Here is a 55051-nt window from a genome sequence, read left to right as displayed (position 1 = left end):
CGACAAGGGCGCAGCCGTCACCATCCGGCTCGCCCAGCAGCCGGAGGCCGACGAGCTGCTCGGGCGCAGCCCGCTCGCCGCGCTGGTCGGGATGCTGCTGGACCAGCAGGTACCCATGGAATGGGCGTTCTCGGGGCCCTACACGATCGCCCGGCGTCTCGGCTCCGACGACCTGGACGCGCACGCGATCGCCGCCTACGACCCGGAGGCCTTCGCCGCGCTGCTTTCCGAGAAGCCGGCCGTGCACCGCTACCCGGGATCGATGGCGAAGCGGGTGCAGCAGCTGTGCGCGTACCTCGTGGAGCACTACGAAGGGGACGCGGCGGCGGTGTGGACGGACGTGGGGACCGGCGCCGAGCTGCTGGCCCGGCTGCGGGCGCTGCCCGGCTTCGGGGAGCAGAAGGCGCAGATCTTCCTGGCGCTGCTCGGCAAGCGGTTCGGGGTGCGGCCGCGCGGCTGGCGCGAGGCGGCCGGCGGGTACGGGCCGGCGAACGTCTACCGGTCGGCGGCCGACATCACCGGCCCGGAATCGCTGGCCAAGGTACGGGCGCACAAGCAGGAGGCGAAGGCCGCCGCAAAGGCGGCGAAAGCGGCCACCAGCGTTTCCAGCAAGCGGAATTGACGGTTCGGGCGAGTGTCGCGCCCGTTGTCAGACCCTGCCCCTAAGCTCGTGATCATGACTGAGAACCTGACCCGCGCCGCCACTGCCGAGATCATCTCCGACGGTCCCGGCAGCCTGATCACCCTGCTCACGGACACCGCCGAGCTCACCTGCAACACGGCCACCTTCGAGGTCGGCGCGGCGGGTGCCCCGGTGCACTTCCACACCAAGGCGACCGAGTTCTTCCACGTCACGGACGGCACGCTCGACGTCCTGCTCGGCGACGAGATACACACCCTGACCAAGGGCGACTTCCTCGCCGTGCCCCCCGGTGTGAAGCACGCCTTCGCCCCCGCCGCGGACAGCACCGCCGAGGTCTTCGTCGGCTTCACCCCCGGCATGGGCCGCTTCGACTACTACCGGCTGCTCGGCCGGGTCCGGGCCGGCGAGGCCACGGTGCAGGACATCATCGACAGCCAGCCCGTCTACGACAACCACTACGCGGAGAGCGACGCCTGGGCCGGCCGCCTGAAGCGCAGCGCCGAAGCGTAGATCTCGTCGGCGTCGAGCCGTCGCAGTTCCTCCGCTATCAGCTCGGCGCTGCTGCGGATCTTCAGCGCCACCTTGCGGTCCGGGCTGCCCGGCAGGAGCAGGGTGGCCAGGACCCCGTCCGGGCGGTCCACGCGGATCTCCCCGGCCGAGGTCGTCAGCCGGACCCGGGTGATGACCGGGCCCCCGGTCGCCACCCGCTCCACGGGCACGCCGAGCCGGTCCTCCAGCCAGCGGGCCAGCAGTTCGGAGCTCGCGTTGCCGGGCTCGCTCTCCACCGCCGCGCCCGTCACCGGGAGCGGCTTCTGGTCCAGGGCGGCGGCCAGCAGCGAGCGCCACGGGGTGAGCCGGGTCCAGGCCAGATCGGTGTCCCCGGGCTGGTAGGCGCCGGCCCGGGCGTCGAGCGCGGCGACCGGGTCGGCGGCCGCCTCGGCATCGGTGATCCGGCGCTGCGCGAGGGCGCCCAGCGGATCCCTGGCGGGCGCGTCCGGGGCGTCGGCGGGCCACCAGGCCACCACGGGCGCGTCCGGTACCAACAGCGGGAGCACCACGGAGCCCGCGTGCTCGGTGAGCGTCCCGTGCAGCCGGAGCAGCACGATCTCCCCGGATCCGGCGTCGGCGCCGACCCGCAGCTCGGCGTCGAGCCGGTTCTGCCGCAGTCGGTGCGAGCCGCGCGCGGTGCGCTTGATCACCGCGATGATCCGGCAGGGGTGCTCGCGCGAGGCCTCGGAGGCCGCGCGGACGGCGTCGTAGGCGTTCTCCTCGTCCGTGGCGACGAGGAGGTTGAGCACGAGCCCCATCGTGGGGCTCCCGACGGCCCGTCGCGCGTCGAGCAGGGCCCGGTTGACCTTGCTGGAGGTCGTATCGGTGAGTTCGGTCCGCATGCTTCGAGTCTCGCAGGCCGGACGGGGCCTCAGGTACGGATTCCCCGTCCGGTGTCAGCGGCGCCGCTTGGCCGTGCCGAAGATGGACCGGGAGATCTCGCGGCCCAGCTGCGTACCGATCGACCTGGCCAGGGAGCGGAAGAGGCCGCTGCCCACCACCTGCTCCGCCAGCGAGGGGTCCGGCTTCGGCGCGGCCTTCGCGGCCGCCTTCGCCTGCTTCTCCGCCTCTGCCGCGGCGGCCGCCGCCTCGGCTTCCGCCTCGGCCGCCGCCTGCTCGGCGCTGATCTTCTCGTACGCCGATTCCCGGTCGATGGGCTCCGCGTACCGCGAGTAGAGCAGCGAGGACTTCACCGCCTGGTCCAGCGCGGCCGCGTCGATCGGCCCCATCAGCGACTGGGGGGCCCGCAGCCGGGTCGCGGCCACCGGCGTCGGCGCGCCGTTCTCGCTGAGCACCGTGATCACCGCCTCGCCCGTCCCCAGCTGGGTCAGCAGCTCCTCCAGGTCGTAGGCGGAGTTCGGGAAGGTCTTCACCGTCGCCTTCAGCGCCTTCGCGTCGTCCGGGGTGAACGCGCGCAGCGCGTGCTGCACCCGGTTGCCGAGCTGCGCCAGCACGTCGGCCGGCACGTCCTTGGGGGTCTGGGTCACGAAGAAGACGCCGATGCCCTTGGAGCGGATCAGCCGGACCGTCTGCGTGATGGCTTCGAGGAAGGCTTTCGAGGCCCCGTTGAACAACAGGTGCGCCTCGTCGAAGAAGAAGACCAGCTTGGGCTTCTCCAGATCGCCGACTTCCGGAAGATCGGTGTACAGATCCGCCAGCAGCCACATCAGGAAGGTGGAGAAGAGCTGCGGTTTGTCCTGGACCGCCGGGAGCTCCAGTACGGAGACCAGTCCGCGCCCGTCCGCCGCCGTTCGGAGGAATTCGCTGGTGTCGAATTCGGGCTCGCCGAAGAATTCCGCGGCCCCCTGCTGTTCGAAGGCGGTGAGCGCCCGCAGAATCACCCCGGCGGTCACCGTCGAGAGTCCGCCGATGCCCTTGAGCTCGGGCTTTCCCTTGTCCGAAACGAGGAAGGCGACGACCGCCCGCAGGTCCTTGAGGTCGATCAGCTCCAGGCCCTTGGCATCGGCGTAGTGGAAGATCAGCCCCAGCGACTGCTCCTGCGTCTGGTTGAGCTGGAGCACCTTGGACATCAGGACCGGGCCGAAGCTCGTCACGGTGGACCGGAGCGGGATTCCGGGGCCGATCCCGCCGAGCGAGTAGAACTCGCTGGGGAATCCGGCGCCCTCCCATTCCTGGGCCACGTCCTTGGCCCGTTCCTCGATCTTGTCGTTGGCCGCGCCGGGCGCCGAGATCCCCGAGACATCGCCCTTGATGTCCGCGAGGAAGACCGGAACGCCGTTGGCCGACAGCTGCTCGGCGATGAGCTGCAGCGTCTTGGTCTTGCCGGTTCCGGTGGCGCCCGCGACCAGTCCGTGCCGGTTGAGCATCGACAGCGGGATGCGGATCTGGTGCTCCGGCAGGCAGGCCCCGTCCCAGAGCACGGCCCCCAGATCGAGCGCGGGTCCGGTGAAGGCGTACCCCGCGGCGATCTGCCCGGCAGGGGACGCGGGGTCGGTGCTCTGGCTCATATATCACTCCCGAAATAGCCCTGTTTGCCACCTTTGCACCGTCATCGCAAGGCTGCGCCCGCAGGCCCCTGCCCGGTAGGCTTTCCGTGTGATCTTCAAGCGCATCGGAAATAGGCGGCCGTACCCCGACCACGGCAGGGAAACCACCCGGCAGTGGGCGGATGTCGCCCCGCGCCCGGTCCGGCTCGACCAGCTTGTGACCACCAAGGGCCAGCTCGACCTCGAAACGCTGCTCGCCGAGGATTCGACCTTCTACGGGGACCTCTTCGCCCACGTCGTGAAGTGGCAGGGCGACCTGTACCTCGAGGACGGTCTGCACCGCGCCGTCCGCGCCGCGCTCCAGCAGCGCCAGGTCCTGCACGCGCGCGTCCTCGAACTGGGCTGATCCGCCCTCCGCGGGCCCCGACCGGGTGTCGGATAGGTCCCGGTTGCGCCTTTCGGGTCAGCCTTGCCCTATGAACAGATGATTCAGTGGGCATCGGCAGCAGTCGGCATTACGCTGCGCACATGAGCATGCTCACTCCCCCTGGCATGGGCGGAAAGTACAAGGTCACGGGAGCGGCTTACCCCCGCATGACCCGCCCTCGACGCCGCCGCCGGATCGTCCTCGTGGTGCTCGGATCGATCATCGGGCTCGCCCTGATCGCTTACGGGGCCGTGCAGCTCATCGATGTGTTCGGCGGTGACGCGGACAAACGCAAGACCGCCGCCGCGGCCAAGGACTGCGCGACCCCCGCCCCCAAGGCCGGCTCCGCAGCCTCCGCCGCGCCGCAGGTCGTGCTCCCGCCGCCCGGCGGGATCACGGTCAACGTCTACAACGCGACCCCGCGCGCCGGCCTCGCCAAGGCCGTGGGCGATGAGCTCAAGAACCGCGGCTTCGCCATCGGCAAGGTCGGCAACGCCCCCGCCGACTTCGACAAGAAGGTCCCGGGCGCCGGGATACTGGTCGGCTCGCCGCAGACGGACAAGGCCGCCTTCTCCGTCCTCGGCACCAACCTCGCCGGCGCCACCCAGCAGACCGACACCCGCGAGACCGCGGACATCGACCTGATCCTGGGCGACGCCTTCAAGGAACTCACGCCGAAGGCCGACGCGGACAAGGCCCTGGCCGCCCTGGCCAACCCCCAGCCCGCGCCCGCCAAGAAGTGCTGACCGGCTGAGGCCGACCAACCGAAAAAGCCCGGCCTCCCGAAGGGGGGGCCGGGCTTTCGGACCTCTGCGCCGAACCGCGCCGATCCGCGCTACTCCGCCGAGCCGTACATGCGGTCGCCCGCGTCGCCCAGGCCCGGCACGATGTAGCCGTGCTCGTTGAGCCGCTCGTCCACCGCGGCCGTCACCACCGTCACCGGCGTGCCCGCGAGCTCGCGCTCCATGATCTCGACGCCCTCGGGCGCGGCCAGCAGCACCACCGCGGTCACGTCGTCCGCACCGCGCTTGATGAGTTCCTTGATCGCCGCGACGAGCGTGCCGCCGGTGGCGAGCATCGGGTCCACCACGTAGACCTGGCGGCCCGAGAGGTCCTCCGGCATGCGCGTCGCGTACGTGGAGGCCTCCAGGGTCTCCTCGTTGCGGACCATGCCGAGGAATCCGACCTCGGCGGTCGGAAGCAGCCGCACCATGCCGTCGAGCATGCCGAGACCGGCGCGCAGGATCGGTACGACCAGCGGCCGCGGGTAGGAGAGCTTCACGCCGGTGGTCGGACCGACCGGGGTGACGATGTCGGCCTGCTCGGTGCGCACGTCCCGGGTGGCCTCGTACGCCAGCAGGGTCACCAGCTCGTCGGCGAGGCGCCGGAAGGTGGGGGAGTCGGTGCGCTTGTCGCGCAGGGTGGTGAGTTTGTGCGCCACCAACGGGTGATCCACGACCTGCAAACGCACAACATCCTCCAAAACTCGGCTGTCGCAGCGAAAGCTGCGACCTGCGACGCCGCCACCTGCGAAAACGGCCGCAAATGCGCGACCCACACCCAAAAGGCTACGCGCTGTGCCCACCCCTTCGCGCCCGAAGCGGCGGCCACGCCCGGAAACCCCTGGAGATGCGACCCGCCCGGACCCCCAGCACGCTGGACGGATGACCCACGCAATGGTGATCGCCGCCGTCGACGGATCCGAACACAGTCTCAAGGCCCTGGAGTGGGCAAGGGCTGCGGCAGTGCGCCACGGCACCGGGCTCGTCGTCGCCCACGTGCTGTCCGACAGCGCCCAGCTGTACGCGGCACGCCGTTCCTCCCTCTACGACCGCACCGAGCCCGAAGAGGCCGAGGACCCCGTCAGCGTGCGAATACGGGCCCATCTGGCCGCGGGGGGCCCGCTCCCCTCCGAAGTCCGCTACGAGTCCCTGGAGGGCTCCGTCCCGGAGGCCCTGCGGGACATCGGGGAGGGCGCCCGGATGCTCGTGATGGGATCCCGGGGCCGCGGCGGCTTCGCCGCGCTGCTGCTCGGCTCGAACAGCCGCGCCGTGGCCACCAGCGCCGCCTGCCCGGTGGTCGTCGTCGCGCACGAGGCGCGCGGAGCGGACGCGGCCTCCCAAGCCTCGGCCGGGCGGGTGGTGGTGGGACTGCACGCCGCGGAGACGCCCGACAACGTACTGGACTTCGCGTTCACGGAGGCCGCCGCGCGGGACACCGCCCTCCAGGTGGTCTCGGCGTACAGCATCCCGCCGTCGCCGACGATGGTGATCGACAGCCCGTTCGCGGTGATCCCGCCGGAGGCGCTGGTGGGGGAGGACGAGAACGCGGTGCCGGCCGAGCGCGAGATGCTCCGCTCCCAGACGGAACGGCTCGCACCGTTCCGGGCGAAGTACCCGACCGTGCCCGTCGAGCAGGCCGCGGTGCCCGGCGACGCGGCCGGGCGCCTCGTCGACACCTCCAAGTCGGCGGCGCTGGTCGTCGTGGGCCGCCACCACCCGCGCCGGCACATCCGGTCCCTGATGATCGGCTCGGTCGCGAACGCCGTGCTGCAGCACGCGCACGGTCCGGTGGCGATCGTCCCGACCCTGCCGGAGTCGGGGGAGTCGGGGGATGCGGCGGAGTCGGCGGAGTCGGCGGGGGAGTCCGCGTAGCCGGGATTGTCGGAATCCGACTGAATTCCTCTCGAGTCGTGGCAGAAGGTGGCATCAAACGGCCGGTCCGAGGGAAGGTGGGGGTTCGGGGGGACGGACCGGACCGGACCAGCCAGGGGCGGTGACCCATGCCCGAAGACGATCACGAGCCACTGGAGACGACGGCGCAGCGCAGAGCACGGCGCGCGCAGTTCCTCCGTGACCTGCACGAGGCCCGGGAACTGCGCGACCGGGTCCAGCCCAGGCGCGCCCGCGCCGCCCGCATGCGCCAGCAGATGCGCATGCGCACCTTCCGCTGGTGAGCCCCTCCGGGCCCCCCGCCCGGGCCCTTCCGGGCCCCCCGCCCGGGCCCTGCCGAGGCGCCGCCCGGCCGCCGTCCGGCCGCCGTCCCGCCCCCGGCACGAGGCCCCGTACAACACGCGCGGCCAGCGCCACGGCGCGGAAGACCTCACGCAATGGCTCCGTTTCTGCCACGATGCCGACTGGGCGGGGTACGAAACGGTGAGCACGGCGACCGTTCCACCCACACCCACCTCCGGCCGGGGGAACTCCAACCGGCACGCCTATGACCAGTGGGAGAGTCACGGTGTATTTCGCCGCACTGCTCGCGCGCACCGAAGACGGGTGGGAAGCGAGCGACATGGAACTCGACGATGTCGAGTCCCTGAGTGATCTGATCGATCTCGCCCGCTCCGCCTCTGTCGACGACGACACGGTGGTAGCCCTCATCGAACAGGAGGACACCTGGTTCGGGGTCGTCCGGGTGGACGGCGAGGAGGACCCGCGCTACTACGTGTCCAACGCCTCCGCCGCCTCCCGCAGCTCCTACGGCTCGATGCTGACTGACGAGCTGCTCGGCAAGGACGACGAGGACGACGAACTCGACGAGCTGGACCTCGACGGAACCGAGGACGGCGAGGACGAGGTCATCGCCTCCTACCCGGACGGCGGACCCGCCGACAGAGACGAGGAGGACGAGACGGACGCGGACGACGGCCACGACGTACGGGCCGGCGCCGAACCGGCACCCGCCGGCCCGCTCGGCGACCCCAGGCTGCTCGACGACCTCGGAGTCAGCCACAAACAACTGATGACCCTGGACGGGGACGCGCTCTCGGAGATCGCCGATTCGCTCGGCGCCACCGAGGTCCTGGAGGCCGTCCGCTAGTGATCCCCGCGCACCACCACACCCCGCGGCCCACCCCGTACACGCCCGACCCCGTACGGGACCCGTGGCAGGACTCCATGCGCCTGGCGCTCCGGGAGGCCGCCCGGGCGGTGCCGGCCGGCGACGTGCCGGTCGGCGCCGTGGTGCTCGGCCCGGACGGGAAGCTCCTGGCCACCGGGCACAACGAGCGGGAGGCGACCGGAGACCCGACGGCACACGCCGAGGTACTGGCGCTGCGCCGGGCGGCCTCCGCCCTCGGGGAATGGCGGCTCCCGGGGTGCACCCTCGTGGTGACCCTGGAGCCGTGCGTGATGTGCGCGGGCGCCCTCGTGCAGTCACGGGTGGCCCGGGTGGTCTACGGGGCGTCCGACGAGAAGGCGGGTGCCGCCGGGTCGCTGTGGGACCTCGTACGGGACCGCCGGCTCAACCACCGGCCCGAGGTGATCGCGGGCGTGCTCGCGGGGGAGTGTGCGCAGCAGCTCACGGACTTCTTCCGCGACCTCTGAGGGTTCGGGCGAGGGTTCCGCGCGTATGGATTTCAGAGCACGGGTCTCCTTGGGCTAAGCTCTCTCTCGGTAGCGTGTCCGAGCGGCCGAAGGAGCACGCCTCGAAAGCGTGTGATGGTGCAAGCTATCCGTGGGTTCAAATCCCACCGCTACCGCTCTGATCGAGAGCCCCGCCCCGCAAGGGTCGGGGCTCTCGTCGTTTCCGGGCGCCAAGCGCCCTCCTCGCTGTGTCCGGCGTCCGGCGTCCGAGGGACATCCGCGTGACCGCCCGCGCCCTCGGCCGTTGTCACGGCATGACCAAGACCCAGCGCATCCTCGCCGCCATCGCCCTCGCGGGGGCCGCCGCGGGCCTCGCGGCGCCCGCCGCCTCCGCCGCACCGATCTCCCCGCTCACCCTCCCGGACCTGCCGGCGCCGCAGGGCATGCCGGACGGGGCGAGCCCGTCCTCGGTGCAGGAGATCGGCGGGCAGGTCAGCGGCGGCCTGAACCAGCTCAACCAGCTGATGGAGCTGCCGAACCAGCTCGCGCCCGTGATCGCCCCGGTCCAGCCGATCGCCGACCTGGCCGGCGGCCTGGAGTAGGCGCACCGGATCTGGATCCCACACCGTTCGGCGGCACCGTTCGGGGAAACCGTTCGGAGACACGTTCGGCGGGCAACGCGAAGAAGGCCCCGACCTGAGTCGGGACCTTCAACGGTTGGGACGGGGGAAGTGGCATCGGGGGGACAAGCCACTTCCCCCGATGAGGACGGAACCTGCCAGCCCAAGCCGCAGTCAGGGGGGAAGCTTGCGGCTCGGACCCCGCAGTGAGGTCCTGTCCCTCGCCCACCGATTTCCTGCCAGAACCGGTGGGCTCGTGTTCAATCCTGCGCCTTCCGAGGCCGTCGGCACACCGGCAAAGGGCCTGCGTCACGAGGCCATTGGTCCTTAAAGGCCAGGTGAGTGTTCGAACACGACCGGCTAGACTCTCCCGACCTTGCAGGACCGGTTGGGGAGGCCGACAGCGCACGTGGAAACCAAGAAGCTGATCTCGGGCGCCCTCGCCGTCTTCGTCCTCTTCGTCATCATCACTCAGCCCATAAAAGCCGCCGATATGGTGCAAATAGGCTTCCAAGGAATCTCGGATGCCGCAACGGCGATCGGCGAGTTCATGACCGAACTGGTGCGCTGAACCCGTACGCTGAAGCGGTTTCCGGACTTCCCGGCCCCCCACTCCGACGGGTGGGGGGCTTTTTGCGTTCCCACACACGGGGCAAGATGCCCTGTTATGCCCAACTCGCCCTCAACACGGCGATATGAGGTGCTTGCACACAGTGCACATGTCTTGTGATGCTATGACCGCTTTTGACGGATGAGTTGATGACGTGACGTGAAGGGGTGGCGTGACCGTGCCGGCCAGTACTGCGCCCGAGGTGCCGCCCCAGCAGGACCCGCAGCAGGAGCACCCCCGGGAACCGCACCGGGACTCCCCGCAGGCCCCGCACCAGGGCGCGCACCGCGACTCCCCACAGACCCAGCCGCAGGCCTCCCCGCAGGCCCAGCCGGGGTCCCAGTCGGGGTCCCAGCCGGTGCCCCCGCCGTCGGGGTCCCAGTCGGGGTCCCACCCGGTGCCCCCGCCGCCGGAGTCCCACGTACCGCCCCAGCAGGAGGCCCCCGAGGAGCCCCCGGTCGCCCCCAGGCCGCAGAGCCGGGGCGCCGACACCCGGGCCCTCACCCAGGTCCTGTTCGGGCAGCTGAAGAACCTGCAGCCGGGCACCAGCGAGCACTCCCGGGTCCGCGGGGCCCTCATCGAGGCAAACATCCCCCTCGTCCGGTACGCGGCAGCCCGCTTCCGCAGCCGCAACGAGCCGATGGAAGACGTGATCCAGGTCGGCACGATCGGGCTGATCAACGCGATCGACCGGTTCGACCCCGAGCGCGGGGTGCAGTTCCCGACCTTCGCCATGCCGACCGTCGTGGGCGAGATCAAGCGGTACTTCCGCGACAACGTCCGCACTGTCCACGTCCCGCGCCGCCTCCACGAGCTGTGGGTCCAGGTCAACGCCGCCACCGAGGACCTCACCACCCTGCACGGCCGCACCCCGACCACCCCCGAGATCGCCGAGCGGCTGCGCATCGGCGAGGACGAGGTGCTCTCCTGCATCGAGGCCGGCCGCAGCTACCACGCGACCTCCCTGGAGGCCGCCCAGGAGGGCGACGGGCTCCCCGGCCTGCTCGACCGCCTCGGCTACGAGGACCCCGAGCTGGCCGGCGTGGAACACCGCGACCTGGTCCGCCACCTCCTCGTACAACTGCCCGAGCGCGAGCAGCGGATCCTCCTCCTGCGGTACTACAACAATCTGACCCAGTCGCAGATCAGCGCCGAGCTCGGCGTCTCCCAGATGCACGTCTCCCGACTCCTCGCCCGGAGCTTCGCCCGGCTGAGATCCGCAAACAGGATCGAGGCCTAACCGGATCGAGTGGAGATCATTCTCCTCGTTTCCTGACAGAGCGGCAGATTCCCGTCCTAGAGCAGGTCTATCGGGTTCTGTCGCTGGAGATACTTGTCGACATGGCGCTACAGCGTGTTGCCGACATGTGACATTCTGCTGGAACCGCGTTTGCCGCAGCCCCGCCTCCGGTATTCAGGTGGAGGCTGCGTTCCTCCGACGGGCGCGCAGATGAAGCGCGACCGTCCGCGACCTCAAGGGGGTGGCATGTCCGTAGACCAGGGCAGCTCACAGGTGCTCACGCTCGTCAAGCAGCGTGAAGTGCCGGCAGTGTCCCACCGCTCGGAAGCCATCGACACCCGGATCGACACCCGCACCCTCTCCCGCTCCCTCTTCAAGCGGCTCGCCGGCCTCGACGCGGACAGTCCCGAGCGGACGTACGTACGCGACACCCTGATCGAGCTGAACCTCCCCCTCGTGCGCTACGCCGCGGCCCGCTTCCGCAGCCGCAACGAGCCCATGGAGGACATCGTCCAGGTCGGCACGATCGGGCTGATCAAGGCCATCGACCGGTTCGACTGCGAACGCGGCGTGGAGTTCCCGACCTTCGCCATGCCGACGGTCGTCGGTGAGATCAAACGGTTCTTCCGGGACACTTCCTGGTCCGTGCGCGTCCCGCGCCGGCTCCAGGAGCTGCGCCTGGCCCTCACCAAGGCCAGCGACGAGCTCGCCCAGAAGCTCGACCGCTCGCCGACCGTGCCGGAGCTCGCGGCCGTGCTCGGGGTCTCGGAGGAGGACGTCGTCGACGGCCTCGCCGTGGGCAACGCGTACACCGCCTCCTCGCTCGACTCTCCCTCCCCCGAGGACGAGGGCGGCGAGGGCTCGCTCGCGGACCGGCTCGGGTACGAGGACACCGCGCTGGAGGGCGTCGAGTACCGCGAGTCGCTCAAGCCCCTGCTGGCCAAGCTCCCGCCCCGGGAACGGCAGATCATCATGCTGCGGTTCTTCGCGAACATGACGCAGTCGCAGATCGGCGAGGAGGTCGGCATCTCCCAGATGCACGTCTCCCGGCTGCTCACGCGCACGCTCGCGCAGCTCCGCGTCGGCCTGATCGGCGAGTAGCCTCCGGGGCGCGGGCGCGATCGGCCAATCCGCCGCACCCGCTTCCCAATTGACGGCACGTCAGGAAAACTGCCGGGATGCGAAAGGTATCCCGGCAGGCCGCCGTCCTCGTCCTGAGCGCCACGGCTGCCGCCGCCGCCCTGACCGGCTGCGGCGGCCCGGCGCACGAGGGCTACGTGGCCGTGGGCGCGGCCGCTCCGGGCCCCGAGCGGGGCGCAGGGGAGAACGTCGCGCCCAAGGCCCGGGTCGAGTTCCAGTCGCTCCCGCAGGCGTCGCCGGGCTCCTCCGCGTCCTCCGGCGGCACGTCGGGCAGCACTTCGGCGGAGATCCCGGGCGATGTCCCGGGCACTACTCCCGGCGGGGTCCCCGGCGGTACGCCGCCCGGCGCCCCGGGGTCGTCCCGGCCCCCCGGCGGCTCCACCCCGGGCGGAGGCACGCCCACCACCCCCGGCGGCTCCGGAAACCCGCCCGGCACCGTACCCGGCACGACGCTTCCGACCACCCCGGGCGGCAAGCCCGGGACTCCGTCGAGCCCGCCCCCGAAGCCGGGGCCGTCCACCCCGGCGCCGCCCCCGGCCGCGCCGGCGAAGCTGAGCATCGGCGCGCCGACCCGTACCGCGACGGCGGAGCGCTGGTGCGAGCAGGTCACGGTGGCGTTCACCAATACCGGCGGCACGGCGGCCCGTTCGGGCACGGTCGGCTTCGCGACGCACATCATCGGCGCCCTGGGCGTCGACTGGGCCACCATCCACTCGACCCAGCCGCTGCCCGCGCCAATCGCGGGCGGCACGACGAAGACGCAGACCTACCGGATCTGCGTCGAATCCTGGCGCGTCCCCCTGGGCATGCGCGTGGAGACCCAGAAGGTCACGGCCGCCTGGAACTGAGCCGGCGGCCGGACCTCAGAGCGCCAGCCAGGCCACCACGGCGATCAGGACCAGCGCGGCGAGGCCGACACCGATCCACAGGCCCGCGCCCGGGCCCGACTTGCGCGCGGCACGGTTCTGCATGCGCGAACCCGGGACGGCGGGAGCCGGTACCGGCTCGTCGACGAACGCCCGGAACATCTGGGTGCTGCCCGCGGGGTCGTAGTCACCCTCGGGAGCCTGTGAGTTGTGGTTCGAGTCGTGATTCGCAGCCATGCGCAGGACCCTAGCCGGTTTTCCGATTCCTTTACCGCCCAGCCCTCCGATTCATTTGCCTGTAACAACCATCTGCTTCTATGGTTGCCCGAAGCAACGACATTCGGAGGGGAGTCCCGGTGACCGCAGCACCCGTGGCACCCGCAGAGCCCGTAGCGACCACACTGGCCACGCGTTACGCCGAACTGGCACGTCAGCTCACCGGCATCGGCGCCGTCAAGCGCGACCTCGCCCGCCTCCTGCCCCCCGACTGCCCGCCCGGTTCGGCGGCCGTGCTCACCGTGCTCGACCGCCACGGCGAGATGCGGCTCGGCCGCCTGTCCGAGTACCTGGCCATCGACATCTCCGTGACCAGCCGGCACGTCGCGCACACCGCCGACCGCGGCTGGATCACCCGCGACACCGACCCCGGCGACGCCCGCTGCCGGATCCTGCGCCTGACCCCGGCCGGCCGCGCGCTCCTCACCGAGCTCGGCACCCGCCACACCACGGCGCTGGAGAAGGCCCTGGCCGACTGGTCCGACGCGGACGTCGACCACCTCAACATCCTGCTGGCCCGGCTCCGATCGGGCTTCACGCGTCCAGACAGCTAGACCGAAGGAAACACATGGCTACGACCACACCCACCGGTGTGCGGGGCGGCGGCCGGCCGGAGACCACGTCCGACAGCGCGCCCATGACCCACCCGCAGATCATGAAGGCGCTCTCCGGGCTGATGCTCGGCATGTTCGTGGCGATCCTGTCCTCCACGATCGTCTCCAACGCCCTGCCCCAGATCATCGGCGACCTCGGCGGCACCCAGTCCTCGTACACCTGGGTGGTCACGGCAGCCCTGCTCTCGATGACGGCGGCGACCCCGCTGTGGGGCAAGCTGTCCGACCTGTTCAGCAAGAAGCTGCTGGTCCAGATATCCCTGGTGATCTACGTCCTCGGCTCGATGGTCGCTGGCATGTCCCAGAACACCGGCATGCTCATCGCCTGCCGCGTGGTCCAGGGCATCGGCGTCGGCGGGCTCTCCGCCCTCGCCCAGATCGTGATGGCCGCGATGATCTCCCCGCGCGAGCGCGGCCGGTACAGCGGCTACCTCGGCGCGGTCTTCGCCGTCGCCACCGTCGGCGGCCCGCTGCTCGGCGGGGTCATCACCGACACGAGCTGGCTCGGCTGGCGCTGGTGCTTCTACGTCGGCATCCCCTTCGCCGTCATCGCCCTGATCGTGCTCCAGCGCACCCTGCACCTGCCCGTCGTCCGCCGCGACGTCAAGGTCGACTGGCTCGGCGCCTTCCTGATCAGCGGCGCCGTCTCGCTCCTGCTGATCTGGGTGACCCAGGCCGGCAGCTCGTACGACTGGATCTCCTGGCAGACCTGGGCGATGACCGGCGGCGCGCTCGCCCTCGGCCTGCTCTTCGTACTCGTCGAGTCCAGGGCGAGCGACCCGATCATTCCGCTGCGCCTCTTCCGCAACAAGACCATCAGCCTCGCCTCGGCGGCCTCGCTCTTCGTCGGCATCGCGATGTTCTCGGGCACCGTGTTTTTCAGCCAGTTCTTCCAGTTGGCCCGCGGCGAGTCCCCCACGATGTCCGGAATCCTCACGATTCCGATGATCGGCGGACTCTTCGTCTCCTCCACCGTTTCCGGTCAGGTGATCACCAAGACCGGCAAGTGGAAGGCCTGGCTCGTCTCCGGCGGTGTGCTCCTGACGGCCGGGCTCGGCCTGCTGGGCACCCTGCGGTACGACACCCCGTACTGGCACATCGCGATCTTCATGGCGCTGACCGGCCTCGGCCTCGGCATGATGATGCAGAACCTGGTCCTCGCCTCCCAGAACCAGGTGGCCCCCGAGGACCTCGGCGCCGCCAGCTCGGTCGTCACCTTCTTCCGCTCGCTCGGCGGCGCGATGGGCGTCTCCGCCCTCGGTGCGGTCATGGCCAACCGGGTCACCCACTACGTCGAGGACGGTCTCGCCGAGCTCGGCCCGAAGGCGGCGGCCATGGGCCACGGCGGAACGGGCGGGGGCGGGATCCCCGACCTCGACAAGCTGCCCGAGCCCTTCCGCACGGTCGTCGAGTCCGCGTACGGGCACGGCGTCGGCGACGTCTTCCTCTACGCCGCCCCCACCGCGCTGCTCGCGCTGGTGCTGGTGGTGTTCATCAAGGAGGTCGCCCTCAAGTCGAAGCCGGCGGGCCACGAGCCGGCGGCCGCCTCGGCGGAGTAGCCGGACGGTCTACGGGGCTGCGGGCGCGGCGGGCAGGGCCGGGGCGGCGGGCGCCGCGCGCCCGGTGTGTGCCTGGATCCCGGCGATCAGGACGTCGAGCGCGAGGCAGAACTCCCCGTCGGGCGGCCGCCGGACCGTGCCCCCACAGCCGTGCAGGAACTGGGAGACGGCCAACCGGGCCCCGGCGCGGGTGGCGTCCGGCAGGCCCGTGGCGTCCAGCAGCCGGTGCAGGGCGGAGTCGAAGGCCCGTGCGTGCGGGCCGATGTTCGGATACGCGGCGGTGAGCGGAGCCACCCACGGGTGGTCCAGGAGCAGCCTGCGGTAGCCCCGGGCCAGCGAACGGAGCCGGCCGGGCCAGCCCTCCGCGGGCGGCCCGGCCGGCTCCTGCTGTTCGCCGAGCTCGCCCAGGGCGCTGTCCAGGGCGAGTTCGAGCAGATCGTGCTTGGTGTCGACGTACCAGTACAGGGACATCGCGGTGACCCCGAGCCCGGCGGCGAGCCGCCTCATGGAGAACCGGGCCAGCCCCTCGGCGTCCAGCAGCCGTACGGCCGCGGCCGTGATCCGCTCCCGGTCGAGTCCGTCGGGGCCTTCGGTGCGCCGCCGGGCGGGTGCGGCCGGCCGTACGGCCAGCCAGACGCTGGTCCGGGTCGTGCCGGGATCGGCCGGGGTGACCATGGAGGCATCCTCCTCGCACGCACGGGACCGGCCCGGAATGCCCGGTCCGCCCCCTCGATGCTAGGGCCTGTCGGCAAACTCCCGTCGTCGCCCGCAGACGGGAGTTTGCCGGCACCCCCTAGAGGTGGGACCGGGGTCCGGTGGGCCTCAGGATGCCTGTGACGTCGGCGCCGTGAGGTCGTAGAAGGTGGCTCCGCCGATGGTGGAGGCCTTGAAGTTGGCCTTGACCCAGGTCTCGATGGAGCTGCTCACGCCACCGCCGGGGCCGCCCCCGCCACGGACCGCGGTGCCGGTCTCCGCGCCGCCGCCGGTTTCGCCGCCGGCTGCGGCGCCATCGGCTCCCGCGCTGCTCTGGCCGATGAAGTAGTGGATCTTCCCGGCGCTCACGTACTCCTTGAACTGCTCCAGGGTCGGCGAGGGGTCGCTGCCGTTGAAGCCGCCGATGGCCATCACCGGCTGCTCCGAAGCCAGCTGGTAACTCGCCGCGTTCTGGGAGCCGATGGCGGCCGCCGCCCAGGTGTACCGGTCCGCGTCGGCGCGCAGCGCGGCCGTGGCCTCGGAGCTGGTCTTCGTCCCGCCGAGCAGGCCGCCCATGCCGCCGCCCATGCCGCCACCGCCCGGGCCACCGCCGTCGGTCCGGCCTGTCCGGCCGCCGTCGGTGGTCTGGTTGCCGCCGGGGGCCTGACCGCCCTGGGCCTGACCGCCGGGAGCCTGACCGCCGGGAGCCTGACCGCCCTGGCCGCCGGGGGCCTGGCCGCCCTGACCGCCGCCGCCCTGGGGCATGCCCTGCGGGGCGCCGCCGCCCGGCATTCCGCCACCGCCCGGCATCTCGCCGCCGCGCATCCCGCCGCCGCCGGGGCCGCCGCGGCCGCCCGCGACCGCGGGCCCGGCCGTCACGATGGAGCCGGTGTGCGCGGTGGTCACCGTGCTCAGGCAGTACGCGAGGGGTCCGGCCAGGGCCACGCCCAGGCCGACTGCCGCCACGCCGAGTGCCATGCGGCGGCCCAGCCGCGCGGTGAACGGCAGCAGCAGGGCCGTGCCGAGTCCGACAGCGAGGACCAACCAGCGCAACCACGGCACGTACTCCGCGGAGCGGCCGAGCAACACGAAGGCCCAGTACGACGTGAGTGCGAGGGTCCCCGAGAGCGTGAGGGAGGCGGCCCGGCTGCCCCGCTCCTCCCAGAGGACGGCGACGCCCATGCCGACCAGGGCGGCGATGTAGGGGGCCAGCGCGACGGTGTAGTACTCGTGGAAGATGCCCTGCATGAAGCTGAAGACCACTGCGGTGATCAGCAGCGCCCCGCCCCAGGCCAGGAAGGCCGCCCGGGCCATGCCCTCCAGCGAGTCGGTGGCCCGGCGGGCCCGCCAGGTGACCACGAGGCCCGCGACGAGCAGGATCAGCGCGGCGGGCAGCAGCCAGCCGATCTGACCGCCGATGTTGGAGGAGAACATCCGGTCGATGCCGGTCTCTCCCCAGCTCATCCCTCCGCTGCCTCCGCCACCGGGGGCGCCGGCCATGCCCTCGGCGGCCGTGCGGCCGGCGCCTCCGACGCTGCCGGTCTCCTCGCCGTTGATCCGGCCGAGGCCGTTGTAGCCGAGGGTCAGTTCCAGGAAGGAGTTGGTCTGCGAGCCCCCGATGTACGGGCGGGAGGAGGCGGGCCACAGTTCGACGATCGCCACCCACCAGCCGCCGGCCACCACCATGGCGAGGGTGGAGAGCAGCAGCTGTCCGAGGCGCCTGCGCAGTCCGGTCGGCGCGCAGACCGCGTACAGCAGGGCGAGGGGCGGCAGGATGACGAAGGCCTGCAGGGTCTTGGTCAGGAAGGCGAAGCCGACCGCGACCCCGGCCCAGACGAGCCACTTGGTGTGCGCACCCTCCAGAGCCCGGAGCACGCAGTACACGGTGACGGTCATCAGCAGGGTCAGCAGCGCGTCGGGGTTGTTGAAGCGGAACATCAGCGCGGCCACGGGCGTCAGCGCGAAGACGGCTCCGCTGATCAGGGCCGCCGCCGGGCCGAACTGACGGCGTACGGACGCGTAGAGCACGGCGGTCGTTCCGACGCCCATGAGGGCCTGCGGGACGAGGATCTGCCAGGCGCCGAGTCCGAAGAGCCGGACGGACAGCATCATGGGCCACAGCGCGGCCGGGGGTTTGTCGACGGTGATGGAGTTCCCGGCGTCGGAGGAGCCGAAGAAGAAGGCCTTCCAGCTCTCGCCGCCCGCCTGGACCGCGGCGGAGTAGAAGGAGTTGGCGTAGCCGGACGCCCCCAGGTCCCAGAGCAGCAGGACGGCGGTCGCGAGGAGCAGCCCGAGGTAGGCGGGGCGTTCCCAGCCGGGCCGCTCGGCGTGCGCCCGGGCGGCCCTGTGGGACGGGGAGGGCGGGTGGAGCGGTAGCGCTGCCGTGGTCATCAGGAGTGGTCCTTCGCGGGAGTGGCGCGCCGTTCGGGGAAGACCCAGGCACGGAAGAGCAGGAACCGCAGCACGGTGGCGGCGAGGTTGGCGGTGACCAGGACGGCCAGCTCGGTGCTGTGCCCCGGCGTCGCGTTGGCGGCCCCGAGGGCGGCGAGCGACCCGCTGGTCAGGGCCAGTCCGATGGCGAACACCACGAGCCCCTGGGCCTGGTGGCGCACGGCGCGGGCCCGGCCCCGGACGCCGAAGGTGAGCCGGCGGTTGGCGGCGGTGTTGGCGACGGCGGAGAGCAGCAGCGCGGCGGCGTTGGCGAGCTGGGGGCCCGCAGCGGTCCGGGCCGCGGAGTAGAGGAGCAGGTAGAGGAGGGTGGACAGGACGCCGACCACGCAGAAGCCCAGGAGCTGGCGGGCCAGCCCCCGCGGCACGCCGGGCAGGGCGGTACGGTCGCGCGGGTCGCCCCCGAAGGGGCGGGCGAGCCGGTCCAGCGGGAGCGCGCCGACGGCCAGCGCCCTGCCCACCCGCCAGACGCCCTTGAGGTCCTCGGCGGCGGTGCGGGCGATGTGCACGGTGGAATCGGGGTCGTCGACCCAGTCCACCGGGACCTCGTGGATCCGGAGCCCGGCCCGCTCGGCGAGGACGAGCAGCTCGGTGTCGAAGAACCAGCCGGAGTCCTCCACGAGCGGCAGCAGGCGGGTCGCGACCTCGCGGCGGATCGCCTTGAAGCCGCACTGGGCGTCGCTGAAGCGGGCGGAGAGCGAGGAGCGCAGGAGCAGGTTGTAGGCGCGGGAGATGAACTCCCGCTTCGCTCCCCTGACCACCCGCGAGGAGCGGGCCAGGCGCGTGCCGATGGCGAGGTCGGAGTGGCCGGAGATCAGCGGGGCGACCAGCGGCAGCAGGGCGTTGAGGTCGGTGGAGAGGTCCACGTCCATGTACGCCAGGACGGGCGCGTCCGACTCCCCCCACACGGTGCGCAGGGCCCGGCCGCGGCCCTTCTGCTCCAGCCGCGTGCTGCGCACTCCGGCCACCGAGGCGGCGAGGCCGGCCGCGACCTCGGGGGTGCGGTCGGTGCTCGCGTTGTCGGCGATGGTGATGCGGAAGGGGTACGGGAAGGTCCGGGTGAGGTGCTCGTGGAGCCTGCGCACGCAGGGCCCGAGGTCCGTCTCCTCGTTGAAGACCGGGATCACCACGTCGAGGACGGGCTCACCCGGTACGGGCGCGAGGGGCGCCCGTACCGGGAGCGCTCCGGGAGAGGTGTCGGTAGGCATGACCCGACCCTCCCCGGCCGGGCTGTCACCGCTGTGTGCTGGCCCTGTGGCCTGTCTGTGAGTGCGGCTGCGCGGCGTACGGCTGCGCGGCGGCGGAGACGGCGGAGACGGCGGGGGAGGCATCGCGGGTCGCCGGGTCGGCCAGGGGGAGCAGGACCTCGAAGGAGGTGTGGCCGGGGGCGCTGCGGACGTCGACGTGACCGCCGTGGGCCGAGACCACGGCGGCGACGATGGCCAGGCCGAGGCCGGTGGAGCCCGCCGAACGGGAGCGGGAGGCGTCGCCGCGGGCGAAGCGCTCGAAGACGTGGGGCAGCAGCTCGGGCGGGATGCCGGGGCCGTCGTCCTCGATCCGGAGGCGGACGGCGGATGTTTCACGTGAAACATGCGCCGTGACGGTGGTGCCGGGCGGGGTGTGCGTCCGGGCGTTGGCCAGCAGGTTCACCAGCACCTGCTGGATCCGCGCCGGGTCGGCGTGGATGGGCGCCGGATCCTCGGGTAGTTCCAGGCGCCAGTGGTGGTCGTGGCCGGCGGCCCGGGCATCACTGACGGCGTCCACGACCAGCGGGGCCAGATCGGTGTCGCACGTGGACAGCGGGCGGCCCGCGTCGAGCCGGGCCAACAGCAGCAGGTCCTCCACCAGCCCGGTCATCCGGGTGGCTTCGGACTCGATCCGCCCGAGGGCGTGCCGGGTGTCGGGGCCCGGCTCCTCGCGGCCCCGACGGGTCAGCTCGGCGTACCCGCGGATCGAGGCCAGGGGGGTGCGCAGTTCGTGGCTGGCGTCGGCGACGAACTGTCGCACCCGGGTCTCGCTCTGCTGGCGCGCGGTCAGGGCCGAGGAGACGTGGCCCAGCAGCCGGTTGAGGGCGGCGCCCACCTGTCCGACCTCGGTACGGGGGTCGGCCTCGGCGTCGGGAACCCGCTCGTGGAGGGCGGGCTCGCCGCTGTGCAGGGTCAGTTCGGAGACCCGGGTGGCGGTGGCGGCGACCCGGCGCAGCGGGCGCAGGGCGACACCGACCAGGACCTGTCCGGCGAGGGAGGCAGCGATCAGCCCGGCCAGGGTGACGAAGACCTCGACCGCGATCAGGGTGTGCACGGTGGAGTCCGCCTCGGAGAGCGGAAACCCGATAACGATGCTGCCGATGCTGCCGGTGCTGCCGGTGCTGCCGGTGCCGCCGGTGCTGCCGACGCTGCCGTTGGGCGAAGCCAGCACCCGGTAGCCGCCGAGGCCGGGCAGCTGCAGTTCGACCGGGTCGCCCGGACCGGCGTCGGCCGCCTTGTGCGCGGCGCCGGCGAGGACGGAGGCCTGGTCCGGGGTGAGGGGCGGGTGAGCGTCGGACCCGGACCCGGATCCGCCACCGGCAGCACTGCGCTGGCTGCGGACGCTGTCGACGGTCTTGCCCGCGGCGTCGAGGCGGACCCCGACGGCCCCCAGCGGGGATCCGGGTCCCAAGACGACCCCGAGGTTGTTCTCCCGGGGGAACTTGCCCGCGCCGGGGCGGCTCGCCATCTCGACGGAGACGCGCAGCTGTTCGTCGACCTTGTCGACCAGGTACGAGCGCAGCGCGACGGTGGTGACGGTGCTGATGGCCGCGCCGACGACGGCGATGAGGGCCACCGCCGAGACGACGAGCCGGGTCCGCAGCGACCAGGGCCGCCGGCTCCATCGGGGGCGGCGGGGACCGGAGGGACGCCCGGGGCGGCCCGGCCTGCGGGGACGGCGGGTGCGCCGGGGCTCTCCGGCCTCCACTAGTCGGCCGGCTTGATCAGGTAGCCGGCGCCACGACGGGTGTGGATCATCGGCGGGAGGCCGGTGCCGCCCTCCAGCTTGCGCCGCAGGTAGGAGATGTACAGCTCGACGACGTTGGCCTGCCCGCCGAAGTCGTACGACCACACGCGGTCCAGGATCTGCGCCTTGCTCAGCACCCGGCGCGGGTTGCGCATCAGGTAGCGCAGCAGCTCGAACTCGGTCGCGGTCAGGTGGACGTCCTGACCGCCCCGGGTCACCTCGTGGCTGTCCTCGTCGAGCCGCAGGTCGCCGACCTCCAGCACCGACCCGCCGCGCGCGGCCTGCGCCGCGCCGGAGCGCCGGACCAGGCCGCGCAGCCGGGCGACGACCTCCTCCAGGCTGAAGGGCTTGGTGACGTAGTCGTCGCCGCCGGCCGTCAGACCCGCGATGCGGTCCTCGACCGAGTCCTTCGCGGTCAGGAACAGCACCGGGACCTGCGGGAGCTCCCTGCGCAGGCGGCCCAGGACGGCCAGCCCGTCCATGTCGGGGAGCATGATGTCGAGCAGGACGACGTCGGGCCGGAACTCCCGTGCCGCGCGCACCGCGCCCGCACCGTCGCCCGCGCTGCGGACCTCGCAGCCCTCGTAGCGCAGGGCCATGGAGAGCAGCTCGGAGAGGGCGGCCTCGTCGTCCACGACGAGGACCCGGCACGGGCTGCCGTCGGGCCGGACGAGGGCCGTGTGGTTGCCGGTGGACGTGGACGCGTGGGAAGTGGTCGTCGCAGTCATGCGTACACGCTGGCCGCCGCCCGTGAGAGCGCTCTTGCCTGAAGCTGTGAATTCCCTGAGAAACCCCTCCCGCCCCTCAGGCCAGGTGGAAGAGCCGGGCTCCGTTGTCGTGGCAGACGGCGCGCAGCCAGTCGTCGCCGAGGCCGAGGCGCTCCAGGGCCTCGAGCTGGTGCTCGTAGGGGTAGGGGATGTTCGGGAAGTCGGTGCCCAGCAGGATCCTGTCGCCCAGGTCGGCGAGCCGGCCCCGGTCCTGCGGCGGAAAGCCGCTGAACTGCTCCGAGAAGTCGGTGAAGGCCATGGTGGTGTCGAGGCGGACCTCGGAGTACCGGTCGGCGAGGTCGAGGAAGTCGGCGTACTCCGGCATCCCCATGTGCGCGACGATCAGCGGCAGCCGGGGGTGGCGGGCCAGCAGCCGGGCGATCGGCTCGGGTCCGGTGTGCTTCCCCGGGACGGGCCCCGAACCACAGTGCACGACCGTCGGGATCCCGGCCTCGGCGAGGAGCCCCCAGACCGGGTCGAGCCGGTCGTCGGTGGGGTCGTACCCGCCCACCTGGAGGTGGGCTTTGAAGACCCGGGCCCCCGCCGCGACGGCCTGGCCGACGTACTCCCGCACCCCGTCCTCCGGGAAGAAGGTCGCGGTGTGCAGGCAGTCGGGGGTGCGCGCGGCGAAATCGGCGGACCAGGAGTTGAGCCAGGCGGCCATGGCCGGCTTGTGCGGGTAGAGCATGGCGGTGAACGCCCGGACCCCGAACTCCCGGAGCAGCGCGACCCGCTGCTCTTCCTCGTGCCGGTAGGTGATGGGCCACTCGACGCCGGTCAGCGGGCCCACCGCGTCGAAGTAGTCCCACACCTTGTCCAGGACCCGCTCGGGCATGAAGTGCGTGTGTACGTCGACCAGCCCGGGCACCCCGATGCGTTCCCGGAACGCCCGGACGGCCTCAGCCGTCTTCGCGGACAAAGCCGTGGCTCCGCTCGACCGTCGCGATGTGCAGCGTGTAGCTCTCGTACCAGTCGGCGCGGCCCTGCTTCATCGCCGCCTGGTGCTCCATGTCCTTGCGCCAGAGGGCGAGGGACTCGTGGTCGCGGAAGTAGGCGACGGTGATGCCGAGCCCGCCGGGCGTCCGCGCGGACTCGTAGCCGAGGAACCCCGGATTGCCGCTGACGAGCTCGCTCATCCGCTCGAGCGTCTCGGGATACCCGCCGTCCTCAACGGTCCGGACGCTGGTGAACACGCTCATGACATAGGGCGGTTCAAAGGCCTGTACGGGCTGAATGGTCATGCCCACCACCCTCTGCGGCGGGTACGTGGCATGTCCACCGGAAAACGGCCCGGACGGCCAAAGGGATCCAAGTTTTGACCTTGCCCCGCTCCCCTCCCGGTCAGAACAGCCCGTCCTGCGCGGCGCCGGTGTCCCGCCCGCCGGCCGGGATCCCTGCCACGGGCACATCGGTGACACCGCCCTCCCCGGGCGCCACCAGCTCCCACCCCGCGAGCAGCCGGGTGTCCACCACCAGCCCGTCGGCGAAGTGCAGATCGGGCCCGGCCGCGCCGACGAGCAGGCCGGCAACGGTCCCGCCGGGCACCATCTCGGTGATCACCCGGGCAGGGGCGGGCAGTGCGTCGAGCCCGAACGCCCCGGCGTGGTCGGTCACCTCGCACTCCAGCCTCTCCAGCGACTCCGGCCACCCCTCCAGCGCGGCCGCCCGTGCGTGCAGGGCCGCCACCTCCGCCGCCCGCTCGGGCCCCGGCGGCACGTCTCCCCGCACGGACCGCTTACGGGCATAGGCGATCCGGTCGGGCACTCCGAGGGCCGCCCGCAGCAGTTCCTCGGTCCGTCGGGTGGCCATCAGCGGCCCGCGCCCCAGCCAGGCCCAGGCCACCGCCCCTTGCTCCAGCAGCCGGACGGACCCGCGCTCCTCGGCGGTGATCCCGACCTTGACCAACCCGGCCCCGAACCAGGCGAGGTACACCCGGTAGGTACGCGGATCACCGGCGTTGGTGTCGGCCGCCACCGAGAAGGAACGGTCCAGGCCCGCGCACTCGGGACACTGGGCGTTCCCGGTCCGTCCGGGCACGGTCCGCTCCGTCGGGCACGGCGTCCGCCGTCCGGCCCGCCGGATGCCGAGGCAGTGGCGCTCACCCCGGGCGGCGAAGGCGAGCGGCTGTCCGTACCCGAGGAGGCTGGTGCGCTCTCCCCGTCCCGGTCCCCGCCCGTACCAGCCCATGGCGGGCCGGCCGTCATTCCACCGGAGGCCGGTGCACCGCCAGGTCACAGGGGGAGCGGTCGCTCGAAGAAGGTCTCCAGGACGACGGTGGCCTGCGTCCCGCTGACACCGTCGATGGCGTAGAGGCGGCGCAGGACGTCCTGCAGCTGCTCGGTGGTGGCCGTGCGGACCTTGACCATGACCGAGGCGCTGCCGGCGATGATGTGCGCCTCCTGGATCTCCGCGATGCCCTCGAAGGCGGCCCGCGAGTCGCCCATCCAGGCCGTGGAGTCGACCATCACGTAGGCCAGCACCCCGCTGCCCACGGCCGCCGGATCCACCTCGACCGTGGTCCGCCGGATGACCCCCCGCTCGCGCAGTTTGCGTACGCGCTCGTGGGTGGCTCCCGCGGAGAGCCCGACGGAGGCCGCCAGCGCCGCGTACGGCTGGCCCGCGTCCTCCTGGAGGCGCTGGATCAGCGCCCGGTCGATGTCGTCCACCGAACTTCCTCCCACGTCCCTGCACACCCTCGCGGAGACGCTACCTGATCCTGAAATCACCCCCCGGGGCCGAACAGCATTCGGCCCCTCCCCGGCCTCCCCCGACGTCCTGCCCGGCTAGCGGGTGACGAACTGGGTCAGGATCGCCTGGACCTCATAGATGTCGACGCCCTTGGTGAAGGTCTTCGCTATCGGCTCCGAGCTCCCGGAGAGCCATATCTTCAGCTCCGCGTCCAGGTCGAAGTGGCCGGCGGTCTCCACGGAGAAGTGCGTGATGCTCCGGTACGGGATCGAGTGGTACTCCACCTTCTTGCCCGTGAGCCCCTGCTTGTCGATGAGCACGAGCCGCCGGTCGGTGAAGAGGATCGTGTCGCGGATCAGCAGATACGCGGCGTGCACCTGCTCCCCCTGTCCCAGCAGCCGCGCGTACTCGCGGTGCGCCGACGCCGGATCCACGGAGTGCGCGTTCCCGAACAGTCCCATGTGAGCTCCCCCTGCTTTCCCGGTGAACCGATCTCCAGTGAGTCGATCTCCAAGAAACCGTAGCCGCGCCCTTCCTCACCCCGCGTCCCCCGGCAGAGCCATCTCGTCCCCTAACCCCCCGGAGCCAGGCGTCATCACTGAGGAGGAGGAAGAGACCAAGAGGAGAGAGGGAGGAGAGACGAGGCGAGGAGAAGAGGAAGGACAACGCAAGAGGCCCCCCGGTGAACCGGGGGGCCTCTTGGGCTGTGCACTCGGCAGGATTCGAACCTGCAACCTTCTGATCCGTAGTCAGATGCTCTATCCGTTAAGCTACGAGTGCTTGGCTGGCCGGGGTTTTGCGCCCCGTTGGCCTTGCGAGAACAACAATACATGGACCTCGCCGGGACGCGAAATCCATTAGCCCCACCCGATCTGACCTGCGGAAATGGCTTGGAAGAAGATCATCCGGTTGGGTGCCGGGGCGTCCTTGCCGGGTGTCCGCACGGGCAGATCCCGCCGCCTCCCCGACCCCGAACGCACCGAAGCCCCGGTCCGCAAGGACCGGGGCTTCGTGAAGTGCGGAGGCGGAGGGATTTGAACCCTCGATGGGGGGTAAGCCCCAAACCGCATTAGCAGTGCGGCGCCATAGACCGGACTAGGCGACGCCTCCAGCACACCCCCGCGTACGAAGGTGCGTGCAGATGATGACACAGGCCAGGGGCCCGTCACCAATCCGCTCCCACGGTACAAGGAGGGCGGCCCGCAGAGCAAAGCCTTAAGCACCCCCATGTGCGGAACGTCGGCGCCGCCTCGTCGTTGGTCTGTCGTACGACGTACGGACGACCTGGAGTTCCCCATGCTGCGTCTCGCCGCTTTCGCCGTCACCTCCGCTCTGGCCGCAGGGGCGGCCGGCCCCCTGCCCCCGCTGCCGCCGCTCAGTCGGCTGCTGTCCGCCCCCTCTCCCTCCCCCTCCCCCGACCGGCTCACCATCGTCGTGGCCGACACGGGCAACCCGCGGGCGGACGGCGAGTACCGGCTGGAGTGCGACCCGCCCGGCGGGAACCACCCGCAGGCCGAGGACGCCTGCGCCCGCCTCGAAGCCCTCGCGCGCGAGGGGAAGGACCCCTTCGCTCCCGAGCCCAAGAATCAGCTGTGCACCATGCAGGACGGCGGCCGCGCCACCGCCCGGATCACCGGAACGTGGCACGGCCACAGGGTGGAGTCCCGGTTCCGCCGGACGAACGGATGCGAGATCCGCCGGTGGAACGACTTGGAACCTGTGCTTCCACGTGGGCGTTCCTGACCTGGGAGGATGCGCCGGACGGGCGGTATGCACCGGCCATCCGCCCCCTCGCCGGGAGCCCGTGCCCTTAGACTCCTCCCGTGACATGCCGGTAGTTGTGGTCAGGGAGGAAGCTCGTCGTGAGCAGCAGGCCATCCCGAGGCGCTGCTCGCCTCGCAGCAATACTCGACGCTCTTCCGGACGCGCTGTTGCTCGTCAACGCCAACGGCACGGTCGTCAACGCGAATTCGATCGCCCTCGAGGTCATGGAGAGCCCCGGTACCGGGCTCGTCGGCCGGGGCGTGCTCGACCTCCTGCCCGATTTCGACTCCAAGCTGATCCCCGGCTCCATGCGCCGGCCCGGCGAGGACGAGGGCGGCCGCGCCCGCCCGAAGCGGATGGTCGCCCGCCGCACCGACGGCAGCGAGTTCCCCGTCGAGGTCACCGCCGCCCATCTCGACGGCCGTGACGCCTACCGGGAGCCGCAGCCCTCGTACACCGGCGACGAGCTGCTGATGCTCGTCGTACGGGACCTCTCGCAGACGGTGGACACCGAGGCCGAGCTGGCCCGCTCCCAGCGCCAGACCGAGATGATCCTGCGCGCCGCCGCCGAAGGCGTCGTCGGCACGGACACCGACGGCAGGGTCGTGCTGGTCAATCCGGCCGCCGCCCAGATCCTCGGCTACCGCGCCACCGACCTCGGCAACCGCGAACTGCACGGGCTGGTCCAGCACTCGCGCGCCGACGGCTCGCCGTTCCCCTTCGAGGAGTCCCCGCTCGCCGACACCCTGCGCAGCGGGCGCAAGCACCGGGTCCGCGGCCAGGTGCTGTGGAACAAGGCCGGGCAGCCCGTCGCCGTGGACCTGACCACCTCTCCCGTACGGGACGGGGAGCAGCTCGTCGGCGCCGTCATGACCTTCACCGACCGGCGCTCCTACGACGCGCTGGCCGCGCGCCACGCCCAGCTGCTGTCCGTCCTCGGCGACTCCCTGCGCGGACCGCTGGAGGAACTGCGCGGCGAGCTGGCCACGCTGGCCGCCGACGACGCGGGCCAGCTGTGGCCCGAGGCCAACCAACTGCTGCACCACCTGGCCGCCGGCTACTCCCGGATGACCACGCTGGTCGACAACGTGCTCGCCTTCCAGCGCCTCGACGCGGGCGGCGAGAAGCTCGACAAGAAGAAGGTGCTGATCGACGGGGTCGTCGCGGCCGGTGTCGACGGCGCGGTCGAGCTGATCGGCCCCGGGCGGGCGCAGTTCGCCGTGCACGCCCCGACCATCGAGGCCGAGGTGGACGCGGAGCGGATCTCGACCGCCCTCGCGCACCTGGTCGCGGACGTCGCCGGGGTGGACGCCACCGGCAAGACCCGCCAGGGCAGCGGGTACATGGACTCGACGATCGTGGTGGCTGCCGCGCAGCGCGGCGAGGTCGTACGGATCGAGGTGCGCGGCCCGTACGAGGGCGGCAACCCGGTGCACGAGCCGATCGTGCGGGGCATCGTGGAGGCGCACGGCGGTGTGCTGCAGACGGTGGAGGTGCCGGGCGCGCCCGGCGGGGCGTACGTACTGGAGCTGCCGCTGGGTGCGGGAGCCGGGACGGTCACCCTGCCCGAGCCGACGGAGGCTCCCCCGGCCGAGCCCGGGACCGAGGGCGGCCCGGGGCAGGTATCCGGCGGCCGGCGGGCCCGGCGCGGCGTGGACGCGTTCCTCGACGACGACTCCGCTGCCGACGCGGGCACCGACGCGGCCACCGGGAAGGGAGCCGACAACGGCCCCGGCACCGGCGTGGCGAAAGCGGGCCAGAACCCCAACGGCGCCGACGGCGGGAGCGCTCTGGCGCTGCCGTCCGGGCGGCGCCGGGGCGGCGAGGCCGCGGCCGTAGCCCGGCCCGGCGACGGCGCTCCCGCGGAGCTCGCCCAGTCCCCCGTGAACCCGGCGGGCCTGGGTGGAAGCGGCACCGGGCGGCGCCGCGGCCAGAACGGCGACGGCAGCGGCGGCGACACCGCCTCCGCCGCCAACGACCGTCCGGGCGGCGCCGGGCGGCCCGTGCCCCCGCAGGGGACCGCCATGCCCGCGCTCCCGCCCATGCCGGTGCCTCCCGTGCCCGTGCCCCCGTTCCCGGGGCTCCCCGTGCCGCTGACGGAGCACCCCGCCGGGCGGCGGCGTGCCCTGGGCGCGGCGGGACCGGCGCAGCCGGGCGGCCCCGTGCCGGCGACCGGGCTCGGGCCGACGCCCGCGCCGATGCCCGCTCCCCCGGCCTCCCCCGCTCCCGTACGGCCCATCGCCCCCGAGGGCGGCTTCGCGCTGCCCGCCGGCCCGACCCCGGCTCCGCAGCCGCCGCAGGCCCCCGCCATGGCCGGCTCGGCCGCTGGTGCCGAGGCCGACGCCGAAGCCCCGGGCGGACGGCGCGGGCGGCGGGTGCTGGGCGCGCCCGTCACCGGCTCCGAGGGCGCCGAAGCCGCCGCCGGGCGGCCGGATCCGGGCGCTCAGGGCCCCGTAGCCCCCGAGACGCATCCCACCGGGCGGCGGCGTGCGCTGCCCGCCACCCCGGCCTGGCCGGTTCCGGCGGCCCGTACCGCCCCCGAGGACTCGGACGGCAGCGGGCAGATCGCCGTACCCGGAGCCCGACAGCCGCAGGACACCCCCGCGGAGGCCGCCGGGGCGCCGATCAGCGTCCGTGCGCTGGGCAGCCTCGGCCAGGGCGGCGGGTCCACGGACACCAACGGCTCCGGCCGGCGGCGCCGGCTGGCGGAGCCCGCGCCCGAGGGGCGCGCCTTCGCCATAGGAGCACCCGAGGAGGGCTCGGCCGAGGGCCCCGAGCCGCTGGACGGGCCCGGTGGCGCCGTCGAGGTGGTCAACCGGACCGTGCCGCGTCCCGTGGACGACGAGCTGCCGCCCGAGCCGCTGGACAACCCGCGCCGGCTCCTGGTGTGGCCGGCTCCGGACGCGCAGACGCAGGCCGCACTCAGCGACCGCGGCTACCGCCCGGTGATCGTGCACTCCCGTGAAGAGGTCGACGCGCAGATCGCCGCGTTCCCCGCCGCGCTGTTCGTCGACCCGCTGACCGGGCCGATCACCCGGACCGCCCTGCAGTCGCTGCGTCAGGCCGCAGTGGCCGCCGAGGTGCCCGTGCTGGTCACGGCCGGGCTGGGGCACGCCACGCGCGAAGCCGCGTACGGCGCCGATCCGGCCGTGCTCCTCAAGGCGCTCGCGCCGCGCGACAGCGAGCAGCACCCCTCCCGGGTGCTGCTGATCGAGGAACACGACGAGATCGCGACCGCGCTGACCGCCGCCCTGGAGCGGCGCGGCATGCAGGTCGCGCGGGCCGACGCCGATACGGACGCCGTGGAGCTGGCGACCCGGATGCGGCCGAACCTGGTGGTGATGGACCTGATGCAGGTGCGGCGCCGCCGGGCCGGGATCGTGGACTGGCTGCGCGCCAACGGGCAGTTGAACCACACCCCGCTGGTCGTCTACACGGCCACCGGGATCGAGCCGGCCGAACTGCCGCGGCTGGCCTCGGGCGAGAGCGTGCTGTTCCTCGCCGAGCGGTCCACATCGGCCGACGTGCAGGGCCGCATCGTGGACCTGCTGGCCAAGATCGGCACCAACTAGTCATTCTGGCCGCATGGCCATCATCGACACGAGCGAGCAGACCGTCCCCGCAGACAACGGGGAGGTCAGCCTGCTCATCGCGCGACAGGTTGATCCGGGCCACGAGGAGAACTTCGAGGCCTGGGCCCACGGGATCCTGGAGACGGCCTCGGCCTTTCCCGACCACCTGGGGTACGGCCTGTTCCGCCCGGCCGTCGAGGGCGGGCCCTGGTTCCTGGTGCACCGGTTCCGCAACCAGGCGGCCTTCCAGCGGTGGCAGGACTCCGCCGAGCGCGCCGCCTGGTTCTCCAACTGCCCAGGGCACCACCACACCGAGATAGCCCGGCGCGAACTGCACGGCATGGAGACCTGGTTCGCGAAGCCGGGTACGGCCCGGCCCGCGCCGCCGCGGTGGAAGATGGCGATCAGCTCCGGGCTGGCCATCTTCCCGATCTCGCTCGCGGGCAACGCGCTGCTCGGGCCGTACCTGGTGAACCTGCACTTCGTGCTGCGGACGGCCGCGTTCGCCGTCGTCTTCAGCACCCTGATGACCTACGTGGCCATGCCCGCGATCAGCAAGCTGCTGCGGCCCTGGCTCACGCGCGGGCAGTAGCCCCGGTGGGGCTCAGTCGAGCTTGGTGACGTCGAGGGTGCCTTCCGCGTACTGCTTGCGGATCACCTTCTTGTCGAACTTGCCGACGCTCGTCTTCGGCACCGCCTCGACGAACGCCCAGCGCTCCGGCAGCTGCCACTTGGCGATCGACTGACCGAGGAAGGCGCGCAGTCCCGCGTAGTCCACGGTGGCCCCTTCCTTCAGCACGACGGTGGCCAGCGGGCGCTCGTCCCACTTGTCGTCCGGGACGGCGACGACCGCCGCCTCGGCGACGTCGGGGTGGGCCATCAACGCGTTCTCCAGGTCCACGCTGGAGATCCACTCCCCGCCGGACTTGATGACGTCCTTTGCCCGGTCCGTGAGGGTGAGGAAGCCATCGGTGCTGATCACGCCGACGTCGCCGGTCTTGAGCCAGCCGTCCGTGCTGAACTTGTCCTCGGGGCGGGTCGGCTCGCCGCCCACGCCGCCGTAGTAGGAGCCCGCGATCCAGCTGCCGCGGACCTCCAGCTCGCCCGCCGACTCACCGTCCCAGGGCAGGATGTCGCCGCCGGGGCCGACCAGGCGGGCCTCGACGCCCGCCGGGAAGCGGCCCTGCGTGATGCGGTACGGCCACTCCTCGTCGGCGGTCAGACCGGCCGGCGGGTGGGCCATGGTGCCCAGCGGGGAGGTCTCGGTCATCCCCCAGGCGTGGTTGAGGCGCACGCCGAGCTTGTCGTAGGCCTCCATCAGAGCCGGCGGACAGGCCGCGCCGCCGATGGTGACCTGCTTCATCGAGGTCAGGTCGCGCGGGTTGGCGGTGACCTCGGCGAGCAGTCCCTGCCAGAGGGTGGGGACGGCCGCGGCGTGCGTGGGCTTCTCCCGCTCGATCATGTCGGCGAGCGGGGCGGGCTGCAGGAAGCGGTCCGGCATCAGCATGTTGATACCGGTCATGAAGGTGGCGTGCGGCAGGCCCCAGGCGTTGACGTGGAACTGCGGGACGACGACGAGGGAGGTGTCCTTGTCGGTCAGGCCCATCGACTCGGCCATGTTCACCTGCATCGAGTGCAGATAGATCGACCGGTGGGAGTAGACGACGCCCTTCGGGTCCCCGGTGGTGCCGGAGGTGTAGCACATGGCCGCGGCCTGGCGCTCGTCCAGCTCGGGCCAGTCGTAGGTGTCCGGGCGGCCGGCCAGGAGCTCCTCGTACTCGTGCACGCGCACGCCGAGGCCCTCCAGCGCGGAGCGGTCGCCGATGCCCGCGACCACGACGTGCTCGATGGTCGGCAGGTGCGGCAGGAGCGGGACGAGCAACGGCAGCAGGGTGCCGTTGACCAGGACGACCTTGTCGGCCGCGTGGTTGACGATGAAGACCAGCTGCTCGGGAGGGAGCCGCAGGTTCAGCGTGTGCAGGACGGCGCCCATGGAGGGGATCGCGAAGTACGCCTCGACGTGCTCGGCGTTGTTCCACATCAGGGTCGCGACGCGGTCGTCCTGCTGGACGCCCAGCTCGTCGCGCAGGGCGTTGGCCAGGCGCGTGGCGCGGGTCCCGATCTCGGCGAAGCTGCGACGGTGCGGCTCGGCCTCCCCGGTCCAGGTCGTGACCTGGGACTTCCCGTGGATCGTCATCCCGTGCTGCAGTATGCGGGTGACGAGGAGTGGTACGTCCTGCATGGTGCTCAGCAAAGCGTCCTCCCGGTGAGCGCTGCGGCGCTGCGGCGGCTACGGATGCTGCGATTCTGCGCACGTACCGCTCGGTCTGTCACTACCCAAGAGTAGAAACGCGGCGTTGTTTCACGTGAAACATCGGCCGGGCGGGGCCGGGCTCGGGTCGACTCAGCGGACGGGCGTCAGTTCCGGGTCCTCGCGGAGCTTGACCAGCGCCCGGGAGACGGCGCTCTTGACGGTGCCGACGGAGACGCCGAGCAGCTCGGCGGTCTGGACCTCGCTCAGGTCCTCGTAGTAGCGCAGGACCACCATCGCCCGCTGCCGGTCGGGCAGCCGGGTCACCGCGCGCCACATCGCGTCGCGCAGCGCCTGCGCCTCGGCGGGGTCGGCGGCCGGCGGCTCGTCGGCCTCGGGGAGCTCGTCGCAGACGAACTCGTCGACCTTGCGCTTGCGCCACTGGCTGGTGCGGGTGTTGACCAGGGCCCGGCGGACGTACCCGTCCAGGGCGCGGTGGTCCTCGATGCGGTCCCACGCGACGTAGGTCTTGGCCAGCGCCGTCTGGAGGAGGTCCTCGGCGTCGCAGGGGTTGGCGGTGAGCGAGCGCGCGGTGCGCATCAGGACCGTGCCGCGGGTCCGGACGTACGCCGAGAACGACGGGTACGGCGTCGGGTTCGAGGCGAGCGTGCACACAGGCGTGGTCATGCCTCCACGCTAGGAGCGGCGCGGCCCCGTGGGATCGGCCGCAAGTGCCGAAGCGGGATCCGTCTCAGGTTGTAGGGCTGAGGCCCGCCCCACCTCCTGAAGGTGGAGGAGGCGGGGCTTCCGCGGGGCTTCCGCGGGGCTTCTGCGGGGCTTCCACGGGGCTTCCATGAGGGACGGATCAGCCGTCCGCGCCCAGGATCAGGCCTGAGGTCGGGACCCCGGTACCGGCTGTGACCAGGGCGTGGGCGGCCCCGGAGACCTGGTTCACGGAGGTTCCGCGCAGCTGGCGGACCGCCTCGGCGATGCCGTTCATGCCGTGCAGGTACGCCTCCCCGAGCTGGCCTCCGTGGGTGTTGAGCGGCAGCGCGTCCGCGGCCACGAAATCGGCCGCCTCTCCCGGTGCGCAGAAGCCGAACTCCTCCAACTGCATCAGCACGAACGGCGTGAAGTGGTCGTAGAGGATGCCGACGTCGATGTCCGAGGGCCGCAGTCCGCTGGTCCGCCACAGCTGGCGGGCGACCACGTCCATCTCCGGGAGCCCGGTGAGCCCGTCCCGATAGAAGGAGGACATGGCCTCCTGGCGGCGGCCCGCGCCCTGTGCCGCCGCCGTGATCACGGCGGGCTTCTGCCGCAGGTCGCGGGCCCGCTCGGCGGTGGTGACGACGATGGCCTGGCCGCCGTCCGTCTCCTGGCAGCAGTCGAGCAGCCGCAGCGGCTCGACGATCCAGCGCGAGGCCGCGTGGTCGGCGAGGGTGATGGGCTTGCCGTAGAAGTAGGCGGCCGGATTGTTCGCCGCGTGCCGGCGGTCGGTGACCGCGACGTGGCCGAAGGCCTCCGGGGTCAGGTTGTAGGCGTGCAGGTAGCGCTGGGCCGTCATGGCCACCCAGGAGGCCGGCGTGAGCAGCCCCCAGGGCAGCGACCAGCCGAGCGCCGCGCCCTCCGCCGAGGGCTCGCGCTGCTGGACGCCGGAGCCGAAGCGGCGGCCGGAGCGTTCGTTGAAGGCGCGGTAGCAGACCACGACCTCGGCGACCCCGGTGGCGACGGCGAGGGCGGCCTGCTGGACGGTGGCGCAGGCGGCGCCGCCGCCGTAGTGGATGCGGGAGAAGAAGGACAGGTCCCCGATGCCGGCCGCCTGGGCGACGGTGATCTCGGGGCTCGTGTCCATCGTGAAGGTGACCATGCCGTCCACGTCGGCGGGGGTGAGCCCGGCGTCGTCGAGGGCCGCGTGCACGGCTTCGACGGCCAGCTTGAGCTCACTGCGGCCGGAGTCCTTGGAGAACTCGGTAGCGCCGATACCGGCGATGGCGGCGCGGCCGCCGAGCTGGTCACGGGTGCGGACGCTCATGCCGTGCCCTCCGGGGTGCCGAGGGTGCCGGGGCCGTCCGGCGTGGTGTCCGGCGCGGTGTCCGGCGTGGTGTCCAGCGTGACGGTGACGGTGCCCGTGACGTGGTGGCCGATGCCGTTGGCGCCGACCACGCGGATCTCGGCGGTGTTCCCGTCGAGGGCGGTGACCGTGCCGGTCAGCGTCATGGTGGCGCCGGGGTAGTTCGGGGCCCCGAGGCGGATCGCGACCTTGCGCAGGACCGCGCGCGGGCCGAGGTGGTCGGTGATGTACCGGCCGACCAGACCGTTGGTCGTCAGGATGTTCATGAAGATGTCCGGGGAGCCCTTCTCCCGCGCGAGCACCGCGTCGTGGTGCACGTCCTGGTAGTCGCGGGAGGCGATCGCGCCCGCGACGATCAGGGTGCGGCTGACCGGTATCTCCAGCGACGGCAGTGTGTCGCCGATGTTCATGCCTCGTCCCCCTCGGGCGTGTCTTCGGACAGGACCGCGCCCAGCTCGGCCAGCAGTTCGCTGCCGCAGCCCAGGTACGCGTCGAGCTGGCGTCCCCACAGGAAGTGCCGGTGGACCGGGTGGTCGAGGTCGGCGCCCATGCCGCCGTGCAGGTGCTGGCCCGCGTGGACGACCCGTTTGCCCGCTTCCGAGGCCCACCAGGCCGCCGTCAGCGCGTGCTCGCCCGCCGGGAGCCCCTCGTCCACGCGCCAGGCCGCCTCGTACGTGGTGACCCGTATCGCCTCGGTGTCCATGTAGGCGTCGGCCGCGCGCAGCATGACGCCCTGGTTGGTGGAGAGCGGCCGGCCGAACTGCTCGCGGGTGGAGGTGTACTCCACGGCCCGGGCCAGCGAGCCCGCGCAGACCCCCGCCTGGAGCCCGGCGAAGGCGGTCCGGGCGACGGCCAGCACGTCCGCGTAGGCGCCCTCCCCCCCGACCCGTTCCGCCTCGGCGCCGGTCAGGATCAGGCGGCCCGCCGACCAGGGAGCGGTGGTCTCCACCGGCTCCGTACGCACCCCGGGTCCGTCCGTCCGTACGAGCCACAGGGCTCCCGTCCCGTCCGGGACCAGGACGTGCGTGGCCTCGCGCAGCCAGGGCACGGCGGGGGCGCCGCCGGTGAGCCGGCCGTCCGGCGAAGCGGTGATCCGGCCGCGGTTCGGAAAGGCTCCGGTGGCGACCGCGTCGCCGGAGCCCAGCGCGGGGAGCAGCCGTGCACGCTGCTCGTCGGTGCCGTGCCGGGTCAGGGCGAGGATCCCGTACACGCAGGTGGCGGCGTACGGGACCTGCGCGGTCGTGCGGCCCTGTTCCTCCAGCAGGAGCACCAGGCCGAGCAGGCCGACGTCCTCGACGGCGGCAATCAGCCCGGCAGTGGTGAGGGCCTTCCACAGCTCGGCGTCACTGCCGGTGCCGGCGGCGCCGAGGCGGTCGTGGGTGGCGAGGTCGCCGAAGATCTGGGCGGCGAGTCCCGTCGCGGCGGCCTGCTCCTCGGTGGGGTGGAAGTCCATCAGCCTTCGCTCCCCCGGAAGACGGGCAGTTCCAGTTCCTCGTCCACGCGCAGGAACTCCAGGCGCACGGGCAGCCCGATGCGGACCTTGTCGTACGGGACGCCGGTGATGTTGCTGACCATGCGGACCCCTTCAGCGAGTTCGACGAGGGCCACCGCGTAGGGCGGGTCGAAGGCGGGGAAGGGCGGGTGGTGCATGACCACGTACGAGAACACCGTGCCGGCCCCGGACGCCTCGACCGTGTCCCAGTCCGGGCTCCCGCAGGTGTTGCAGCCGGGGAGCCAGGGGAAGCGGAGCGTTGCGCAGGCGGTGCAGCGCTGGATCAGGAGCTTGTGCTCGCGGACGCCGTCCCAGAAGCCCTGGTTGTCGCGGTTGATCACGGGGCGCGGGCGCTGGGCGGGCTTGGCGGGCTTCTGCGGCGCGGTGGGCTTCTTCGCCGCCGGGGCGTACTTGAGGATCCGGAAGCGGTGGGTCCCGGCGAGTTCGCCGTTCGCGTGGACGTCCATGCGGGTGGTCACGAAGTGGCCCGTGCCCAGCTTGGTGGCCTTGCTCGGCGACACCGACTCGATGACGGCGTCGAAGGTGATCGCGTCGCCGGGGCGCAGCGGCCTCAGGTACTCCTGCTCGCAGTCGGTGGCGACGACGGAGGTGCAGCCCGCGCCGTCGAGCAGCGCGAGGAGATCGTCGTAGGCCGAAGAGCGGTCGCCGTGACCGGAGAGCCCGCCCATCGTCCATGCCTGGAGCATGGTGGGCGGGGCGATGGCGTCCGGCCCGGTGTAGGCGGGGTTCGCATCGCCCATCGCCTCGCACCAGTGGCGGATCATCGGCTCGTTGACCGCGTCCTTGCCCTGGCCGGCGGTGGCGGCGGGCTGCCCTTCGAAGGACGCGAGCAGGGTGTGGAAGCGCGCTGCTTCCGTCCCCTCTTCTGCTGCTGTTGCTCCTGCTGCTGCCGCTTCCGCGGCTTCGGTGGCGGGCGTGGCGGTCATCGCTTCCTTCCCTTCATACCGAGCCGCATCATGGCGACGATCTCCCGTTGGACCTCGCTGACGCCGCCCCCGAAGGTGTTGATCTGGGCGGCCCTGTTCATCCGCTCGAGCTCCCCGCCCGCGAAGACCTCGGGGCCGGATCCCCGGACGAGCGCCTCCTCCCCCACCACCTCCTGGCAGATCCGGTACACCTCGACGGTGGACTCGGTGCCCAGGAACTTCACGCCGCTCGCGTCGCCCGGAGCCAGGGTGCCGGCGCCGACGTCCTGGACGAGGCGCCAGTTGAGGAGGCGTACGGCGGCGAGGCGCGCGTGGGCCTCGGCGAGCCGCGACTGCACCCAGGGGCGGTCGACGGGACGCTCGCCGGTGACCGGGTCGGGGGTACGGGCGTGGTCGAGCGCGCCCCGGTAGAAGTCCTCGGCCTGCATGCCGATGGCGGCGAGGGCCACGCGTTCGTGGTTGAGCTGGTTGGTGATCAGGCCCCAGCCGCCGTGCTCGGGGCCGACGAGGTTGCCGGCGGGCACGCGGATGGAGTCGTAGTACGTGGCGGTCGTGGTCAGGCCGCCGACGGTGTCGATCGGGGTCCAGGAGAAGCCGGGGTCGTCGGTGGGCACCAGGATGATGGAGATGCCCTTGTGCTTGGGGGCCTCCGGGTCGGTGCGGCAGGCGAGCCAGATCCAGTCGGCGTTCTGGGCGTTGGAGGTGAAGATCTTCTGGCCGTCGATCAGCCAGCCCTGGTCGTCGCGGACGGCCCTGGTGCGCAGGGAGGCGAGGTCGGTGCCCGCCTCGGGCTCGGAGTAGCCGATGGCGAAGACGAGTTCGCCCTTGAGGATCCGGGGCAGGAAGTAGTCCTTCTGCTCCTGCGTCCCGTACTTCATCAGGGTCGGGCCGACGGTGTTGAGGGTGACCATGGAGACGGGGGCGCCGGCCCGGTAGGCCTCGTCGAAGAACACGAACTGCTCGTCCGGGCCGCGGCCCTGGCCTCCGTACTCGACGGGCCAGCCGAGGCCGAGGAGTCCGTCGGCGCCTATCCGGCGCAGTAGTGCGCGCTGCTCGGCGGGGTCCTCGGGCACCCCGTCCGGCAGCAGGTTTCCGAAGTACTCCCGCAGCTCGGAACGGAGCCGCAACTGGCCTTCGGTCGGGGCGAGGTGCACGGCGCTGGCCTCCCGGCATCACATCATCAAGTGGACCTGACTGTCCGTCAGATTCCAGGTGGATGTCAAGGCCGTGGCGCTGTGACGGAGCGCCCAGAACGCCCGAGGGCGCCCGCACTACCGGACCCCAGCCGGTCCGGTCGCGCAGGCGCCCTCAACAGTCGGTGCGGCTCAGGCCGCGGCTACCACCAGGGGTAGAAGTTCACCGCGACGGTGGAGTTGTGCTGTTCGATCGCAGTGAAGGCCGAGCCGTTGACCTGCGCGGTGTTGTTCTGGTTGGACGCGCCGGATCCGGTGGCCACCTGCTGCGAGGTGGAGGAGTTGCCGTGGTTGTTGCCACCCACGCCGCTGCCGATGATGCTGGCGACGCTCGCATTCGATCCGTCGTTCGCGAAGGAGCCGTTGTCGGCCGATGCCACCCCGCCGAAGAGGGCGACGGCGAGGGGGAGAGCGGCGACGGCGGCGATGACGCGGGCGGTACGGATGCTTGCCATGTCTGTATCCTCCAGAAAACCGAAGTGGGGTTTACTCCAAGGCAGTTGGCCGACCGCCTCGGTCGTTCCGTGTGGTGACGACGTCGCGAGACCAGACTTGCCCACCGAATCCCCGGCGAACCACCCCGGAGTCCTCGATTCCCCCGCAAGTATGACCAACATCGGATAAACCCCATTCGCGCCCCCGGCGCCCCAGGTCAGCGCTTTGAGACCTGCTGAAACCCCCGCCGGGCAAGGGGCGAACCGTTCCGCCAAAACGGCCGGCCCCGGACATGCCGAAAAGGGCCGCGCCGTCCGGGAACCCCACCGTCTCCCGGGCCTGCGGCCCTGCGCTGCCAAGCTTCACGCCCCCTGCACGCCCCCGGCGCTCGCCGGGGCCTTCCCCCTGTGCCCCGCTCCGGGGCACCTTCACGGCACGATCCGCGGTCGCGGCCTGCTCACACCGACCGACCGGGCTCAAGCGCCTGCTGCAGCGTTTGCTCTCGCGCTCTGCTGCCTTGCTTCTGCGTGCTGCTGCGTTACTCCTGCGTGCTCCTGCGTGCTGCGGAGTACTGGGTGTTGGGTACTCCTGGTACTGGGTCCTGGGTACTGGGTCCTGCTGTGTCCTGCCGTGTCCTGCGGTGTCCTGCATACCGGGCGCCGCGCACTGGGCCCTACACCTTGCACCTGCGCGCACTGCGTCCTGCGGTCAACGGATCCTGCGTCCTGCGTCCTGCGTCCTGCGTCCTGCGTCCTGCGTCCTGCGTCCTGCGTCCTGCGTCCTGCGTCCTGCGTCCTGCGTCCTGCGTCCTGCGATCAACGGATCCTGCAGTCGACGGAACCTGCGGTCGACGGGTGCCGCGTCTGCGCGGTACGAGTGCTCCGTGCCGCGCACTACGCGGCGAGGGCCATTTCCCGGCGAGCGGCTCCGACGCGGACCGCTGCGGCGATCGCAGCGCTACGGACGCTGTCGTCCACCCCGGACTCGGACTCGGCTCCGGAACCGGCGGACAGGGCGGTGGTGGAGCGACGGACGGACGGGGTCTTGCCGTGGGCCTCGGCGCGGATGCGCTGCTTGATGGTGGGCGGGAGCGAACCACCGCGCATCATCGCCCTCCAGGTCCGTCGGGCCATGAAGGCCGGCCGGTTCGACGCGACGGCCGCGGGGGCGGCGGCGGGGGAGGAGGAGAGCGGGGTGGCGGCGGCCTGGGCGGCCTTGCCGCCGAAGCCGAGGGAGGCGAGGAGGGCCACGAGGGCCGCGAGGACGGTGGTCCAGATCGACGTGATGGTGCTGCGGTGAGCCATGACGGGTCCCTCATTTCGCGATGTTCCGACGGGCGGATCTGAATACATTCGTCATGATGCGGGCGCAAGCGGAGCGCCTCCACGCCCCGCGCCGTTCTTCTGACAAACACCACTCAAAGGGGCTAATCGCATAATTCCGATCCCCTGAACCCTCACGTAAAACCGGGCCGGACTTCCACCGATAGATCGCCATCTTCCGCTCCACAGGCGGATGTTGACGTCGGCCCAGCCCGCGCACCATGCTCCACCCACAGCGCGGCGGATCTTCTTCTCATGGTTGGGGGACCAAGGGCGGCTCCATCGTCAACGCGGCGGGCAAGCGGGTGGCGACGCTGGACGGCGACACCTTCGGCGGCCGCGCGGGCCACGATGCGGAGATCCTGCGCGGTGACCTGAACGGGATCCTCTACGACCTCACCGTCGACGGAGCCGACGGTGTCGAGTACCTCTTCGGCGACTCCATCGCCTCCGCCACGGAGACCGCGAACGGCATCGAGGTGGAGTTCGACGGCGGTGCACGCCGCGTCTTCGGCCCCGAGGAGCGCTTCATCCGGGACCTCGGCTACTACGTCTCGATCTACAGCGTCCCCAACCACCTCGACCTCGACCGCTGGGAGCTGACCTACGTCTCCCCCTGCGCACGGCCCTGACGTACAGCACCGCCAAGGACACCGGCGCGAAGGCGATGTTCCTCTTCGCCTCGGGACCGCTGGAGTACGACCGGCACGACGTCACCCAGCAGAAGAAGCTGCTGGCGGAGGCGTACGCGGGCGAGTCCTGGGAGGCGCCCCGGCTCCTCGCGGCCCTGGACGAGGCCCCGGACTTCTACTTCGACTCCCTCAGCCAGGCCCACCTACCACTGGTCCAAGGGCCGCACCGCCCTGGTCGGCGACTCCGCGTACTGCGCCTCACCCGCCTCCGGCCAGGGCACGAGCCTGGCCCTGGTCGGTGCCTACGTCCTGGCGGGCGAGCTCGCGGCGGCCGGCGGCGACCACGTGGCCGGCTTCGCGAGCTACGAACGCGAGATGCGCCGCTTCGCGGGGGAGAACCAGAAGCTCGGCCCCTCGAACATCAAGCACATGGTCATGCGGACCAAGCGCCAGATCTCGATCCAGCTGACCATGTTCTCCCTCCTGGGCCGCCTGCCGGGCAAGGAGCGGATGATGGCCAAGGTCATGGACCCGATCCAGAAGGCCGCGAACTCCATCACCCTCAAGGACTACTGACCCGGCGGGCGGCGGGTGCCCGCCCGGGAGAACGCAGAAGGGGTGCCACCTGATCGGTGGCACCCCTTCCGGGCTGGGCCTCGGCCCTGCCTGGTGCGGTGGGTGTGGGATTTGAACCCACGGTGACTCGCGCCACGACGGTTTTCAAGACCGTTCCCTTAGGCCGCTCGGGCAACCCACCTGGCGGGTACAGAGTACCGGGCGGTTGGGGTGGGCGGCGCTGGGGATTTTCGGGAGGTCAGGCGGTCTGGGCCTTGTCGTAGGCCGCCTTCGCTTCGTTGCCGAAGTACGGGCCGAACATCCGGTTCGGGAGGAACGTGTAGCCGAAGCTGTTCACCGAGACCTGGGTGCCCAGACCGGTCGCCTCGTTGAAGTCCTGGAACCAGGGGCCGCCGCTGGAGCCGCCGGTCATGTTGCACGGCAGGCTGTGGTCCTTGGTCAGCAGGAAGTCCTTGCCGGTGTTGCCGCTGCAGTAGACGAGCCTGGTGCCGTCGTACGGGGCCGCCGCCGGGAAGCCGAAGGCGTACATCTTCTTGTTGTAGCCGCCGTTGAACACGATGCCCTGGGCTCCGACGGCCTGGCTGAGCGTCCGGCCGTTCAGCGGGGCGACGACCGCCAGGCCGACGTCCATGTTCATGTCCTCGCTCGCCACCCACTGGTCGGTCGCGAAGGTCTTGGTGGCCGTCCACTGCCCGTAGGGCGCGTTGCCGTTGTCGTATCCCGGGACGAAGATCCAGTCGGTGTGCCAGGCGCCCTGGTACTTCACGCAGTGGCCGGCGGTGATCACCGTGCTGCCGTTGGCGCTGGTGATCGAGTCGCCCGAGCAGGACGCGCTCTTCCCGTTGAAGGTGAAGAAGACCCGGCCCGAGGTTTTGACCACCGCGCCGCCGGACGTCCAGGCTCCGCCCGGCTGGGGGAAGGCCGCGGGGGAGGCCGTGAGCGAGGAACCCGCGGGGGTCGGGGCGATCGTCGTGGGGCGCTCCGCGGTGGAGGGCGCCGTACGGGCGGTCGTGCCCGGGGCGGCCGTGATGTCCAGCGGGGTGGCGGCCCGCATCCGCTCGGCCGACCAGGAGCCCGGGGAGGCGGGGCGCTGCGCGGCGGTCGAGGGGGAGGCCGCCGTCAACGCACCCGCGAGCAGGGCGCCCGTCGCGAGCAGAACCGATATGGCTGTCCGATGGCGATTCACGCATGACTCCTTCTGCCGTGCCCGGATGAAGAGTTGTCGGTGCGGATCGGGGGCAGAGTGGCACGCCGGGAACGAGATGTCAGGCAGCAGTCGGAACGTTCGGTCGGTTCCGGCCAGGAAATGGCCAACTCCGGTTAGGTGGTGAGGAGGACACCCGCGTACGAGGCTCCGGCCACCACCACCCAGGCCGCGAGCCCCAGGAGGGCGGCCCGGCCGCCGGTACGGGCCAGGGTGGGCAGGTGGACCGCGCTGCCCAGCCCGAACAGGGCCGCGGCGAGCAGCAGTTCCTGCGCGGTGTGCGCCCATTCCAGCGCTACGTCGGGCAATACCCCGGTGGCGCGCAGCGCGGCCGCGGCGAGGAACCCGGCCACGAACAGCGGCACCGGAGCCGGGCGGCGGCCCGAGGGCGTGCGCACCCCGCGCCGGCGGGCCCGTACCGAGAAGGCCACCGCGGCGACCAGCGGGGCCAGCAGCGCCACGCGCATCAGCTTGACCAGCACCGCTTCGCCGAGGGCGCCGGGGCCGGCCGTCTGGGCGGTCGCCACCACCTGGCCGACGTCGTGGACGCTCGCACCCACCCAGCGGCCGAAGTCCGGGTCGGAGAGGCCGAGCGGGGATTGGAGGAGCGGGAGTACCGCGATGGCGAGGGTCCCGCACAAGGTGACCAGGGCCACCGAGGAGGCCACGTCCTCCTCGTCGCTGCCCGATACCTGGCTGACGGCCCCGATGGCCGAGGCCCCGCATATCGAGTATCCGGTGGCGATCAGCAACGGCTGGTCCCCGGGTAGTCCGAGCCGTCGGCCGAGCCAGAGGGTGCCGAGGAAGGTCGCCGCCACCACCGCGGCCACCATCGCCACGGTGGCCCAGCCCAGCCGGAGCACCTCGTCCAGCCCCAGCGCCAGGCCCAGCAGGACGATGCCGATCCGCATCAGGCGACGCCCGGCCAGGGAGAGGCCCGGGCGCGCGGGTCCCCGTACGAAGCCCCGTAGACCGGGGAGGTGCGCCGCGGCGATGCCGAGAACCACCGCCACCGTCAGCATCGGGGCCCAGGGCACCAGCCGGTGCACCGACCAGGCCACCAGGACTCCGGCCGCCGCGAGGCCCAACCCGGGCCAGGATGACGATGTTTCACGTGAAACATCGACCGGAACCATTGATCCCGCCCCGCGCACCGGGCGGTTCAGCAGGGCCATCAGTCGGTCGGGAGCGTGTAGACGCGGCGGACACTGCTGCCCAGGCGTACGACGTCGGCGCCGTAGACGTGCAGGGATATCGCCTTCGTGCGACAGGAGTTGCGGACCTTGTGGATGTCGCCGGGCGGGGCGAACCCGCAGACGTCACCAGGGCCGTTGACCACGTGTTCGGTCGCCACCAGCCGGGCCCCGGTGGTGGCCGTGGCGGGGGCGAGGCGATAGCGGAGCTCGCTCTCCTCGCCCTCGTGCACCCCGGCCACGCACCACGAGACGTGGTCGTGGATGGCGGTCTCCTGGCCCGGCAGCCACACCAGGGCAACCACGGAGAAGCTTCCGTCCGGCTCCGCGTGCAGGACGTGCTGCCGGTAGCGGTCGGAGTGCCCCTCGCACTGCTCGGAGGTGAGCAGACCGGGCATCCCCAGGTGCGGGGCGAGGCGTTCGCCGACCAGGTAGGCGGTCAGATCGGGGGCCAGTCCCCGGTCCACGACCGTACGGATCTCACTGACGAGGGCGGCCGTCCTCGCGGTCGTGCGGGCCGGCGTGGTGGTGGTCATAGGGGGAGCGTCGAGGAGCCCACCCATCACGTCCAACGACAGTTATGAGCTGAAATCCCAAGACCGGCTTATGGGTTGGGGGCGGAGCCGGATGGGCCTGCGGGCCGGTTCAGCAGCCGACGCGGTTCGAGGCCGCCTGCCTCAGGGCCTCCAGCACCACGGCCGTCGCCGGGACCCGTAGATGGTCGCGGTACACGTGTGCGGCGATGTGACGGCGGGCGGCCGGCAGCAGGGCCCGTCCGCACACCTTGCTCAGCGAGAGCGAGGGCAGCACCAGCGCGGGCATCATGGCCACTCCGAGGCCCTGTGCGACCAGACTCTGGACCACCAGGTTGTCGTCGGTGGCGAACCGGATGTCGGGGACGAAGCCGAGCCCCGCGCATTCGTGCAGCAGGTTCGCCCGGCAGCGCGGGCAGCCGGCGATCCACCGCTCCTCGGAGAGGTCCGCGAGGTGCACGGCCCGCCTCCGGGCCAGCGCGTGCCCGGTCGGAAGCAGCACCGTCAGCTGGTCCTCCATGAGCCTGACCTCGGCGACCTCCTCCGGCACCTCCTCGTGCAGGCCGGGATAGGTGAAGGCCAGGGTGATATCGCACTCGCCCCGTTCCAGCCTGCGCAAGGAGTCCGGGGGCTCCCCCTCCAGCAGCTCGACCTGGATGCCCGGGTGCTCCTTGGCCAGGCTGCTCAGGGCTTCCGGGACCAGGGTGACGTTGGCGCTGGGGAAGCCGCACAGCCGGACGCGGCCGGTCCGCAGCCGGGCGTAGGCCTTCAGCTGGGCCTCGGCGGCGGAGAGGCTGCCGAGGATGGTCTCGGCGTGCCGGGCCATGGACTCCCCGGCCTCGGTGAGCTGCATGCGCCGTCCGACGCGGGTGAACAGCGGGGTGCCGACGGCGCGTTCGAGCGCCTTCATCTGCTGTGTGATCGCGGGCTGGGTGTACCCGAGGACCCGGGCGGCGGCCGAGTAGGACCCCGAGGCGACCACCTCGTGGAACGTCCGTATGTGCCGCGAATCGAACACGGTTGAAGCATAAGCGGACGTTGGGAGGGGCCGCAGGCACAATCGCGCCTACGGCCCCTCACCATCAAGCCAGTTGGTCCTGCCGCCCCGCCGGGCCGACCCGGGCGCGGCGGTTGGCCGCTACTTGTCGCCGACCCGCGAACCGAGCGTGATGTCCACCGTGGTCGGCTTGCCGCCGCGCAGGTAGGTCAGCTTCACCGTGTCACCCGGCTTGTAGGTCCAGATCTCGCTGATCAGGGTCGGGCCGCTGTCGATCGGCTTGCCGCCGAGCTCGGTGATGATGTCGCCGGGCTTCAGTCCCGCCTTGCCCGCAGGGCCGTTCGGGTCGACCAGCTCGTTGGCCGAGGCGCCCGTCTCGGAGATCTTCGCGCCGTCGCTCTTGGCCGCGAGGTCCACGGAGACCGAGATCACCGGGTAGACCGGCTTGCCGGTCTTGATCAGCGATTCGGCGACGTTCTTCGCCTGGTTGACCGGGATGGCGAACCCGAGGCCGATGGAGCCGGCCTGGCCTCCGCCGAAGCCGCCGTTGCCGGCCGACTGGATCGCGGAGTTGATGCCGATGACCGCGCCCCGGCTGTCGAGCAGCGGACCGCCGGAGTTGCCCGGGTTGATCGAGGCGTCCGTCTGGAGGGCGCTCATGTACGAGTTCTTGCCGCTGGAGCCGTCACCCGAGGCGACCGGGCGGTTCTTGGCGCTGACGATGCCGGTGGTGACCGTGTTGGACAGGCCGAAGGGAGCGCCGATCGCGATGGTCGAGTCCCCGACGGCGACCTTGTCCGAATCACCCAGGGGCAGCGGCTTGAGTCCGGACGGCGGGTTCTTCAGCTTGATGACGGCTACGTCGTACCCCTGGGCGCGGCCGACGACCTCGGCCTCGTACTTCTTGCCGTCGGAGAAGGTCGCGCTGAGCTTGCCGCCGTTGGCCGCGGAGGCGACCACGTGGTTGTTCGTGAGGATGTGGCCCTGCTGGTCGTAGACGAACCCGGTGCCGGTGCCGCCCTCGCCGTCGCCGGCCGAGGCCTCGATGGTGACGACGCTGGGCAGCGCGCCGGCGGCGAGGCCCGCGACGGAGCCGCCATCGCGCTTGAGGTCCTTGGGCGTGTTGCCGGCGCTGACCGTGGTCGAGCCGGAGCCGTTGCCGCTCCGCTCGGCCGCCCAGTAGCCGACGCCGCCGCCGACACCGCCCGCGAGGAGCGCCGCCGCGAGCACGCCGGCGATCAGGCCGCCCTTGCCCTTCCGCTTGGGCTGCGGGGCACCGTCGGTGGCCAGGGGCACGCCCCAGCCGCCACCGCCGTGGCCGTCACCGGCCCCGTACGCGGGGGCCGCGGGCGGCGGGGGAGGCCAGCCCTCGGCACCCATCGCCTGCGGAGCCGGGGCAGGGGCTTCGGCGTACGCCGGGGTGACCGGCGGGACCGGGCTCTCGGCGTACGCGGGGGCCGGAGCCGGGGCCGGAGCCGGAGGCTGGATGGGCGCGGCGGACTGGGCCGCCGGGGGCTGCACTGCCGCAGGCTGCGCCGCCGGGGTCTGGGGGAGCTGCTGGGTCGGCTCGGCGCCGGGCGCGGGCGTCGGCGGCAACTGCTGCGTCACCGGTTCCACGGGCGCCGACGCGGCGGGCGCGGACGGCGCGGCGTCGACGGGCGCGGCCACCGGGGGGACGGGCGGGGTCGCGGGGGGCATCGGGGCCGCGGTGCCCTCGTTCTCGGTGCTCACAGCGCTCTCTCCTCGTCACACACGGCTTCAGAAATACGGGTGATATCGGTCCGACTGAACGTTCGACGTGCCGTACAAGTTCCTGGGCAAAGCCTTTCCCATGACCCGTCAGAGCACTGTAAGCCGGACCTGTGAGTCTCCCCATCCTTTATCTCCGACATTTCGGACGCATCTGCAGAAGCGCCCACGGGACTCTCCCCGACATCCGGACCCCTCTCGGTGGCACCATGAGCCGGTGACCCACGCAACGCCGCGCCCCATCCAGGTCGTCGCCCACCGCGGCGCCTCGGAGGATGCCCCCGAACACACGCTGGCCGCCTACCGCAAGGCCATCGAGGACGGGGCCGACGCCCTCGAATGCGATGTCCGGCTCACGGCCGACGGCCATCTCGTCCTGGTCCACGACCGGCGGGTGAACCGCACCTCCAACGGCCGCGGCGCCGTCTCCGTCCTGGAGCTGGCCGACCTCGCCGCCCTCGACTTCGGCTCGTGGAAGGACCGGGAGGAGTCCCCCGACTGGGACGCGGACCCCGAGCGGACCTCCGTGCTCACCCTGGAACGGCTGCTGGAGCTGGTCGCGGACGCCGGGCGGCCGGTACAGCTGGCCATCGAGACGAAGCATCCGACCCGCTGGGCCGGACAGGTGGAGGAGCGCCTGCTCTTCCTCCTCAAACGCTTCGCACTGGACGCCCCGCCCGCCGAGGGGCCGCACCCCGTCCGGGTGATGAGCTTCTCCGCACGCTCCCTGCACCGGATGCGGGCGGCCGCGCCGACGGTCCCGACCGTCTACCTGATGCAGTTCATCTCGCCCCGAATGCGGGACGGGCGGCTCCCGGCCGGAGTGCGGATCGCCGGGCCGGGCATGCGGATCGTGCGCAACCACCCGGCCTTCATCCGCAAACTTCAGGCCTCGGGGCACTCCGTTCACGTCTGGACCGTGAACGATCCGGAAGATGTTCAGCTCTGCGCTGATCTGGGTGTGGAAGCGATCATCACGAACAGACCGCGACAAGTTTTGTCACAGCTAGGCCGCTGACATCCCGTTTTGCGCATCCGTCCCACGCGAAACACCCGTTACAGGGTGTGCACCGGCGCATCCACTCCGCGTTCGGTCGCCCCGAATGCGTCAGAGGGCGCCGGTCCGTCGGTTTCCGGTCCAGGCCATTGGGGCATCCAGACCATGCGTGGGGCTAAGGAGGTTCCGGGGGTGGCGTTGATGGTGGCACAAGAAGTGCCCACGTCGTCGTGCATGGACGTGTCCCATGGTCCTGCGGGCGTGGGCGAGGCGAGGCACCGGATGCGCGAGCAGCTGCGCATCAGCGGGGTGTCCGAATCGATCGTGGATGACGCCGTTCTGATCCTTTCCGAACTACTCAGCAACGCCTGCCGGCACGGCAGACCGCTGGGCGCACGGGAGATCGGCGACGGCGGGATACACGCGTCGTGGCGCGTCGACAAGGCGGGGCGGCTGACGGTCGAGGTCACGGACGGCGGCGGGCCCACCCGCCCCCTCCCGGCCAAGCCCTCGGTCACCGCGCGGGGCGGGCGGGGGCTGAACATCATCAGCGCCCTGGCCCAGGACTGGGGTGTCCGGGACGGAGCGGCGGGTGAGGTCACCGTCTGGGCGATCGTTGCCTGTGGGACCCGGCACGGGGATTTCGCTACGCGCGTTGCGCCCCCGGCGATCGATTTCAGTACGGCCTTCGACGATCTGGATCCCTGATCCGACCGGTCCCCGACCGCGGGTGGACGGATGGCGGCCGTCCGGGAGCGCACGCCGACCGTGCTCCCGGCCGCACCCCACCGGTTGTGGCGGTACGAACGGCTAGGCTCGCGCCCAGACCGACGCCGTACCGCCGCAACCGGGAGACACCCACGATGGCCAAGAAGCGCCCCGCCGCGAAGTCCGCAAAGCCGCAGCTCAACAACGGGGAGATCCCGGTGGTGGGCGCTCGCGAGCCCTGCCCCTGCGGATCCGGGCGCCGCTACAAGGCCTGCCACGGCGCGGCCGCCGCGCACGCCGTGACCGAGCACGTGGCCCGCCCGTTCGAGGGCCTGCCCGGCGAGTGCGACTGGGTGGCGCTGCGCGAGCTCGTCCCCGCCGCCACCGTGCCGCTCACCCTCAAGAGCGGACTGCCCGAGGGCGTCCCCTCCGTCACGCTGGTGACCGTACTCCCGCTGGCCTCGCCGGCACTGCGCCGCGAGGACGGCTCCGTCCTGCTCGGCCTGCAGAACGACTCGACCACCGGCGACCTCGCCCGGGACATGGCCGACACCCTGGAGCGCGCGCTCGCGGCCGAGCCCGGCACCGTCGTCGCGGCCCGCCGGGTTCCGGCCGAGGGTCCGCGACTTCAGGATCTCCTGTCCGTGGACGGCGGTTTCGAGCCGGTTGTCCACAGCGGGTTCGAATTCTGGATTCCGGAAGCGGAGAGCGCCCAGAGCGCTTCCCCGGAGATCGCCGCCTCCCTGGAGCGCGCCAACGCGGCCGCCATCCCGACCGTCAAGCTGACCGGCGTGGATGCCGCCTACTGGTGCGAGACCCCGGACAAGAACCACCTTCGCTGGGTCATGCCGCACCCCGAGGAGAAGCTGCTCGACGCGCTCGCGCGGCTGCACGCCGCGGGCACGTCCTCGCTCGGCGAGGGCACCAAGCTGGTCGGTTCCTTCCGTGCCCACGGCCTGATGGTCCCCGTCTGGGACTTGCCGACCGGGGTCTCGGCCGAGGACGTGGAGAAGCCCGCGGCCGAGCTCGCGGAGCGGCTCGCCGCGGCCCTCGCGACGGACGCGCCGCTGACCACGGAGGAGCGCCGCGCCCGCGGCGGCCTCACCAACCGCCAGGTCACGCTCAGCTGACCTGCCGGCCGGCCCGTTCGCGGGCCGGCCACGAGGCTCGCCGGAGCCCCCGGAGAGGGGCTGCGGGAGGCTCACCGGTGACCGGCCACCGGTGATCGGTGTCACAACTCCCGCTAATCGCCTGCAAATCGGTGTCCGAATATCAGAGATCGAATTTGCGAACAGGCGATCTCTTGTTACCGTTCTTGTAGCCCGGTCGCTGGTGCATCCCCCGTCGCCAGCGACCGGGCCCTTGATTTTCCGTGACGCTCAACCGTCACTCGGTACCGGTGAGTTGCTCCCGGACCGCAGGAGCAGGGCTCCTTCATCATCCGGAACTGCAAATTCCGCTACGGCCGAGTAGTCCCCCGGAACTCCGGCCGACTCCTCCCTCGGCGTTTCGCACAGACCCGGTTCGTCGCCCGCGCCGACCACGCAGCGGATCTGCACCGTGCGCCCCGCCGGACCCATCACCGTGAGCACCGCGTCGAGCGAGCGGCCGCTGGTGTTCCGGTAGTAGCTGCGCCCCCACGTCCGACCCTCGCCCGACAGGACGCACGTCTGCGCCTCCACCCCCTGCGGGGAGGACAGTTCGGGTCCGCAGCGGGCGTCCGTACGCGGCTGCTCGGCCGGGCCCGGTCGGGCCGGCGCCGCGGCGGAGGCCGGCGTACGGGACCGGCCGGAGGCGGAACTCGCCCCCGAGCCGCCCGAATCGGCTGAGCCCCCGGAGTTCGCGGAGTTCGCGGAGTTCTCGGCGTTCTCCGAGTCCGCGGAACCCGATTCCCCCGGCGTGCCCTTGGGGGGATGCCCGAGGCCGAAGGTGGAGAGCAGCCCACCGCCCTTTCCGTCACTCTGACCGGCGAATTCCGGCCCGGCGATCGCTCCCGCCAGCGGGAGCGACAAGATGATCAACACACCGGCGCCGATACCGATCAGGCGGAGATTCATTCGCCGAAGATAGCGATGCGGGAACGGGGCACGGAGATCCCCGCGCCCAATTCCCTTGGAAACTCGTCTCGCTGACACCCGTACGAGTGATCCGTCAGCGAACGGGCTCAGTACGCGAGCCGGCTCCCGCCGCCCGACGCCCCGCTGCTCTCCTCCACCAGCGCGTCCACGACCGCCTCCACCTCCGGCAGCCAGATCTCCCCGACCCCCGCCGGCTCGCGCTCCCACCGCACCTGGCCGCCGCCGATCGCGGGGGAGGGCGGGAGCAGCAAGTAGCCGCCCTCGCCGTGGAAACGCAGCGAGGAGGGCACGTGGTCCTTGGCGTAGAGGATCTCGCCGAGCCGCTCCAGCGAGTACGGCGCCACGAGCAGCGACCACCGCGTGGGCGTGGCCACGATCGGCCCGAGCCGCATCCCCTCGGCGTCCAGTCGTACGACGGCACGCGCGGCCGCAGCGGCGGGCAGGCTCACCGCGCAGGGCGCGCTCCCGCCGGTGGCCAGCAGGATCGGGGCGCCCGCCCGGTTGGCCCACCACCAGGACACCATTCGGGGGTCGGTGGTGGCCGCGAGCAGCCCGGGATCGAAGGGGTGCGCGCCTGGTACGACGCAGTCGGGGTCGGGGCAGGCACATCGCGCACTGTCGGCGCCGGAGCGTCCGACGCCCGGCAGCACGGGCCAGTTCCAGGTGGTGGCGCAGGTCAGCGCCGCGTCGAGGAGAGCCGGCGCATCACCCTGCGGCGGGGCGGGGCGCAGGGATTGCAAGCGATTGCGGAGCCGCTGGAGACGCCTTCCGAGGATCTCGCGCATGAGCGCTCGTTCCTTTCCGTTGAACGCCGAGGGCCACATCACACCATGTAAGCGGTGGTTCACTACACGTACACGTTTCGCGTCACTGTCCGCTTGAAGAAGGTTCACACGGTTCGTGCAGTTTTCTTACGGGTCCATGAAACGTCCGTCGGGGGCGGTACGCGACCCGGGACGGCGGGGGACGGCTGTCGTCGATGGGGACGACGGGCCGTGCCCGACGGTTCCCGGCGGGCACCGGGCTGCGCCAACTCTCCCCGGGTGCAACGGATTACGTACCCGGACCGGCCGACGGACTCGCCCAGTCGACCGCAAAAACCGTCCGCTTCCCGCTTTTTCCGGCCAAGTTCTAGCCCTGACCGGACAGTGAGTTGCCGTCCCACGGACACCAGGATTCCCACCTGGGCAATGCTGGACATCGCTCCTCGTGTGCGTGTAGATGTGGATTCATTGATAGCGGCGCAGCATGATCTGGGGGTTTGCGATGCTATATGGCGAATCGCACCAGCTGGAAAGGCGGACGCCATGAGCGCCCCGCATCTGCCGAAAGTGGCTGGAATCGATCCAGCCGTCACAGCGTCCCCGCACACTGTGGCGCCCACACCGGTGCCCACGGCCGTGTCCACTTCGACGAGCCCGCGAACGGCCCACGCCCCGGCGCAGGGCCCCGCTGCGAGCTCGGTCATTCAGGACCGTCTCGCAGGCATGGTCTCCGACCTCACCACCCTCCACGAGCTCACCGAGCGGCTCGCCCGCGCCAGTGACCTCACCTCTTCCCTCCAGGAGTTCCTGCGGGCGGGCGCAGCCCTCGTCGGCGCCCGGCGCGGCCTGATCGTCCTGGAGCCCTCCGACGGGCTCGGCCCCACCAGCACAATCGGCCTCGGGCTCGGCCACGCCGACCTCGGCCACATCGAGACGGTGCCGCGCAGCGCCACCTCCTACGGCCGCATCCTCGACGGTCTGCCCGACGCCAACGGCGGCTCGGAGGTCCTGCCCGAGCCCGGCACGGCCCCCGGCCCCGGTGCGGGCGGGTACGCCACCCCCGTCGACCCCCGCCACCGCGAGGTCGCCGCCCGCCTCGGCTACGCCGCCAGCTACGCGCTGCCGCTGACCGCCGAAGCCACGGGCCGGCTCGGCGCGGCGGTCTGGCTCTACGACGAACAGGCGGAGCCCAACGACCGCCAGCGCGACCTGGCCGGGCTGTACGTCCGGCACGCCTCCGAGCACCTGGCCCGGATGCTGGAGGTGGAGCGCGCCCGCACCAGCCTGGCCACCGTCGCCGAGGAGCTGCTGCCCAGCCGGCTCCCCCGGATCTCCGGGGTCCAGCTCGCCGCCCGGCACCACACCGGCCCGCACGGCGGAGGCGACTGGTACGACGCACTGCCGCTGCCGGAGGGCGCCCTCGGCCTGGCCGTGGGTTCCGTCACCGGCTCGGGACCGAGCGCCGTCGCCGCCATGGGCCGGCTACGCGCCTCGCTGCGCGCGTACGCCGTCATGGAGGGCGAGGACCCCGTCGCCGTCCTCTCCGACCTGGAGCTGCTGCTGCGCCTGACCGAGCCCGCGCGCTCGGCGACCGCGCTCTTCGCCTACTGCGAGCCTGCCGGGGGCCCGAACTCGAACGGCCGGGGGAGGAAGCTCATCCTGGCCGGGGCCGGGCACACCCCGCCGCTGCTGATCGGCGAGCGGCGCACCGAGTACGTGGAGACCACCCTCTCCGCGCCGCTCGGAATGCTGTCCTGCTGGGAGGCCCCGAGCGTGGAGATCGAGCCCGCGCCCGGAGAAACGGTGCTGCTGTACACGGACGGGCTGCTCCGGCGCACCGGGGACCCGATGGACCGGGCGTACGCACGGCTGCACGCCGCCGCCGCGGGGATCCCCCGTAGCGCCCGCGAGGACCCGGCCGCCATCTGCGACCACATCCTGCGCACGGTGCTGCCGGACGGCGACGGGGACGGCCCCCCGTCCCCGGCGGACGCATCGGAGGACATCGTGCTGCTCGCGGCCCGGTTCGAGTGACGAGGAGATGAGGGCGGGGCGTGTGACGGTGTGGCCCGGTTTAGCGGATTTGTCACACGACCCGTCGGGGGGCGTCCGCTCACCCATACGATGGATGAGGTCCATACCCGGTCCGTGTCCGTCGTACTGAGGAGAAGACGTGGCTGACGAGCTCACCCCGGAGACCCCGGAAGAAGAGCAGCCCAAGAAGAAGCACAAGCAGCGCAAGAACGGGCTGTACCCGGGCGTCAGCGAGGAGCTCGCCGCGAGCATGCGCACGGGCTGGGCAGACACCGAGCTGCGTGGACTGGAGCCGATCGCTCAGGCCACGCACACCGCCGCCCGCCGCTCCGCGCTGTCCCGGCGCTTCCCCGGTGAGCGCCTCGTCGTGCCCGCGGGACGGCTGAAGACGCGCTCGAACGACACCGAGTACCCCTTCCGCGCCTCGACCGAGTACGCGTACCTCACCGGCGACCAGACCGAGAACGGCGTCCTGGTCCTGGAGCCCGCGGGGGAGACCGGCCACCACGCCACCGTCTACCTGCTGCCCCGCTCCGACCGCGAGAACGGCGAGTTCTGGCTCTCCGGCAGCGGCGAGCTGTGGGTCGGCCGCCGCCACTCCCTCACGGAGGCCGAGCAGCTGCTGGGCATCCCGGCCAGGGACGTGCGCAAGCTTCCCGAGGAGCTGGCCGAGGCCGAGGGCCCGGTCCGTGCCGTGCGCGGTCACGACTCCGTCATCGAGACGGCCCTGACCGACAAGGTCACCAAGGAGCGCGACGAGGAGCTGCGCGTCTACCTCTCCGAGGCCCGCGCCGTGAAGGACGCCTTCGAGATCGGCGAGCTGCAGAAGGCCGTCGACTCCACCGTCCGCGGCTTCGAGGACGTCGTGAAGGTGCTCGACAAGGCCGAGGCCACCTCCGAGCGCTACATCGAGGGCACCTTCTTCCTGCGCGCCCGCGTCGAGGGCAACGACGTCGGCTACGGCTCCATCTGCGCCGCCGGCCCGCACGCCTGCACCCTGCACTGGGTCCGCAACGACGGCGACGTCCGCTCGGGCGACCTGCTGCTGCTCGACGCCGGTGTGGAGACCCACTCCCTCTACACGGCCGACGTCACGCGCACGCTGCCGATCAGCGGCACGTACACCGACATCCAGCGCAAGATCTACGACGCGGTCTACGCCTCCCAGGAAGCCGGCATCGCCGCCGTCAAGCCGGGCGCGAAGTTCCGCGACTTCCACGACGCCTCGCAGCACGTGCTCGCCGAGAAGCTCGTCGAGTGGGGTCTGCTGGAGGGACCGGTCGAGCGTGTCCTGGAGCTGGGTCTGCAGCGCCGCTGGACCCTGCACGGCACCGGTCACATGCTCGGCATGGACGTCCACGACTGCGCCGCCGCGCGCACCGAGGCGTACGTCGACGGCACGCTGGAGCCCGGGATGTGCCTGACGGTCGAGCCCGGTCTGTACTTCCAGGCCGACGACCTGACCGTGCCCGAGGAGTACCGCGGCATCGGCGTCCGGATCGAGGACGACATCCTCGTCACCGAGGACGGCAACCGGAACCTGTCGGCCGGGCTGCCCCGCACCTCGGACGAGGTCGAGGCCTGGATGGCGCGGCTCAAGGGCTGACGCCACCGCTCGTACGCGCCGATGGGCGGAACCCTCCACGGGTTC

At 71.9% G+C, this 55051-nt stretch carries 53 protein-coding genes, 4 tRNA genes and 2 pseudogenes (1 of these 59 cut by a window edge); 26 read left to right on the top strand and 33 right to left on the bottom strand.

Translation table 11 applies throughout. From position 1 onward, the window contains the following. Positions 1 to 622 carry the 3' portion of an HhH-GPD-type base excision DNA repair protein gene (locus ACFVX6_RS10405; RefSeq protein WP_389689893.1) on the top strand. Its footprint begins 59 nt before the window's first position, so only the last 622 of its 681 coding nucleotides appear in the window; its start codon lies beyond the left edge, outside the window; the stop codon is at positions 620 to 622. A gap of 54 nt (positions 623 to 676) precedes the next feature. Then, the gene (locus ACFVX6_RS10400; protein ID WP_327305856.1) at positions 677 to 1153 is read left to right on the top strand and encodes a cupin domain-containing protein; all 477 of its coding nucleotides are present in this window, start codon (positions 677 to 679) and stop codon (positions 1151 to 1153) included. Here the strand turns inward: ACFVX6_RS10400 and opcA are convergent. After that, on the bottom strand, positions 1099 to 2034 hold the full coding sequence (gene opcA / locus ACFVX6_RS10395) for a glucose-6-phosphate dehydrogenase assembly protein OpcA (protein WP_389689891.1): 936 nt from the start codon (positions 2032 to 2034) through the stop codon (positions 1099 to 1101). The two genes, ACFVX6_RS10400 and opcA, sit on opposite strands and share 55 nt — an antisense overlap. Positions 2035 to 2088: 54 nt before the next feature. Further along, complete coding sequence (locus ACFVX6_RS10390; RefSeq protein ID WP_389689889.1) at positions 2089 to 3660, bottom strand: helicase HerA-like domain-containing protein; 1572 nt, start codon at positions 3658 to 3660, stop codon at positions 2089 to 2091. Between the two features lie 88 nt (positions 3661 to 3748). Between ACFVX6_RS10390 and ACFVX6_RS10385 the strand changes: the two genes are divergently transcribed. Together ACFVX6_RS10385 and ACFVX6_RS10380 are read left to right on the top strand one after the other, a co-directional pair. Next, the gene (locus ACFVX6_RS10385) at positions 3749 to 4045 is read left to right on the top strand and encodes a type II toxin-antitoxin system VapB family antitoxin (RefSeq protein WP_112446725.1); all 297 of its coding nucleotides are present in this window, start codon (positions 3749 to 3751) and stop codon (positions 4043 to 4045) included. 122 nt (positions 4046 to 4167) lie between these two features. Continuing rightward, the gene (locus tag ACFVX6_RS10380) at positions 4168 to 4812 is read left to right on the top strand and encodes a LytR C-terminal domain-containing protein (protein WP_389689887.1); all 645 of its coding nucleotides are present in this window, start codon (positions 4168 to 4170) and stop codon (positions 4810 to 4812) included. Between the two features lie 89 nt (positions 4813 to 4901). Here ACFVX6_RS10380 and upp read toward each other — a convergent pair whose 3' ends face one another. After that, positions 4902 to 5537 carry a uracil phosphoribosyltransferase gene (gene upp / locus ACFVX6_RS10375; RefSeq protein WP_250738518.1) on the bottom strand — a complete coding sequence of 212 codons (636 nt, stop codon included), beginning with the start codon at positions 5535 to 5537 and terminating at the stop codon, positions 4902 to 4904. A gap of 193 nt (positions 5538 to 5730) precedes the next feature. Here upp and ACFVX6_RS10370 point away from each other — a divergent pair, with 193 nt between their 5' ends. The 10 genes from ACFVX6_RS10370 (at position 5731) to ACFVX6_RS10325 (ending at position 12831) form a co-directional block, all read left to right on the top strand. Continuing rightward, complete coding sequence (locus ACFVX6_RS10370; RefSeq protein WP_389689885.1) at positions 5731 to 6720, top strand: universal stress protein; 990 nt, start codon at positions 5731 to 5733, stop codon at positions 6718 to 6720. Positions 6721 to 6848: 128 nt separating this feature from the next. Further along, positions 6849 to 7022 (top strand): hypothetical protein, encoded by a 174-nt coding sequence (locus ACFVX6_RS10365; protein ID WP_254381952.1) that lies wholly within the window; start codon positions 6849 to 6851, stop codon positions 7020 to 7022. Between the two features lie 284 nt (positions 7023 to 7306). Beyond that, positions 7307 to 7888 carry a hypothetical protein gene (locus ACFVX6_RS10360; protein ID WP_389689883.1) on the top strand — a complete coding sequence of 194 codons (582 nt, stop codon included), beginning with the start codon at positions 7307 to 7309 and terminating at the stop codon, positions 7886 to 7888. A gap of 77 nt (positions 7889 to 7965) precedes the next feature. Next, entirely contained in the window at positions 7966 to 8394 is a 429-nt protein-coding gene (gene tadA / locus ACFVX6_RS10355; protein WP_389689984.1) for a tRNA adenosine(34) deaminase TadA, read from the top strand. 68 nt (positions 8395 to 8462) lie between these two features. Beyond that, positions 8463 to 8549 (top strand) — tRNA-Ser (locus ACFVX6_RS10350). A 105-nt stretch (positions 8550 to 8654) separates the two neighbouring features. Beyond that, positions 8655 to 8975: a hypothetical protein gene (locus ACFVX6_RS10345; protein ID WP_266907058.1), complete on the top strand. Its 321-nt coding sequence runs from the start codon at positions 8655 to 8657 to the stop codon at positions 8973 to 8975. 427 nt (positions 8976 to 9402) lie between these two features. After that, positions 9403 to 9564: a hypothetical protein gene (locus ACFVX6_RS10340; RefSeq protein WP_389689880.1), complete on the top strand. Its 162-nt coding sequence runs from the start codon at positions 9403 to 9405 to the stop codon at positions 9562 to 9564. 436 nt (positions 9565 to 10000) lie between these two features. Beyond that, positions 10001 to 10843, top strand: a complete 843-nt coding sequence (locus tag ACFVX6_RS10335) for an RNA polymerase sigma factor SigF (protein ID WP_389689982.1) — start codon at positions 10001 to 10003, stop codon at positions 10841 to 10843. Between the two features lie 246 nt (positions 10844 to 11089). Further along, positions 11090 to 11944 carry an RNA polymerase sigma factor SigF gene (locus tag ACFVX6_RS10330; RefSeq protein ID WP_243341827.1) on the top strand — a complete coding sequence of 285 codons (855 nt, stop codon included), beginning with the start codon at positions 11090 to 11092 and terminating at the stop codon, positions 11942 to 11944. 77 nt (positions 11945 to 12021) lie between these two features. Further along, positions 12022 to 12831 carry a hypothetical protein gene (locus tag ACFVX6_RS10325; RefSeq protein WP_389689878.1) on the top strand — a complete coding sequence of 270 codons (810 nt, stop codon included), beginning with the start codon at positions 12022 to 12024 and terminating at the stop codon, positions 12829 to 12831. Positions 12832 to 12846: 15 nt separating this feature from the next. On the opposite strand, the gene ACFVX6_RS10320 is transcribed toward ACFVX6_RS10325, so the two are convergent. Beyond that, positions 12847 to 13086, bottom strand: a complete 240-nt coding sequence (locus ACFVX6_RS10320; protein ID WP_274548427.1) for a hypothetical protein — start codon at positions 13084 to 13086, stop codon at positions 12847 to 12849. 119 nt (positions 13087 to 13205) lie between these two features. Between ACFVX6_RS10320 and ACFVX6_RS10315 the strand changes: the two genes are divergently transcribed. After that, entirely contained in the window at positions 13206 to 13679 is a 474-nt protein-coding gene (locus ACFVX6_RS10315; RefSeq protein WP_389689876.1) for a MarR family winged helix-turn-helix transcriptional regulator, read from the top strand. 14 nt (positions 13680 to 13693) lie between these two features. Then, complete coding sequence (locus tag ACFVX6_RS10310; RefSeq protein ID WP_389689874.1) at positions 13694 to 15298, top strand: MDR family MFS transporter; 1605 nt, start codon at positions 13694 to 13696, stop codon at positions 15296 to 15298. 9 nt (positions 15299 to 15307) lie between these two features. Here ACFVX6_RS10310 and ACFVX6_RS10305 read toward each other — a convergent pair whose 3' ends face one another. The 12 genes from ACFVX6_RS10305 to ACFVX6_RS10250 all read right to left on the bottom strand — a co-directional run bounded on the left by ACFVX6_RS10305 (position 15308) and on the right by ACFVX6_RS10250 (position 25998). Beyond that, positions 15308 to 15973, bottom strand: a complete 666-nt coding sequence (locus tag ACFVX6_RS10305; protein WP_389689872.1) for a TetR/AcrR family transcriptional regulator — start codon at positions 15971 to 15973, stop codon at positions 15308 to 15310. Between the two features lie 147 nt (positions 15974 to 16120). After that, positions 16121 to 18382: an ArnT family glycosyltransferase gene (locus ACFVX6_RS10300; protein WP_389689870.1), complete on the bottom strand. Its 2262-nt coding sequence runs from the start codon at positions 18380 to 18382 to the stop codon at positions 16121 to 16123. After that, the gene (locus ACFVX6_RS10295; protein WP_389689868.1) at positions 18382 to 19647 is read right to left on the bottom strand and encodes a glycosyltransferase; all 1266 of its coding nucleotides are present in this window, start codon (positions 19645 to 19647) and stop codon (positions 18382 to 18384) included. Before ACFVX6_RS10295 ends, ACFVX6_RS10300 begins: the two co-directional genes overlap by 1 nt. A gap of 25 nt (positions 19648 to 19672) precedes the next feature. Continuing rightward, positions 19673 to 21253 (bottom strand): sensor histidine kinase, encoded by a 1581-nt coding sequence (locus tag ACFVX6_RS10290; protein ID WP_389689980.1) that lies wholly within the window; start codon positions 21251 to 21253, stop codon positions 19673 to 19675. Between the two features lie 140 nt (positions 21254 to 21393). Continuing rightward, positions 21394 to 22161 (bottom strand): response regulator transcription factor, encoded by a 768-nt coding sequence (locus ACFVX6_RS10285; RefSeq protein WP_389689866.1) that lies wholly within the window; start codon positions 22159 to 22161, stop codon positions 21394 to 21396. 76 nt (positions 22162 to 22237) lie between these two features. After that, entirely contained in the window at positions 22238 to 23119 is an 882-nt protein-coding gene (locus ACFVX6_RS10280; RefSeq protein WP_389689864.1) for an amidohydrolase family protein, read from the bottom strand. Continuing rightward, positions 23100 to 23441 carry an antibiotic biosynthesis monooxygenase family protein gene (locus ACFVX6_RS10275; RefSeq protein ID WP_389689862.1) on the bottom strand — a complete coding sequence of 114 codons (342 nt, stop codon included), beginning with the start codon at positions 23439 to 23441 and terminating at the stop codon, positions 23100 to 23102. Before ACFVX6_RS10275 ends, ACFVX6_RS10280 begins: the two co-directional genes overlap by 20 nt. Before the next feature lie 100 nt (positions 23442 to 23541). Next, entirely contained in the window at positions 23542 to 24387 is an 846-nt protein-coding gene (locus ACFVX6_RS10270; RefSeq protein ID WP_389689860.1) for a DUF2797 domain-containing protein, read from the bottom strand. Positions 24388 to 24431: 44 nt separating this feature from the next. Next, entirely contained in the window at positions 24432 to 24866 is a 435-nt protein-coding gene (locus ACFVX6_RS10265) for an Lrp/AsnC family transcriptional regulator (protein ID WP_250738535.1), read from the bottom strand. Positions 24867 to 24983: 117 nt separating this feature from the next. Next, a complete protein-coding gene (locus ACFVX6_RS10260) occupies positions 24984 to 25349 on the bottom strand; it encodes a PH domain-containing protein (protein ID WP_389689858.1) in 366 nt (121 codons plus the stop codon). A 246-nt stretch (positions 25350 to 25595) separates the two neighbouring features. After that, a tRNA-Arg gene (locus tag ACFVX6_RS10255) sits at positions 25596 to 25668 on the bottom strand. Between the two features lie 239 nt (positions 25669 to 25907). Next, positions 25908 to 25998 (bottom strand) — tRNA-Ser (locus tag ACFVX6_RS10250). 186 nt (positions 25999 to 26184) lie between these two features. On the opposite strand from ACFVX6_RS10250, the gene ACFVX6_RS10245 reads away from it, so the two are divergent. The 3 genes from ACFVX6_RS10245 (at position 26185) to ACFVX6_RS10235 (ending at position 30816) form a co-directional block, all read left to right on the top strand. Next, entirely contained in the window at positions 26185 to 26631 is a 447-nt protein-coding gene (locus ACFVX6_RS10245; RefSeq protein ID WP_389689856.1) for an SSI family serine proteinase inhibitor, read from the top strand. A gap of 119 nt (positions 26632 to 26750) precedes the next feature. Then, positions 26751 to 30224: a PAS domain-containing protein gene (locus ACFVX6_RS10240; RefSeq protein WP_389689854.1), complete on the top strand. Its 3474-nt coding sequence runs from the start codon at positions 26751 to 26753 to the stop codon at positions 30222 to 30224. A gap of 13 nt (positions 30225 to 30237) precedes the next feature. Continuing rightward, on the top strand, positions 30238 to 30816 hold the full coding sequence (locus ACFVX6_RS10235; protein WP_389689852.1) for an antibiotic biosynthesis monooxygenase: 579 nt from the start codon (positions 30238 to 30240) through the stop codon (positions 30814 to 30816). A 12-nt stretch (positions 30817 to 30828) separates the two neighbouring features. Here the strand turns inward: ACFVX6_RS10235 and ACFVX6_RS10230 are convergent, their stop codons facing one another. The 9 genes from ACFVX6_RS10230 to ACFVX6_RS10190 all read right to left on the bottom strand — a co-directional run bounded on the left by ACFVX6_RS10230 (position 30829) and on the right by ACFVX6_RS10190 (position 39917). After that, on the bottom strand, positions 30829 to 32478 hold the full coding sequence (locus ACFVX6_RS10230; RefSeq protein ID WP_389689850.1) for a long-chain fatty acid--CoA ligase: 1650 nt from the start codon (positions 32476 to 32478) through the stop codon (positions 30829 to 30831). 150 nt (positions 32479 to 32628) lie between these two features. After that, complete coding sequence (locus ACFVX6_RS10225) at positions 32629 to 33162, bottom strand: SigE family RNA polymerase sigma factor (protein WP_385333248.1); 534 nt, start codon at positions 33160 to 33162, stop codon at positions 32629 to 32631. 178 nt (positions 33163 to 33340) lie between these two features. After that, entirely contained in the window at positions 33341 to 34507 is a 1167-nt protein-coding gene (locus tag ACFVX6_RS10220; protein ID WP_250738542.1) for a lipid-transfer protein, read from the bottom strand. Further along, entirely contained in the window at positions 34504 to 34956 is a 453-nt protein-coding gene (locus tag ACFVX6_RS10215) for a MaoC family dehydratase (protein WP_389689848.1), read from the bottom strand. The genes ACFVX6_RS10220 and ACFVX6_RS10215 overlap by 4 nt, the downstream gene beginning before the upstream one ends. Beyond that, complete coding sequence (locus tag ACFVX6_RS10210) at positions 34953 to 35999, bottom strand: acyl-CoA dehydrogenase family protein (protein WP_389689846.1); 1047 nt, start codon at positions 35997 to 35999, stop codon at positions 34953 to 34955. Before ACFVX6_RS10210 ends, ACFVX6_RS10215 begins: the two co-directional genes overlap by 4 nt. After that, positions 35999 to 36985 carry a bifunctional MaoC family dehydratase N-terminal/OB-fold nucleic acid binding domain-containing protein gene (locus tag ACFVX6_RS10205; protein WP_389689844.1) on the bottom strand — a complete coding sequence of 329 codons (987 nt, stop codon included), beginning with the start codon at positions 36983 to 36985 and terminating at the stop codon, positions 35999 to 36001. Before ACFVX6_RS10205 ends, ACFVX6_RS10210 begins: the two co-directional genes overlap by 1 nt. Then, on the bottom strand, positions 36982 to 38139 hold the full coding sequence (locus ACFVX6_RS10200; RefSeq protein WP_389689842.1) for an acyl-CoA dehydrogenase family protein: 1158 nt from the start codon (positions 38137 to 38139) through the stop codon (positions 36982 to 36984). The genes ACFVX6_RS10205 and ACFVX6_RS10200 overlap by 4 nt, the downstream gene beginning before the upstream one ends. 182 nt (positions 38140 to 38321) lie before the next feature. Then, positions 38322 to 38633: a hypothetical protein gene (locus ACFVX6_RS10195; protein ID WP_250738547.1), complete on the bottom strand. Its 312-nt coding sequence runs from the start codon at positions 38631 to 38633 to the stop codon at positions 38322 to 38324. 873 nt (positions 38634 to 39506) lie between these two features. Further along, positions 39507 to 39917, bottom strand: coding sequence for a DUF6344 domain-containing protein (locus ACFVX6_RS10190; RefSeq protein WP_389689840.1), 411 nt, complete (start codon positions 39915 to 39917; stop codon positions 39507 to 39509). Positions 39918 to 40156: 239 nt separating this feature from the next. On the opposite strand from ACFVX6_RS10190, the gene ACFVX6_RS10185 reads away from it, so the two are divergent. Continuing rightward, complete coding sequence (locus ACFVX6_RS10185) at positions 40157 to 40567, top strand: hypothetical protein (RefSeq protein ID WP_389689838.1); 411 nt, start codon at positions 40157 to 40159, stop codon at positions 40565 to 40567. A 192-nt stretch (positions 40568 to 40759) separates the two neighbouring features. Next, positions 40760 to 41143, top strand: a pseudogene (locus ACFVX6_RS10180) (FAD-dependent monooxygenase); the annotation flags it as partial. A gap of 96 nt (positions 41144 to 41239) precedes the next feature. Here ACFVX6_RS10180 and ACFVX6_RS10175 read toward each other — a convergent pair. From ACFVX6_RS10175 to ACFVX6_RS10150, 6 genes are all read right to left on the bottom strand, one after another. Then, a tRNA-Ser gene (locus tag ACFVX6_RS10175) sits at positions 41240 to 41324 on the bottom strand. Between the two features lie 57 nt (positions 41325 to 41381). After that, positions 41382 to 42329 carry a peptidase gene (locus ACFVX6_RS10170; protein ID WP_389689836.1) on the bottom strand — a complete coding sequence of 316 codons (948 nt, stop codon included), beginning with the start codon at positions 42327 to 42329 and terminating at the stop codon, positions 41382 to 41384. A gap of 134 nt (positions 42330 to 42463) precedes the next feature. Beyond that, positions 42464 to 43522 carry a YeiH family protein gene (locus tag ACFVX6_RS10165; protein WP_389689834.1) on the bottom strand — a complete coding sequence of 353 codons (1059 nt, stop codon included), beginning with the start codon at positions 43520 to 43522 and terminating at the stop codon, positions 42464 to 42466. Next, positions 43522 to 44076, bottom strand: a complete 555-nt coding sequence (locus ACFVX6_RS10160; protein ID WP_389689832.1) for a cysteine dioxygenase — start codon at positions 44074 to 44076, stop codon at positions 43522 to 43524. Before ACFVX6_RS10160 ends, ACFVX6_RS10165 begins: the two co-directional genes overlap by 1 nt. Positions 44077 to 44185: 109 nt before the next feature. Then, positions 44186 to 45091 (bottom strand): LysR substrate-binding domain-containing protein, encoded by a 906-nt coding sequence (locus ACFVX6_RS10155; protein ID WP_389689830.1) that lies wholly within the window; start codon positions 45089 to 45091, stop codon positions 44186 to 44188. Positions 45092 to 45211: 120 nt separating this feature from the next. Then, the gene (locus ACFVX6_RS10150; RefSeq protein ID WP_389689828.1) at positions 45212 to 46801 is read right to left on the bottom strand and encodes a S1C family serine protease; all 1590 of its coding nucleotides are present in this window, start codon (positions 46799 to 46801) and stop codon (positions 45212 to 45214) included. Positions 46802 to 47036: 235 nt separating this feature from the next. On the opposite strand from ACFVX6_RS10150, the gene ACFVX6_RS10145 reads away from it, so the two are divergent. From ACFVX6_RS10145 to ACFVX6_RS10135, 3 genes and pseudogenes are all read left to right on the top strand, one after another. After that, positions 47037 to 47837: a glycerophosphodiester phosphodiesterase gene (locus tag ACFVX6_RS10145; RefSeq protein ID WP_389689826.1), complete on the top strand. Its 801-nt coding sequence runs from the start codon at positions 47037 to 47039 to the stop codon at positions 47835 to 47837. An 85-nt stretch (positions 47838 to 47922) separates the two neighbouring features. Next, positions 47923 to 48524: pseudogene (locus ACFVX6_RS10140) on the top strand (ATP-binding protein). 155 nt (positions 48525 to 48679) lie between these two features. Beyond that, positions 48680 to 49654 (top strand): DUF5926 family protein, encoded by a 975-nt coding sequence (locus ACFVX6_RS10135; protein WP_389689824.1) that lies wholly within the window; start codon positions 48680 to 48682, stop codon positions 49652 to 49654. Between the two features lie 249 nt (positions 49655 to 49903). Here ACFVX6_RS10135 and ACFVX6_RS10130 read toward each other — a convergent pair whose 3' ends face one another. Both ACFVX6_RS10130 and ACFVX6_RS10125 read right to left on the bottom strand, forming a co-directional pair. After that, positions 49904 to 50581 (bottom strand): hypothetical protein, encoded by a 678-nt coding sequence (locus ACFVX6_RS10130; protein WP_389689822.1) that lies wholly within the window; start codon positions 50579 to 50581, stop codon positions 49904 to 49906. Positions 50582 to 50688: 107 nt separating this feature from the next. Then, positions 50689 to 51387 carry a bifunctional DNA primase/polymerase gene (locus ACFVX6_RS10125; RefSeq protein WP_389689820.1) on the bottom strand — a complete coding sequence of 233 codons (699 nt, stop codon included), beginning with the start codon at positions 51385 to 51387 and terminating at the stop codon, positions 50689 to 50691. A 405-nt stretch (positions 51388 to 51792) separates the two neighbouring features. Here ACFVX6_RS10125 and ACFVX6_RS10120 point away from each other — a divergent pair, with 405 nt between their 5' ends. Next, a complete protein-coding gene (locus ACFVX6_RS10120) occupies positions 51793 to 53400 on the top strand; it encodes a PP2C family protein-serine/threonine phosphatase (protein WP_389689818.1) in 1608 nt (535 codons plus the stop codon). A gap of 139 nt (positions 53401 to 53539) precedes the next feature. Beyond that, positions 53540 to 55006, top strand: coding sequence for an aminopeptidase P family protein (locus ACFVX6_RS10115; RefSeq protein WP_389689816.1), 1467 nt, complete (start codon positions 53540 to 53542; stop codon positions 55004 to 55006). Positions 55007 to 55051 lie beyond the last annotated feature (45 nt).

This window comes from Streptomyces sp. NPDC058289 (assembly GCF_042880975.1).
GTDB classification, from domain to species: Bacteria; Actinomycetota; Actinomycetes; order Streptomycetales; family Streptomycetaceae; genus Streptomyces; species Streptomyces stoeckheimensis.
Note: the sequence above shows the minus strand (reverse complement) of the source record. Positions and strands in the feature narration are given on the sequence as shown.

What these genes read in the sequence shown, in the direction of transcription:
- ACFVX6_RS10215 (WP_389689848.1), bottom strand. Translation starts at nt 34,956, where the DNA reads ATGAACATCGGCGACACACTGCCGTCGCTGGAGATACCGGTCAGCCGC.
- ACFVX6_RS10160 (WP_389689832.1), bottom strand. Translation starts at nt 44,076, where the DNA reads ATGACCACCACCACGCCGGCCCGCACGACCGCGAGGACGGCCGCCCTC.
- ACFVX6_RS10390 (WP_389689889.1), bottom strand. Translation starts at nt 3,660, where the DNA reads ATGAGCCAGAGCACCGACCCCGCGTCCCCTGCCGGGCAGATCGCCGCG.
- ACFVX6_RS10260 (WP_389689858.1), bottom strand. Translation starts at nt 25,349, where the DNA reads ATGGGACTGTTCGGGAACGCGCACTCCGTGGATCCGGCGTCGGCGCAC.
- ACFVX6_RS10285 (WP_389689866.1), bottom strand. Translation starts at nt 22,161, where the DNA reads ATGACTGCGACGACCACTTCCCACGCGTCCACGTCCACCGGCAACCAC.
- ACFVX6_RS10165 (WP_389689834.1), bottom strand. Translation starts at nt 43,522, where the DNA reads ATGGCCCTGCTGAACCGCCCGGTGCGCGGGGCGGGATCAATGGTTCCG.
- ACFVX6_RS10125 (WP_389689820.1), bottom strand. Translation starts at nt 51,387, where the DNA reads ATGCGCGAGATCCTCGGAAGGCGTCTCCAGCGGCTCCGCAATCGCTTG.
- ACFVX6_RS10295 (WP_389689868.1), bottom strand. Translation starts at nt 19,647, where the DNA reads ATGCCTACCGACACCTCTCCCGGAGCGCTCCCGGTACGGGCGCCCCTC.
- ACFVX6_RS10220 (WP_250738542.1), bottom strand. Translation starts at nt 34,507, where the DNA reads ATGAGCGTCCGCACCCGTGACCAGCTCGGCGGCCGCGCCGCCATCGCC.
- ACFVX6_RS10330 (WP_243341827.1), top strand. Translation starts at nt 11,090, where the DNA reads ATGTCCGTAGACCAGGGCAGCTCACAGGTGCTCACGCTCGTCAAGCAG.
- ACFVX6_RS10305 (WP_389689872.1), bottom strand. Translation starts at nt 15,973, where the DNA reads ATGGTCACCCCGGCCGATCCCGGCACGACCCGGACCAGCGTCTGGCTG.
- ACFVX6_RS10225 (WP_385333248.1), bottom strand. Translation starts at nt 33,162, where the DNA reads ATGACCACGCCTGTGTGCACGCTCGCCTCGAACCCGACGCCGTACCCG.
- ACFVX6_RS10300 (WP_389689870.1), bottom strand. Translation starts at nt 18,382, where the DNA reads ATGACCACGGCAGCGCTACCGCTCCACCCGCCCTCCCCGTCCCACAGG.
- ACFVX6_RS10245 (WP_389689856.1), top strand. Translation starts at nt 26,185, where the DNA reads ATGCTGCGTCTCGCCGCTTTCGCCGTCACCTCCGCTCTGGCCGCAGGG.
- ACFVX6_RS10370 (WP_389689885.1), top strand. Translation starts at nt 5,731, where the DNA reads ATGACCCACGCAATGGTGATCGCCGCCGTCGACGGATCCGAACACAGT.
- ACFVX6_RS10185 (WP_389689838.1), top strand. Translation starts at nt 40,157, where the DNA reads ATGCTCCACCCACAGCGCGGCGGATCTTCTTCTCATGGTTGGGGGACC.
- ACFVX6_RS10275 (WP_389689862.1), bottom strand. Translation starts at nt 23,441, where the DNA reads ATGACCATTCAGCCCGTACAGGCCTTTGAACCGCCCTATGTCATGAGC.
- ACFVX6_RS10190 (WP_389689840.1), bottom strand. Translation starts at nt 39,917, where the DNA reads ATGGCTCACCGCAGCACCATCACGTCGATCTGGACCACCGTCCTCGCG.
- tadA (WP_389689984.1), top strand. Translation starts at nt 7,966, where the DNA reads ATGCGCCTGGCGCTCCGGGAGGCCGCCCGGGCGGTGCCGGCCGGCGAC.
- ACFVX6_RS10380 (WP_389689887.1), top strand. Translation starts at nt 4,168, where the DNA reads ATGAGCATGCTCACTCCCCCTGGCATGGGCGGAAAGTACAAGGTCACG.
- ACFVX6_RS10135 (WP_389689824.1), top strand. Translation starts at nt 48,680, where the DNA reads ATGGCCAAGAAGCGCCCCGCCGCGAAGTCCGCAAAGCCGCAGCTCAAC.
- ACFVX6_RS10310 (WP_389689874.1), top strand. Translation starts at nt 13,694, where the DNA reads ATGGCTACGACCACACCCACCGGTGTGCGGGGCGGCGGCCGGCCGGAG.
- ACFVX6_RS10130 (WP_389689822.1), bottom strand. Translation starts at nt 50,581, where the DNA reads ATGAATCTCCGCCTGATCGGTATCGGCGCCGGTGTGTTGATCATCTTG.
- ACFVX6_RS10205 (WP_389689844.1), bottom strand. Translation starts at nt 36,985, where the DNA reads ATGACCGCCACGCCCGCCACCGAAGCCGCGGAAGCGGCAGCAGCAGGA.
- opcA (WP_389689891.1), bottom strand. Translation starts at nt 2,034, where the DNA reads ATGCGGACCGAACTCACCGATACGACCTCCAGCAAGGTCAACCGGGCC.
- ACFVX6_RS10320 (WP_274548427.1), bottom strand. Translation starts at nt 13,086, where the DNA reads ATGGCTGCGAATCACGACTCGAACCACAACTCACAGGCTCCCGAGGGT.
- ACFVX6_RS10210 (WP_389689846.1), bottom strand. Translation starts at nt 35,999, where the DNA reads ATGGACTTCCACCCCACCGAGGAGCAGGCCGCCGCGACGGGACTCGCC.
- ACFVX6_RS10365 (WP_254381952.1), top strand. Translation starts at nt 6,849, where the DNA reads ATGCCCGAAGACGATCACGAGCCACTGGAGACGACGGCGCAGCGCAGA.
- ACFVX6_RS10400 (WP_327305856.1), top strand. Translation starts at nt 677, where the DNA reads ATGACTGAGAACCTGACCCGCGCCGCCACTGCCGAGATCATCTCCGAC.
- ACFVX6_RS10195 (WP_250738547.1), bottom strand. Translation starts at nt 38,633, where the DNA reads ATGGCAAGCATCCGTACCGCCCGCGTCATCGCCGCCGTCGCCGCTCTC.
- ACFVX6_RS10270 (WP_389689860.1), bottom strand. Translation starts at nt 24,387, where the DNA reads ATGGGCTGGTACGGGCGGGGACCGGGACGGGGAGAGCGCACCAGCCTC.
- ACFVX6_RS10120 (WP_389689818.1), top strand. Translation starts at nt 51,793, where the DNA reads ATGCTGGACATCGCTCCTCGTGTGCGTGTAGATGTGGATTCATTGATA.
- ACFVX6_RS10325 (WP_389689878.1), top strand. Translation starts at nt 12,022, where the DNA reads ATGCGAAAGGTATCCCGGCAGGCCGCCGTCCTCGTCCTGAGCGCCACG.
- ACFVX6_RS10235 (WP_389689852.1), top strand. Translation starts at nt 30,238, where the DNA reads ATGGCCATCATCGACACGAGCGAGCAGACCGTCCCCGCAGACAACGGG.